This window comes from Priestia sp. VA7 (assembly GCF_055710015.1).
Map to the genome: position 1 here is coordinate 1 of NZ_JBVQPN010000016.1, position 49672 is coordinate 49672.

Consider the following 49672-nt stretch of genomic DNA (forward strand, 5'->3'; position numbering starts at 1 on the left):
GATAGCGAAGAGGTCACACCCGTTCCCATACCGAACACGGAAGTTAAGCTCTTTAGCGCCAATGGTAGTTGGGACTTTGTCCCTGTGAGAGTAGGACGTTGCCAGGCACCTGAAAAAGGACTAGCTAAAATAGCTAGTCCTTTTTTTATTATTCACAGAGTATAAGCTATCTACATAAAATGGGGTAAATGAAGTGCATAAAGAAGTTATATCTTGTCGATACTTATTTAGTGGAGGTGGAGAGTAATGGAAAAACAAATTAAAACATGTTCCGTTTGTCATGAACAGCATACAAAGGGTATTGAGGTGTTTTCCAGCTTTATATGCCAACACTGCGAGGTAGAGATTGTAGAGGTGGATTCATCTCATTTTCGTTATCAATTGTTAGTAAATCAATTAAAGAGAATATCAGGAGTGTTTTCTTACTAAAAGCCCTTTTTTATAAGGGCTTCTTTATATGGCTCAAAAAAATCATCTAAGTTTGTTATAATGAAAGAAAAATGAATTTTGATAGGAAAAATACTTACATATTCTTTTATCAAGTTAGCAATGTTATATTTACAAAAGTAAGGAATGGATGTATGGATACATATTTACCTTTATATAACCGTTTAGTAAGGCACAGCGAAAAGAGGTCACTCTCTTATCACGTGCCCGGCCATAAAAATGGTCAAATTCTACCTTCACATATTCAGTCTTCTTACGCAGACTTTTTGCAATACGATCTAACGGAAATTAGCGGATTAGATGATTTACATGAAGCAGAATCTGTTATTAAAGAAGCACAAGAGTTAACGGCAAAGTTGTATGGAGTAGATGAAAGTTTTTTTTTAGTTAATGGTTCTACTGTAGGCAATCTCGCCGCGATTTTATCTCTTTGTCATGAAGGAGATAAAATTGCTGTTCAAAGAGATTCTCATAAATCTATTTTTAATGCTATTGCTTTATCAAAGGCATCACCTATTTTTTTAGCTCCTGAAATAGATTCCAAAACACATCTTAGTACAGGTGTATCCATTAAAACAATTAAAGCAGCTTTAGAGGGTTCTCAGGATATAAAAGCATTTGTATTAACAAATCCTACTTATTACGGGGTGGCGCGAGATCTAAAGGAGATCATTGACTTTATTCATGGCTACAATATTCCTATAATTATTGATGAAGCTCATGGAGCCCACTTTATTTTAGGTAATCCTTTTCCGTCGTCAGCTGTTACGTATGGAGCGGATCTTGTTGTTCAGTCAGCACATAAAACGCTGCCAGCTATGACTATGGGTTCTTATTTACATATGCAGGGGACGTTGATAAATAAGCAAAGCGTTCGGCATCACCTACAAGTACTGCAGTCAAGCAGTCCCTCATACCCTATTATGGCTTCTCTCGATTTAGCACGGTATTATCTGCAGCAGTTTACTCAGTATGATATTGATAGAATGACTGAAAATATTCATTCGTTTGTTGAAAAGATTAATGAGATTGATACACTTTCAACTATTGATGTGGAAACAGATCAAACTGCTACCGACCTTTTGAAAATGACGTTGACTTGTTCGGCTGCAACAGGATATCATTTGCAAAAGGAACTGGAAAAGCAAGATATTTATACAGAACTAGCTGACGTTAACTATGTATTGTTTGTGCTACCTTTAAGCAGCAGTTGGGATTTTAATGATACAATTAAGCGGGTTAGACAAGCAGTAGAGAATATACAGCGTAAGTCATATGAAAAACTAATAATCAAACCATTTCGTTTTTCAAAAGCAACGGTTCTCCTGCCTATGGAAGAAAGAAAACTAAGAACAAAGCATATGTGTTCTTTTGAAGAAGCGATTGGGTGTGTAAGCGCACAATCTGTTATTCCATATCCTCCTGGAATTCCTATTTTAATGGAGGGAGAAACGATTACAAGCAATCATATTGACTATATTTTGCATATTCAAAGGTTAAATGGTCATATTCAGGGCGGCTCTTGTATGGAAGAAGGAAAGATAGAAGTATTTAAATAGAGAAAGGAATTTATATACATGTCAGGAACGTTTATTACATTCGAAGGGCCAGAAGGTGCTGGTAAGACGACGATCATCCACATGGTTCAACAAAAATTAATACAAGAGGGCTATAATATTGTATTAACAAGAGAGCCTGGAGGCATACGAATTGCTGAACAAATTCGTGAAATCATCTTAAATCCATCTAACACGGAAATGGATGCCAGAACCGAAGCGCTTCTTTATGCTGCGGCTAGAAGACAACATCTTGTAGAAAAAGTGATTCCTGAGCTAAATAAAGGGAATATAGTATTATGTGATCGTTTTATTGATAGCTCACTTGCTTATCAAGGAAATGCGCGGGGTATAGGCGTAGAAGATATTTTTGCTATCAATCAATTTGCTATTGAGCAAACGATGCCACAGGCCACTTTATATTTTGATATTGAGCCTGAGGTAGGGTTAGAAAGAATTAATAAAGGTCGAAAAGATGAGATTAATCGATTAGATTTAGAATCCTTAGACTTTCATTACAAAGTACGAGATGGATATTTATCTCTTTTGAGTGAATTTCCAGAGCGTATTCGACGAATTGATGCAAATCAATCCGTTGAAAAAGTCTATGAAGAAGCTTATAAACAAATAAAATTGATTTTAAAATAAATACAGATGATCGTTATTCTTGCTATACTATTCTTAACAAAAAAGTAAAATGAGGTGTTATTCATGAAATTAGTAATGGCCGTTATTCAAGATTCAGATAGCTCAAAGCTTTTAAATGCACTTGTAGAAAGAGGGTTTCGTTCAACCAAATTATCAAGTACGGGCGGATTTTTAAAATCAGGGAATACAACAATTATGATTGGTACAGATGATCATAAAGTAGATGAAGTACTTGATATTATTAAGGGCCAATGTGAAAACCGCAGGCAGATGATTTCTCCTGTGGCACCGATGGGCGGTAATGCAGATTCATACATTCCGTATCCTGTTGAAGTTGAAGTGGGCGGAGCTACAGTATTCGTACTACCAATAGATCAATTTCATCAATTTTAAGAGAGAAGATTTTAAATAGAAAGTGATGATTGAATGGGAAATACATGGGAACAGCTTGAAGCTCTTCAGCCGAACGTATTAAAGATTTTGCAAAACAGCTTACTTAAAGAGCGAGTTGCTCATGCTTATTTATTTGAAGGAAGCAAAGGAACAGGTAAAAAACAAATTAGTTTTTTGTTTGCTAAAGCGCTGTTTTGCCAAAATCCAGTTAATCATAGGCCATGCCATGAGTGCAGTAACTGCCGGCGAATTGATTCAGGTAATCATCCAGATATTCACTTGATTGAGCCAGCCGGTTTATCGATTAAAAAAGAGCAAATTCAATTTTTGCAATCAGAATTCACAAAAACCGGTGTTGAATCTAATAAAAAGTTATATATTGTGAATCATGTTGATAAAATGACAGTAAGCGCAGCAAATAGTTTACTGAAATTTTTAGAAGAGCCTGGCAACGGAACTTATGCAATTTTATTAACAGAAAATATACAGCGCTTATTAGATACAATTATCTCACGTTGCCAAGTAATATCATTTCGATCTCTTACACCAGAACAGTTAGCTGAAAAACTAGTAGAAAATGGCCTTTCCGGAGTAGATGCGTCCATCTTGTCTAATTTAACAAACAGCATTGATGAAGCAATTGAATTAAGTAAAGATGAATGGTTTGGACTTGCAATAAAGTTAGTGATACAATTATATGAAGTGTTAACAACGAGACCTCAACAAGCTCTTCTTTTTATTCATGAAAAGTGGGTAGCACATTTTAAAGAAAAAGAACAAGCACATATTGGTTTAACTTTATTGATGCTTCTTTATCGTGATTTGTTGACGCTGCAAGTTGGACAAGAGTCTAAAATCGTCTATCGTCATAAAATAGAAGAATTAAAACAGCAAGCTCTTCAGACAACGCAGGAAAAAGCGATTTATCGCTTAGAGGTTATCTTGAAGGCCAAAAATAAATTAAATTCAAATATGAATCTACAGTTATTAATGGAACAGCTGGTGTTGGATTTGCAGGAGGGATAAAAGCTTGTATGATGTAGTAGGCGTTCGCTTTAAAAAAGCGGGAAAAATATATTATTTTGACCCTGGAGAACTTACAATTCCAGATGGTGAGTTTGTTATTGTAGAAACAGTTCGTGGTGTTGAATTTGGCAGAGTGGTTATTAATAAAAAGCAAGTAAGTGAACACGATGTCGTACTTCCTTTGAAAAAAGTAATCCGCATTGCCGAACAAAAAGACAGGCTGATTGTGGATGAAAATAAACAAGCTGCTAGAGAAGCGTATGATGTATGCGTGCAAAAAATTCAATCACACGATTTAGATATGAAGTTAGTAGATGTAGAATATACGTTTGATCGTAATAAAGTCATTTTTTATTTTACAGCAGACGGCCGTATTGATTTTAGGGAGTTAGTTAAAGATTTAGCTGCTATTTTCCGTACGCGAATTGAGCTTCGTCAAATCGGTGTACGAGACGAGGCAAAGCTGTTGGGCGGGATAGGTCCTTGTGGACGTATGCTATGTTGCTCAACGTTTTTAGGTGATTTTGAGCCGGTTTCTATTAAGATGGCCAAAGACCAAAACCTATCGCTTAATCCAACGAAAATTTCTGGTTTATGCGGACGTTTGATGTGTTGTTTAAAATATGAAAATGATGAGTATGAAACGGCAAAAGAACAGCTTCCTGATATAGGCTCAACAATTAAAACTTCAGATGGTTCAGGACGTGTAGTGGGTTTGAATATTTTGGAAAGAATTATTCAAGTGGAACTGTCAGATCACGAACAAATTTTAGAGTATACTCTGGATGAGATCAATAATGAAGGTGCTGTTTCGTTTCAAGCCACAGATTAACGAGGTGGGCAAAGGTGGATAAAAAAGAGATTTTTGATTCGGTGACAAACATGGAGGAACAAATTGGTCATTTATATAAGCAGTTAGGTGAGTTGAAAGAGCATCTTGCTGAGCTAATTGAAGAAAATCATCACCTGCAAATAGAAAATGATCATTTGCGCCGTCGCCTTGACCAGACAAACTTCGAAACGAAGCTGAAAAATAGACATTCAAAAGCAAGCGCTCAAACAAAAGAACAAAAACAAATTGATATCGGAGAAGGATATGACAATTTGGCTCGCCTTTACCAAGAGGGTTTTCATATTTGTAACATTCATTATGGAAGTGTGCGTAAAGATGGAGACTGTTTGTTTTGCTTGTCATTTTTAAATAAAAAGTAACAACACCTCTCCCTTTTGGAGAGGTTCTTTTTATGAGTAAAAGATATAAATAATAGATGTACAAGGAGAAGAACGACTATGGTTGAGTTATATGGAGATGAACGTTTAGATTATCTATTAGCGGATGAGGAGATGCGCATTATTCAAAGTCCGTCTGTCTTTTCCTTTTCATTGGATGCTGTGCTTTTATCTCACTTTGCTTATGTCCCAATTCGTAAAGGTAACTTGGTTGATTTATGTTCAGGAAACGGTGTAATCCCCCTGTTTTTATCTAAACGAACGAAGGGAAAAATCATTGGTGTAGAAATTCAAGAGCGGCTACACAGTATGGCGCAAAGAAGTATTGCGTATAATCAGCTCGATGGGCAGATTAAAATGATACATGGTGATTTAAAAAATGCGCCTCAAGAACTGGGTTATGGACAATATGATGTTGTAACATGTAATCCTCCTTATTTCACCACATCCAATAAAGAAGAGATAAATGAAAACGAACATTTTGCAATCGCTCGCCACGAAATTCATTGTTCGTTGGAAGATGTGATTAGAGCCAGTAGCCAACTAGTGAAGCAAGGCGGAAAAGTGGCATTAGTTCACCGTCCAGGAAGACTATTAGATATCGTTACGTTAATGAGGCAGTACCGTTTAGAGCCAAAGAGACTTCAGTTTGTCTATCCTAAAGATGGGAAAGAAGCAAATACACTTTTAATTGAAGGTACGAAGGATGGAAGTCCAGATTTAAAGATTCTTCCTCCCCTGGTGGTCTACCAAGATAATGATGAATACACGGACGAATTAAAAAGGATTTTATATGGAACAAAATAATCATTATTTTTATGTAGTTGAATGCAAGGACTGTACGTATTACGCTGGTTACACGAATAATTTGCAAAAACGTATTTCTGTCCATAATGAAGGAAAAGGGGCAAAATATACGAGAGCAAGAAGGCCTGTTTCATTAATTTGGCATGAGGTGTTTACTTCTAAAACAGAAGCTATGCAAAAAGAGTATTGGTTCAAACAGTTAAGCAGAGTGCAAAAACAGGCTTACATTCGAAGGGAGCAAGAAAAGCAGAATGAAATCACAAAAAAGTTATGATGTATCGAATGAACGAGGCGTTTTATATTTAGTTCCCACTCCTATTGGAAACTTAGAGGATATGACATTTCGTGCGATTCGAATTTTAAAAGAAGTTGATTATATTGCCGCAGAAGATACGAGACAAACGAAAAAACTATGTAACCACTTTGAGATCGATACGCCTATTACAAGTTATCATGAACATAATAAACATACAAAAAGTGAACAGCTGTTAAGCGACTTAGACAGTGAAAAAAATATTGCTTTAGTAAGCGACGCGGGCATGCCTTGTATTTCAGATCCTGGTTATGAGTTAGTGGTAGCTGCCGTTAAAGAAGGATATACGGTTGTTCCGCTGCCGGGGCCTAACGCAGCATTAACAGCTTTAATTGCTTCGGGACTACCTACGGGGCAGTTTTACTTTTATGGATTTTTAAACAGAAATAAAAAGCAGCGTAAAGAACAGCTTCAAGAGCTTCAATATATTAAGGAAAGCATGATATTTTATGAAGCTCCTCATCGATTAAAAGAAACGCTAAAGAGTATAGAAGAAATTTTAGGGAACCGATCTATTGTGTTATGTAGAGAGTTAACAAAACGCTATGAAGAATTTTTAAGAGGAAGTGTATTAGAAGCAATTGAATGGACAAATGCCACAGATATTAGAGGCGAATTCTGCTTAATTCTTGAAGGGACAAATGAAGAAGCGCCAGATGAAAGTAATCTATGGTGGGAACAGCTCACCATTATCGAGCATGTTGATCACTATGTAGAAGAAGGACTTTCAAACAAAGAAGCTATTAAGCAAGTGGCAAAAGACCGAGATGTGTCAAAGCGAGACATTTACAGTGAATATCACGTACATTAAAAAAAGCTGTCTATCATAGACAGCTTTTCGTTTTATTTAGAAGCTTGTAAAGAATCTTGAAGTTCTTTCATGATTTGTTCTGCACCTTCACGGCTTAGAATTAATTTGCCGCTAGCAAGCTGAATGTTATCATCAGATACTTCACCTGTTACTTGGCAAGTCATGTTTGGTTTGTATTTTTTTAAGATGATGCGCTCTTCATCTACATAGATTTCTAGAGCATCTTTCTCTGCAATTCCTAATGTACGACGTAATTCAATTGGAATTACTACGCGTCCTAATTCATCAACTTTACGAACAATACCTGTAGATTTCATGTTAATCGTTCTCCTCTCAGTAATCATTTTTCTATGTTATTACTTTCGTCATTATTCGACAATTTCAACGTACTTTCATAATACCAGCGTTTCCAAAACTAGTCAATCATTTTATATGTAAAAAAATGTAGCTGGTAAAAATTTTTTTCTCCACTTGTTTACAAGCTAATTGTGACCGTCAGTCAAGGAATGACAAGGGGTTTCATTGGAAAAAAGATTAATCGCCTAAATAGCTTGATATTAACTATTTTGAAGATAGGGTAAATATAATTCGACATAAAACGACAAAATTAGACCTATTTGTCGTTTTCATCAAAATGACTTTTTGAATGAGAGTATATTTTATATAAAAATAGGGCGAAGCTGATACAATTAACAGGATTATTTTTTGGAAAAATAACGATTATTTAAAAATGAAGTGAATCCGTCATATTCCCATGTATATAGGAAGAGAATGTTTTGAAATTATCATGTAAAATAGTATGATAGATAGTAGAATAAGAAGACAGGGTTTATATGATTACATACATATAAACCAAAATGTTGAAATGGAATGTTGGAGGTTATGAACATGGCAGATGGAAATAATACATTTTATATTACTACGCCGATTTATTATCCGAGTGGTAAATTACATATAGGACATGCATACACGACGGTAGCGGGAGATGCAATGGCTCGTTATAAACGTTTGAGAGGGTTTGACGTACGTTATTTAACAGGTACAGATGAACATGGTCAAAAAATCCAGCGAAAAGCAGAAGAGAAAAACGTGACACCTCAGCAATACGTAGATGATATTGTATCTGGAATCAAAGAGCTGTGGGATAAGATGGATATTTCGTATGATGATTTTATCCGTACAACAGAACCAAGACATAAAGAAATCGTGGAAAAGATTTTCGCGCGCCTTTTAGAACAAGGTGATATTTATCTTGATGAGTATGAAGGTTGGTATTCAGTTCCCGATGAGACGTATTATACAGAGCATCAACTAGTAGATCCAATCGTTGAAAATGGAAAAGTTGTAGGCGGAAAAAGCCCGGATAGCGGACACCCTGTAGAGCTCGTTCGAGAAGAGTCCTATTTCTTTAAAATGGGGAAATACGTAGATCGTTTACTAGCTTTTTATGAAGAAAACCCTTCATTTATTCAACCAGAGTCCCGTAAGAACGAAATGATCAATAATTTTATTAAGCCTGGCCTTGAAGACTTAGCTGTTTCTCGTACGACGTTTGATTGGGGGGTAAAAGTTCCAGGTAACCCAAAACACGTTATTTACGTATGGATTGATGCGCTTTCTAACTATATCACCTCTCTTGGGTACGGTACAGAGAACGATGAAAACTATCGAAAGTATTGGCCGGCTAACGTACATTTAGTAGGAAAAGAAATCGTACGTTTTCATACCATTTATTGGCCAATCATGTTGATGGCCCTTGATTTGCCACTTCCTAAGAAAGTATTTGCTCACGGCTGGTTATTAATGAAAGATGGAAAAATGTCGAAGTCAAAAGGGAATGTAGTAGACCCAGTGACATTGATTGACCGCTATGGATTAGATGCCCTTCGTTACTACTTACTTCGTGAAGTTCCATTCGGTTCAGACGGTGTATTCACACCAGAAGCGTTTGTTGAACGTATTAACTTTGACTTAGCAAATGACCTTGGCAACCTAGTTAATCGTACAGTGGCGATGATTAATAAGTATTTTGATGGTGTTATTCCGACTTATGAAGGCAATGTAACAGAGTTTGATGCACTTATCGTCCAAGCTCAAAAAGATACAGTGAACAAATATGAAGAAGCGATGGAAGATATGGAGTTTTCAGTGGCTCTTGCTTCTATCTGGCAATATGTAAGCCGTACGAATAAATACATTGATGAAACGCAGCCTTGGGCGTTAGCAAAAGATGAGAATAAGCGTGCAGAACTTGCTTCTGTTATGACACATCTAGCTGAATCAATTCGTCACATTGCGGTATTGCTGCAGCCATTCTTAACACGTACACCTGAGAAAATTTTTGCTCAGATTGGTGTAAAAGAAGATGTATTAAAAACGTGGGAAAGCACGACGCGTTTTAATATGCTTAAAGAAGGCACAAAAGTAGAAAAAGGTGAGCCGATGTTCCCTCGTCTAGATCGAGAAGAAGAGGTAGCGTTTATTAAAGAGCAGATGCAAGGAAGTGCTCCAAAGGAAGAAAAACCTGTTGTGAAGGAAGAGCCTTCTGAAGAGATTACAATTGATGATTTCATGAAAGTAGAGCTTCGTGTAGCGCAAGTTACGCAAGTAGAACCAGTTAAAAAAGCAGATAAACTATTGAAGCTTCAGCTTGATCTTGGCTATGAAAAACGCCAGGTTGTATCAGGTATTGCCAAGTTTTATAAGCCTGAAGAATTAGTAGGTCGAAAAGTAATTTGTGTAACCAATTTAAAACCTGTGAAACTGCGCGGTGAACTATCACAAGGAATGATTTTAGCGGGTGAAGATGAGAATGGTCTTTCACTAGCAAGCGTAGATCAAAACTTAGCAAATGGCACGAAGATAAAATAACTATAGGTAAAAGGGGTGTTTCACGTGTAACATGCGAGGACCCCCTTTTATTCATGGAAAGGATCGATTAGATGTTATTTGATACACATGTTCATTTAAACGCAGAACAGTATGAAGATGATTTGCAAGAAGTAATTAATCGTGCGTTAGAAAAAGGTGTTCAAAACATGGTAGTTGTTGGATTCGATGAACCTACCATTAAAAAGGCTATTCAAATAGCTGAAACGTATGACTTTATCTATGCTAGTGTTGGGTGGCATCCAGTAGATGCAGTTGATATGACGGATGAGCACTTAGCTTGGATTGAAAAGTTAGCTCAGCATCCGAAAGTTGTTGCTTTAGGGGAAATGGGATTAGACTACCATTGGGATAAATCACCTAAAGAGGTTCAAAAGGACGTATTTCGCCGTCAAATTCGCTTAGCTCGCAAAGTGAATTTACCTATCATTATTCATAATCGTGATGCAACAGAAGACGTGGTAACCATTTTAAAAGAAGAGCACGTAGAAGAAGTAGGCGGGATTATGCATTGCTTCACGGGCAGGATTGAAGTAGCGAAGCAGTGTATGGATATGAATATGTATATTTCTTTTGGCGGACCTGTTACTTTCAAAAATGCGAAAAAACCAAAAGAAGTTGCTACAGAGCTTCCTTTAGATAAACTATTAATTGAAACAGACTGTCCTTATCTGACTCCTCATCCATTCCGCGGCAAGCGCAATGAACCTGGTTATGTTTCATACGTAGCAGAGCAAATTGCAGAGTTAAAAGGTATAACGTATGAAGAATTAGCTGATATTACAACAGCTAACGCTAAAAAGCTATTTGGCATTAATGATTAAAACTTTTTCTCATATAACAATCATTTTCGTGTTAAAGTAAAGATAGGCGCAGAGGAGAATGTTATCCTCTGCCTTTTTCAGTTAAAATAACAGGTAGATGTTTTTTAATTTAGTTGATAATAAGATAAAACGTTGATTTCATAGAAGAAAAATGATGTGCGCAACTAGCATTTCATTTTTACTGAAAAGCAAATGAACAAAACTGAATGTTTTGGAGGAAGCAATGAAGATTAAAGAAATTATTGTAGTAGAAGGCCGAGATGACACTGTAGCAATTAAACGTGCAGTGGATGCGGATACCATTGAGACAAATGGATCAGCTGTAAATGAAGAAACCATTGAGAAAGTAAAATTAGCTCAAAAAACACGAGGCGTGATTATTTTTACAGATCCAGATTATCCAGGACAGCGAATTCGAAATATTGTTTCAGAACGTGTTCCCGGATGTAAACATGCATTCTTAGATAAAGAAGAGGCTCGCCCTAAAAATGGCAAAGGTATTGGAGTTGAACATGCTTCTATTGCATCTATTCAAAAAGCACTAAAAGATGTGAAGCAAGAGTGGATGGGGGCAGCTATGGAGATTTCTCAAGAGGATTTAATCGTAGCTCGTTTGATAGGAGATAGTAAAGCCAAGTCTCGACGTGAAAGAATAGGCAAGTTATTAAAAATTGGTTATGCCAACGGAAAGCAGCTCCATAAACGATTACAGATGTTCCAAATTTCAAAAGAGGACTTTATCAGAGCTGTTGAGCAGATAAATAAGGAGGAAAAGGGATCGTGTTAAAAGATATTGCAACGCCTAATCGAACCAAGGAAATTTTAAAGAAATACGGTTTTACATTTAAAAAGAGTTTGGGACAAAATTTTTTAATTGATACGAACATTTTACATCGTATTGTTGATCATGCGGAAATAACAGAAGAAACGGGAGCTATTGAGATTGGACCTGGTATCGGGGCCTTAACTGAACAGCTAGCAAAGCGCGCAAAAAAAGTGCTGGCATTTGAAATCGATCAGCGTTTGCTTCCGATTTTAGCTGATACTCTTTCTCCTTACTCAAATGCAAAAGTTATTCATCAAGATGTGTTAAAAGCGGATTTAAAAGGGACGCTCGAACAAGAATTTGAAAACATAGAAGATTTAATGGTCGTTGCGAATTTACCGTATTACGTGACGACACCCATTTTGATGAAATTATTAGAAGAGCAAATTCCGGTACGTGGAATCGTCGTTATGCTTCAAAAAGAAGTTGCTGAACGTATAGCAGCTAAACCGGGAACAAAAGAGTACGGTTCACTTTCTATTGCTATTCAATACTATACAGAGGCTGAGACGGTTATGATTGTGCCTAAAACAGTGTTTAATCCGCAGCCTAATGTGGACTCAGCTGTTATTCGATTGTTAAGAAGACCGAAGCCAGCGGTAGAAGTCGAAGATGAAGCATTCTTCTTCCAAGTTGTACGGGCAAGTTTCGGACAGCGTCGAAAAACAATTTTAAACAATCTAGTGAACAACTTGCCAAATGGAAAGCAGAAAAAAGCGGACATTGAGCAAGCACTTTCAACTGCTGAAATTGATCCGAAACGAAGAGGCGAAACGTTATCTATTCAAGAATTTGGAAAGCTAAGTGATCAACTTTTAAAATCATTTCGCTAAATTATCACATTTTTATCATGAAGTCATAGGCTATGAAGAGAATTTATTTTTGAAGTAGCAAAGACGGAGTGAAGCATATGAACATCAAAATTGGTGATATAGTTACACGACCTTCTTATCAAAGAGATTTGCTTTTTCGTGTTATAGCTATTAATGACAGCGAAACGGGGAAATATGCGACTTTAATAGGAGAAGACGTTCGGTTGATTGCGGACGCTCCTTGTACAGATCTAGAGGTTGTGGATGCTAAAGAACAGGATCAAAGAAAAAAACAAGAAGAAGAACTTTTAGAAAGATCCTTGGAGCTTATTCAACAGGATTATCGGCTCGTTCGAGAGAAAACTGAATATAGCATGACAAATGGATACAGCCATTCACATCGCTTATTTCAAATTCCAGGAAAGGTCCTGCACGTAGACGGAGACCCTAATTATTTACGTAAATGTTTGTTGGTTTACGAAAAAATTGGTGTTCCTGTTTATGGTGTTCATTGCGTTGAGTCAGAAATGCCTGAGAAGGTTGGAAAGCTAATTGAGGATGTAAGACCCGATATTCTAGTGCTGACAGGTCATGATGCCTATTCCAAAGGAAAAGGAAATAAAGATGATCTCCTTGCTTATAGACATTCCAAGCACTATATTCAAACAGTCCAAGAAGCAAGAAAAAGAGTTGGTAATTTAGATCAGCTGGTGATTTTTGCAGGTGCCTGTCAATCGCATTTTGAATTATTGATTCAAGCTGGAGCAAACTTTGCTAGTTCACCCTCACGTGTAAATATTCATGCTCTTGACCCTGTGTATGTAGTAGCAAAACTAAGTTTTACTCCTTTCACGGATCGTATTAATGTATGGGACGTCTTACGTAATACATTAACGGGTGCTAAAGGTTTAGGAGGAGTAGAAACAAAAGGGCTGCTTCGCACGGGCATGCCTTATGAAAGCGATGAGTAGAAATAAAAACAACTGGTTACAGCATGTACACGCATGATGTGCAACCAGTTGTTTTTTCGTATGAAGCCAAAGTATACGCTTAATTACACAAAATCATTTTCAATATTTGCTAAAGATATACATATTTCGTTGAAAAACGAGCATACTAACAGCGAAATGTAGATTCATGTTGAAAATTATTTATTGACACAATTAGAGATAGATTGTTATAATTTTATGTTTTTGACTATTTTTCTAACATGTGTTATACTATACATAGTGAGGTGGACCAATATGGCGAAAACTTTGTCTGATATTAAGCAAGCGCTGGATTTGCACCTAGGCCAACGATTAACTTTAAAAGCAAACGGTGGTCGTAGAAAAACAGTAGAACGTTCAGGTGTATTAACAGAAACGTACCCATCTGTTTTTATCGTTGAATTAGATCAAGAGGAAAACTCTTTGGAGCGGGTTTCGTATAGTTACGCAGATGTGTTAACGGAAACAGTGCAACTAAAATTTTTCTAAGAATGACATAGGCAATATAGCAAGTGGTGATGAGCAGTGGACATTGGTTTACTGCTTTTTTATTGGTCTTTTTTTCAAATTATATATGCATTATTTTTTATACATACTATACATATCGTCCTCGCGTTTCTTATGTAAAAGAGCGAGGAGATTCAGGTTGAAATTTCATTTTATACGTAAAGGAGCCATGTGCAATGTCAAGGCGTAGAGGGATTATGTCATCGAAGCTGAAAGAAGAACTGGCTAAAGAACTTGGTTTTTACGATACTGTACAAGCAGAAGGCTGGGGCGCTATTCGGGCAAAAGACGCAGGCAATATGGTGAAGCGAGCTATAGAGCTTGCACAGCAGCAGCTAAAGCAATAGCATAGTGAAAATTAATGCTTATACGACTATTTAAAGTGAAATGAGGAAAACCGAAGTGTATAACCGCTTCGGTTTTTTTGTCCCAAAATGAAAGATAAAACAGAGGATTAAACAAAGATGTTTAAATGAACAGCTATATCTTGTTCATTTTATGATAAAATAGCGTTAAACTCGATAAGATGAAGTAGGTGAAGTAAGTTGAAATTAATGGTGAAAGCACCGGCTAAAATAAATTTGTCACTTGATGTGTTACATAAACGTCCAGATGGTTACCATGAAGTTAAGATGATTATGACAACAATTGATTTAGCGGACAGAATTGAACTTTCTGACCGTGAAGATGGACGAATTGTTATCTATTCTCATAATCGCTTTGTTCCAGATGACCAGCGAAATCTCGCTTATCAGGCAGCGCAGATTTTGAAGCGACGTTATAACATTTCAAAAGGTGTAAATATATTAATTGATAAACATATTCCAGTAGCTGCTGGATTAGCTGGAGGCAGCAGTGACGCGGCTGCTACATTACGCGGTTTAAATACGTTATGGGAATTAGGGTTGTCATTAGACACACTTGCACAAATAGGGGCTGAGATTGGCTCTGACGTATCTTTTTGCGTGTACGGAGGGACAGCTCTTGCTACAGGGCGCGGAGAGATTGTAGAGCATATTGAGGCACCTCCAAGCTGCTGGGTGATTTTGGCTAAGCCTGAAATAGGTGTTTCTACAGCAGATGTATATCGAAACTTAAAAATTGAAGAGATGGATCATCCTAAAGTAGATGAGATGGTTCACGCCATACAATCAGGAAATTATGATCAAATGTGTAGCCTTGTAGGAAATGTATTGGAAGCAGTAACGCTGAAAATGCATCCGGAAGTAGCTCTCATTAAAGAACAAATAAAGCGTTTTGGCGCCGATGCTGTGCTCATGAGCGGCAGTGGGCCAACTGTATTTGGACTTGTACAGCATGATTCACGTATGCATCGCATTTATAATGGATTACGTGGCTTTTGTGATAAAGTTTATGCAGTTAGGCTACTAGGTGAACGAATAACGCTTGAATAAATCCGTATGTTAATGTTATATTTACATTACAATATTCGGATTTTCAGGAGGATGTTATGAAGTTTCGACGTAGTGGACGATTAATTGATATGACCAACTATTTCATTCAAAACCCTCAGCGCCTTATCCCTCTTACGTATTTTGCAGATAAATATGATTCCGCAAAATCATCTATTAGCGAAGATATGGCGATTATTAAACAAACTTTTGAACAGCAGGGTATCGGAACTTTGGTTACGCTACCAGGGGCTGCCGGCGGAGTTAAATTCATTCCAAAGATGACGAATAAAGAAGCTGGTCAGCTTGTTCAAGAATTATGTGGGTTGATTGAAAAACCTGAGCGTTTACTGCCAGGTGGATATTTATATTTAACTGATATTTTAGGGAACCCCCGCGTTGTGAATAAAATCGGTCGCTTGTATGCATCGCTTTTTGCTAACCGCAAAATCGATGTGGTGATGACTGTAGCAACAAAAGGTATTCCTATTGCGTATGCGGTTGCTCAGTATTTAGACGTGCCGGTTGTTATTGTGCGCAGAGACAGTAAAGTAACTGAAGGATCGACCGTTAGTATTAACTACGTGTCGGGTTCATCTAAGCGCATTCAAACGATGCTGTTAGCTAAAAGAAGTTTAGCGGTGGGGTCAAATGTACTCATCATTGATGATTTCATGAAAGCTGGCGGTACTGTAAATGGAATGGTTAGCTTGCTTGAAGAGTTCGATGCAACTGTTGCTGGTATTGGAGTTTTAGTAGAATCAGAAGATATTGAAGAACGTTTAGTGGATGAGTATGTGTCCCTTGTACAATTAACAGATGTAAATATCAAAGATAAACAAATTCGTGTACAAGAAGGCAATTACTTAAAATATATTTGATCAAGTAAGGGAGAGGAACATATGTTACAGGTTCAAACAAAAAATGCACCGCAAGCTATTGGTCCATATTCACAGGGAATTGTTGTGAATAACTTGTTTTACAGTTCAGGTCAAATTCCACTTCGTCCAGATGGTACGTTGGTCGAAGGAGATGTTCAAGTACAAGCTACTCAAGTATTTGAAAATCTAAAAGCAGTTCTTGAAGAAGCTGGAGCTTCTCTAAATACAGTTGTAAAGGCAACCGTGTTCATTAAAGATATGAACGACTTCGCAGCGTTAAATGAAGTCTATGGCGACTACTTCGGGGACCATAAGCCGGCACGTTCATGTGTAGAAGTTGCGAGACTACCTAAAGATGTACTTGTTGAAATTGAAGTTATTGCGCTTGTTAAAGGGTAATTAAATTAACAAATTTCTAACAAAAAGCAAGTAACTTCCAATTGTTCACTTTTTTTGCGAAAATTTTCTAAAAATTTTTTCTGAATAGCAGGAAAATACAAAATTCTGTGGAATTAAGTATGTAAAGCTTCGCATAGAAAAAGGTGGTGAACAAGATGGAAGTAACTGACGTAAGATTACGCCGCGTGAACACTGAAGGACGTATGAGAGCGATTGCTTCAATCACATTAGATGGTGAATTTGTTGTTCATGATATTCGTGTGATTGATGGTAATAATGGCTTATTTGTAGCCATGCCAAGTAAACGTACACCGGATGGTGAGTTCCGTGATATTGCACATCCAATCAATTCAAATACTCGCGGAAAGATTCAAGATGCTGTTTTAGCAGAATATCATCGTTTAGGTGAGGTAGAAGTTGAATTCGAAGAAGCGGGTGCTTCGTAAACATATGATACATTAAGAGTCTACTGAAAAGTAGGCTCTTTTCTTTTTGATTACCACTTATATAATTTCACACCTTTGTAAAACTTTAGCATTACCAAAAAATAAAATTCATGACTTATAAATGATTCCTTGAAATGCTGTCATTTTTGATATAATATTCTTAATGGATAAAAAGGTAAAATTGGAGGCCTGTTATGTCAAAAAGATATGCAGTCATATTGGCAGCTGGTCAGGGTACACGTATGAAGTCATCTTTATATAAAGTGTTACACCCTGTGTGTGGCAAACCGATGGTGCAACACGTAATTGATCAGTTATCACGTTTGGATTTAACAAGTTTAATTACAGTTGTAGGTCACGGTGCCGAAAAAGTGAAATCACATGTTGGAGATAAAAGCTTATTTGCTTTACAAGAAGAGCAGTTAGGAACAGCTCATGCAGTAATGCAAGCAGAATCTTTACTTGCACATGAAAAAGGTACGACAATTGTTGTATGTGGAGATACTCCGCTTATTACAGCTGAAACAATTGAATCTTTATTAAAGCATCATGAAGCAACAAATGCAATGGCAACTATTTTAACAGCTCATGCAGAAGATCCAACAGGATATGGACGCATCATTCGAAATGAACAAGGGTCTGTTGAAAAGATTGTGGAGCATAAAGATGCCACAGAACAAGAGCGTCTTGTACAGGAAATTAATACTGGTACGTATTGTTTTGATAATGAGAAATTATTTGAGACACTTTCAAAAGTTTCAAATGATAATGTACAGGGAGAGTATTATTTACCTGATGTTATCGAAATTCTAAAAAATGAAGGTCAAATTATTTCTGCATATCAAACATCCGATTTTGCTGAAACATTGGGCGTTAATGATCGATTTGCTCTGTCTCAAGCAGAAGAAACAATGAAAAAGCGCATCAACAAGCAGCATATGTTAAATGGAGTGACGATTGTGGATCCTTCTAACACGTACATTTCAGCAGATGCTGTCATTGGCAGAGATACGGTTATTTATCCTGGTACGGTTATTCAAGGAACAGTTGTAATTGGAGAGAATTGTGAAGTAGGACCTAACAGTGAAATTAAAGACTGCAAAATAGGTAATAATACTTCTATTCGCCATTCTGTTGCTCACGATAGTGAAATTGGTCACGAAGTCACAATTGGCCCATTTGCACATATTCGTCCTCAATCATTAATTGGAGATGAAGTGCGCGTAGGAAACTTTGTAGAAATTAAAAAAGCATCTTTTGGCAAAGGTAGCAAAGCTTCTCATTTAAGTTATATTGGAGACGCAGAGGTCGGAAAAGGTGTAAACTTAGGGTGCGGATCTATTACAGTTAACTACGATGGGAAAAATAAATTTTTAACAAAGATTGAAGATGGGGCATTCGTAGGATGTAACTCAAACTTAATTGCACCTGTAACAATTGGTGAAGGCGCCTATGTTGCAGCTGGTTCAACCGTAACGGATGATGTGCCAGGAAAAGCATTATCAATTGCTCGTGCGAAACAAGTAAATAAAGAAAACTATGCTGAAAAGCTTGATATTAATAAAAAATCCTGACGGAGGTTTCACAATAAAATGTCAAATGTATATGCTGATGAAAATTTAAAGTTATTTACGCTAAATTCAAACAAGGCTTTAGCTGAAGAGATCGCAAAAGTAATTGGTGTGGAATTAGGTAAATGTTCGGTTGATCGTTTCAGTGACGGTGAAATTCAAATTAACATTGAAGAAAGTATCCGTGGTTGTGATGTATTTATCATTCAATCAACAAGTGCTCCAGTTAACGAACACTTAATGGAATTATTAATTATGATTGATGCATTAAAACGTGCATCAGCTAAAACAATTAACATCGTTATGCCTTACTATGGCTATGCTCGTCAGGATCGTAAAGCTCGTGCACGTGAACCAATCACTGCCAAATTAGCAGCAAATATCATTGAAAAAGCGGGAGCTACTCGTATTATCACATTAGATTTACATGCTCCTCAAATTCAAGGTTTCTTCGATATTCCAATTGACCATTTAGTAGGTGTTCCAATTTTAGGTGAATACTTCAAGAGTAAAAACCTTGATGACGTTGTTGTTGTATCTCCGGACCATGGTGGCGTAACGCGTGCTCGCCGTTTAGCGGAACGTCTAAAAGCGCCGATCGCTATCATTGACAAACGTCGCCCACGTCCAAACGTAGCAGAAGTTATGAACATTGTTGGACAAGTGGAAGGAAAAACAGCAATCTTGATTGATGACATGATTGATACAGCTGGTACAATTACAATTGGTGCAAGTGCATTAATTGAAGCAGGTGCAAAAGAAGTATATGCTTGTTGTACACACCCAGTACTTTCAGGCCCTGCGATTGAGCGTATTCAAAACTCTACAATCAAAGAGTTAGCTGTAACAAACTCTATTGCTTTAACAGAAGATAAGAAAATTGATAAAGTAACAGAACTTTCAGTAGCTCCGTTAATCGGTGAAGCGATTATTCGTGTTCACGAAGAGCAATCAGTTAGTACATTATTTGATTGATAAAAAGAACCTCTTTCCATTTGGAAAGAGGTTTTTTTGAAAAAAATTTAAATGTGCCAACCCTTGATTTTAAAGCGCTTTGGATGGAATGCACAAAGATATATTACTGTTCAAACTGGGTTTCATGTTTAGCAACCTTCTAAAAAGGGTACATTTTAAGTAGAAAACATACTGGAAGGTGAATAAAATGAGTATTTCAATTCAAGCAAATAAAAGAACGGATTTCAAAAATTCTACAAATAGAAAGATTCGCGACGAAGGAAACTTCCCAGCGGTTGTTTACGGAAATAAAACAGAATCCACACCTATTTACTTAAACAGTGCTGATTTTATTAAGACTATTCGTGAAGCAGGACGCAATGGAGTGTTAACGTTACAAGTGGATAAGCAAAAATATTCCGTAATGTTACATGATATTCAAACTGATCCATTAAAAAACGAAATTATCCACGCCGATTTCCAAGTGATCGACATGAAGAAAGAAATTGATACTGAAGTTTCTTTATCTCTAGTAGGAGAAGCAAAAGGAACAAAAGAAGGCGGCGTATTACAGCAGTCTTTATATGAAATTTCATTAAAAGGCTTGCCGCAGGATATCCCATCGTCTATTGATGTAGATGTATCAGAGTTAGGAATTAATGATACAATCACAGTAGCGGATATTAAGGTAGATAAAAAGCTAGAAATTACGCATAATGCAGAAGATACAGTTGCTTCTGTGCTACCTCCTCAACAGGAAGAAGAGCCGGACAGCGGCGAAGTTCAGGATGCTGAAGGCGATGTTGAAGCAACAAAAGAAAAAAATAACGAAGAATAATATAAAAAGACGTAACCAAAAGGTTACGTCTTTTTGTGTGAATTGATTATAATAAAAGTGATACTATATAGTAATGTAAAACATTAAAGACATTTACCTATTATGTACAACTTACATAGAGTGGAAAGGAGTATCTATTTTGAAATTAATCGTTGGTTTAGGGAATCCTGGAAAAGAATATGACCGTACCCGTCATAACATAGGATTTATGGCAATTGATAAAATTGCTGAACAGTTTATGATTTCACTAGATAAAACAAAGTTTAGCGGAATATATGGAACAGGTATAATAAAAGGAGAAAAAGTCATATTATTAAAGCCTCTAACATATATGAATTTATCAGGAGAAAGTATTCGCCCGTTAATGGACTATTTTGATATAGACGTCGAAGACTTGCTTGTTATTTACGATGACTTAGATTTACCGTGCGGAAAAGTAAGATTGCGTACAAAAGGAAGTCCGGGCGGCCATAACGGAATAAAATCAATTATTCAGCATTTAAAAACCCAAGAGTTTAACCGAATTCGTATTGGAATCGATCGTCCGAAAAACGGTATGAAAGTAGTTGATTACGTACTAGGGCGCTTTACAGAAGATGAAATGGTTCATATGGAAGAAGCGATGAAAACGTCTATACACGCGAGTGAAGATTTTTTAGGTAAACCGTTCTTAGAAGTAATGAATCGCTATAATTAAGTAGAATAAAATTTCTCTCAATCGTCCATACTAACACTAAAAGATTTGGGAGGATTTGTATGTCTATTCATTATTTCTGTAGACATTGTGGCGCAAAAGTCGGTATGATAGAAAAGACAGCTCACAATACAGAAGCACTCGGTTTTAATCACCTAACCGCAGATGAACGAAAAGACTTTATTCACTACCATAATAGTGGAGATATCGTGGTTAAAATTATTTGTGAAGACTGTCAAGAAGCGCTAGAACGAAATCCAGACTATCATCAGTACGAAACATTTATACAATAAAAAGCTTTGGTCTCAAACCAAAGCGTTTTTCTGTTTAGTTTAGACATATCATGGGAGGAGGGAATTCCTTTGCGAGGGATTAGACAGCAATTTGAAGAAAATAAAGAAATTGGAGCTGTTGTCAGCAGCTTAGAAGAAGGTTTGAAAGAACAGTTAGTAACGGGAATTTCCGGTTCAGCTCGATCTGTATTAATGGCACTCTTAAATGAGGATAAAAAATACCCTTTATTAGTAGTGACTCATAATTTATATCAAGCTCAAAAAGTGTATGAAGACCTTTTGCATCTTTTACCGGAAAAAGACGTTTTCTTATACCCTGTTAACGATTTAGTTGCTACAGAAGTGGGGATTGCAAGTCCAGAATTAAAGGCTCAGCGAATTGAAGTACTCAATTATTGGAGTCAACATACAGGTGGAGTAGTTGTAACACCGCTTGCAGGAATTCGAAAGCTGCTGCCTCCTAAAGCAAGATGGGAGCAAACACAGCTGCCGTTTCAAATGGGAATTGACATCGACGTTGATCATTATTTAAAAAGGTTAGTTGAGTTGGGCTATGAGCGGGCATCTATGGTTTCAGCTCCGGGTGAGTTTAGTGTGCGCGGAGGAATCATTGACGTTTATCCGTTAACAGAAGAGCTACCTGTCCGAATTGAGCTATTTGATACGGAGATTGATTCCATTCGTACTTTTACAATCGAGGATCAACGCTCTCAAGAGCAGTTAAAAGAAATTTCAATCGGTCCTGCTACGGAAATCATTGTGAACCAAAATGAAGTGGCCCAAGGAATTGAAGAACTAGAAGCACAGCTGGCTTCGACGCTGCAACAAGTAAAAAACGCAGCGCTAAAAGCTACCTTAACAGAAAATATTAAAGGTGAAATCGAACAGCTGCGTCAAGGTCAGCTTCTTGAAAATATGTTCAAGTATTTATCATTCTTCTACGAATCGCCTGCTAGTTTACTAGATTATTTACCAGAAGGCGGCCTTGTCATCTTTGATGAAACCACTCGAATTCAAGAAACGTCTGATCAGCTTGAAACAGAGGAAGCTGAATGGATAACCGAATTATTAGGACAGGGGCAAATTGTTCGAGACGTTCAATTATCTCATAAGCTCCCATCTCTTATTCAGCGAGCAAAACATCAGTTTTTATACTTATCGTTATTTTTGAAGCACGTATCGTATACGAGTCCGCAAAATATTATTAATATTTCATGTAAGCAGATGCAGCAGTTTTACGGCCAAATGAACTTATTAAAAAGTGAAATTGAACGTTGGAAAAATGCTAATTATACGGTAGTCCTCTTAGGAGCAGATAAAGAGCGCGTGAAAAAACTTGAAGGTGTGCTAGCAGATTATGATATTGATTCATCTATTTTAGATGGAAATGGTCAGCTTGTGCCAGGTCTTGTTCAAATTATTGAAGGCGATTTACAAATGGGCTTTGAACTGCCGATGCAAAAATTAGCTGTTTTAACCGAGGAAGAATTGTTTAAAAAACGGGTAAAGAAATCAAAGCGTCGTCAAAAGCTTTCCAATGCAGAACGTATTAAAAGCTATTCAGAGTTAAACGTAGGTGACTATGTCGTTCACGTGAACCACGGTATTGGCCGTTATTTAGGAATGGAAACGTTAGAGATTAACGGTAATCATAAAGATTATATCCATATCAAATATGAAGGCTCTGACAAGCTGTACGTTCCTGTTGAACAAATTGATCAAGTACAAAAATATGTAGGCTCTGAAGGGAAAGAGCCAAAAGTATATAAACTTGGCGGAAATGACTGGAAGAAAGTGAAACGAAAAGTTGAGTCTTCTGTTCAAGATATCGCTGATGACTTAATTAAACTGTATGCAGAGCGTGAAGCAAGTAAAGGTTATGCATTTTCCCCGGATGGCGATTTACAAAGAGAATTTGAAACAGCTTTCCCTTATCAAGAAACCGAAGATCAGCTTCGTTCTGTACAAGAAATTAAAAAGGATATGGAACATGAAAGACCAATGGATCGTTTGCTTTGTGGAGACGTTGGATATGGAAAAACAGAAGTAGCCATTCGTGCTGCATTTAAAGCTGTGACAGATGGAAAACAAGTGGCTATTTTAGTGCCAACCACTATTTTAGCTCAGCAGCACTATGAAACCATCCGTGAGCGTTTTCAAGACTATCCAATCAACATTGGGCTATTGAGCCGTTTTCGCAGTCGTAAACAGCAGCAAGAAACAATTAAAGGGCTAAAAAACGGGACCGTAGATGTGGTGATTGGTACACATCGTTTACTATCTAAAGACGTGATTTATAAAGATTTAGGATTGTTAGTTATCGATGAAGAGCAGCGTTTTGGTGTAACGCACAAGGAAAAAATCAAGCAAATGAAAGCAAACGTTGATGTCCTTACACTTACAGCAACACCTATTCCACGAACATTACATATGTCTATGTTGGGCGTAAGGGATTTGTCTGTTATTGAAACGCCGCCTGAAAATCGTTTCCCGGTTCAAACATATGTAGTGGAGTATAATCCGGTTTTAGTTCGTGAAGCGATTGAGCGTGAGTTAGCGCGTGATGGCCAAGTTTACTTTTTATATAATCGCGTAGAAGATATTGAACGAAAAGCAGAAGAAATTTCGATGCTCGTGCCTGATGCTAGGGTAACGTATGCCCACGGAAAAATGAATGAAACCGAACTCGAAGCGGTTATCTTAAGCTTTTTAGAAGGCGAATATGACGTGATTGTGAGTACAACCATTATCGAAACGGGAGTAGATATTCCCAATGTAAATACGCTTATTGTCAATAATGCTGATAAGATGGGATTATCACAACTGTATCAATTAAGAGGGCGTGTAGGTCGTTCAAATCGTGTGGCATATGCGTACTTTACGTATCACAAAGACAAAGTACTGACAGAAGTAGCTGAAAAGCGTCTGCAAGCTATTAAAGAATTTACCGAATTAGGTTCTGGTTTTAAAATTGCTATGCGTGATCTTTCAATACGTGGTGCCGGAAACTTACTGGGTGCTCAGCAGCATGGATTTATCGATTCTGTCGGTTTCGATCTCTACTCGCAAATGCTTAAAGAAGCGATAGAGGAAAGACGCGGGTCTGACGGAGAAAGTGTGAAATTTAATGTGGAAATGAATCTGGACTTAGACGCATATATTCCTGATCAGTACATTACAGACGGCCGCTTGAAAATTGAGATGTATAAGCGCTTTAGAGGAATTGAAGCACTAGAAGATATTCAAGAATTGCAGGATGAAATGATTGATCGTTTTGGAGAGTATCCGGCTGAGGTTGAGTATTTGTTTAAAGTAGCTGAAACAAAAGTATATGCAACGCAGAACTTAGTAGAATCTATTCTTCAGTCAAAACAAGAAATTTCTATTCTGTTGTCTGAAGAAGCGAGCTCAACGGTAGACGGCCAAAAATTATTCATGCTAGGTGATCAATTCGGCAGAATGGTCAGCTTAGGTATGGAAGGCAAGAAAGTAAAATTAGTGGTTAATGTAAAAGGACTTGCTCAAAAAGAATGGCTCAATATTGTGTATCAGTTAGTAAAAGGAGTAGCCACTGTTAAAAAAGAACAAGTTACGAATTAAAACAGGCAAGACAAAAGTATTTTAGTTAAAGGAAAATCCGAACGATAAATTGAGGTTCTTAATAAAGAATCCAACTCGTTCGGATTTTTTTATTGATATGGTGAACGCAGGTTTCATGTATGTGCTGCTTCTAGATGGTGATTGAAGGACAAGACAAAGACTCCCGCGGGAAAAGCGGAAAGCGAAGTCTTGCACGGAAATCAGCAGCGGTGTCTCAAGCGGTTTACCTCATGTTTCCTAGTTGTTCATCTTTAGGCGAGATAGGTTTAGTTATGTCTCAGCCCCTTTTGTATAGTCAAATAAAAAATATCCAAATCCCCATGTTTTGGCGGTTTTTTGGACATTTTTTTAATAAAAGCACACTTTTTAACAAAAAAAGAGATGGTTGGTGAATAGAAGTTGTAGAGTGAAGAATACTAACCTCAACAAAGGTGAACCTTTTATCATATAGCCATCAGTGATATTCACCAACTATTTTAATCATCATATGAAAGAGAGGCTTCAATGAATGAAAGCAACAGGTATTGTTCGTCGTATTGATGATTTGGGTCGCGTTGTGATTCCAAAAGAAATTAGAAGAACGCTTCGCATCCGAGAGGGAGATCCGCTAGAGATTTTCGTCGATCGCGATGGAGAAGTTATTTTAAAGAAATATTCGCCAATTAGTGAATTAGGAGACTTTGCAAAAGAGTATGGCGAAGCGCTATACGATAGCTTAGGTCATCCTGTACTTATTTGTGACCGCGATGTATTTATTGCGGTAGCAGGAAGTTCTAAAAAAGAATACTTAAATAAAAACATTAGTTCGTTAGTGGAATCTGTTATGGAAAGCCGCAGTTCTTCTTTAGTAACTGATGGAAAAAACCTTGAATTTGTCGATGGATACGAAGAAAATATTTCTTCTTACACAATCGGTCCGATTATTGCAAATGGAGATCCGATTGGAGCTGTTGTCATTTTCTCAAAAGATAAGTCCCTTGGTGAAGTAGAGCATAAAGCGGCCGAAACAGCAGCTAGCTTCTTATCTCGTCAAATGGAGCAGTAAGCGTAATTATCTTTATTTTACATTATCTACTGAAAAGGTAGCAGTTTCTGCTGCCTTTTTTCATGCTGTCTTACCTTAGAAATAAAGAGAACATGATATAATGGTACGGTATTTTATTTATTGGAAAGTGCAGGATGTTTTATAAGAACAAAGCTCTATTCTATTGCGGCTAGCGGCTAATAAAAAGAGTTGTTCACATCATTACAAGCTGCAGGTGAAAGGTGTAGGAATGCAGAAACAATCAAAGCTCTATTCTATTTTTAACGGCGCCATTATTTTAACGCTCGCGGGTTTATTTACGAAAATCTTAAGTGCCACTTATCGTATTCCATATCACCATATTGCGGGAGATATAGGGTTTTATATCTATCAGCAAGTTTATCCGCTATATGGAATTGCGCTACAGCTAGGTACATATGGTTTCCCTGTAATTATTTCAAAGTTAGTAGCTGATTATGGGGCAACAAATCGGAGAAAGGAAATACGGGGAATACTTCAAGTTTCATTTGCTTTTTTGTTTGTAGTAGGCTGCACGATATTTGCGCTCGAATATATCTTTGCAGAAACAATCGCTGAGTGGATGGGAGATCGGGAGTTAACGATTCTCATTCAAATTATTTCATTTTCCTTTTTACTTATTCCGTTTATTGCTGTTATTCGTGGTTATTATCAAGGATTATATAATATGTTTCCTACAGCGCTGTCTCAAATCGCAGAACAAGTTGTGCGAGTAGGGACTATTTTGTATCTATCTATTTTCTTTGTGCAACATGGGTATGGTCCTTATACTACGGGGGCGGGAGCAATTTTTGGCTCCATAACAGGCGGTCTAACATCTCTTATTGTTTTGTTTTTATTTGTTTTTAGAACAAAGACAAATTCTAAGGGAATGTTTCAACGCATAAAGAAAGCAGACGTCAAAAAAATAGTAAAAGTCCTGGTTATTCAAGGTTTATTAATTTGTATTAGCGGTATGGGTCTGCTGTTTATCCAGCTTATTGACTCCTTTACTTTATATTCTAGTCTAACGGCGCACGGCATGGCTGAAGAAGCAGCACAAATTTTAAAAGGTATTTACGACCGCGGTCTTCCGTTGATTCAATTAGGTACAGTAGTAGGTACAGCTTTTTCGCTTTCGCTTGTACCTGTTATTTCTTCAGCCATTGCGAAAAAGAACTTGTTATTTGTGGTTGAAAAAGTTCAGCTGTCTCTCCGTCTATCGCTTGTAGTCGGAGTTGGAGCAGCTTTTGGCTTGATTGCGCTGATGAAACCCATTAATATGCTTTTATACAGTGACTCCCACGGAACGGACGTTTTACAAATTTTGAGCTTGTTAGTTATATTTACAACAGTAGCAGCAACTGCTGGAGCTGTGCTGCAGGGGATGGGAGCTGTTTTCGCGCCTGTAATAGCCGTCATCGCTGGCATGGCAGTCAAACTGATATTGAATCTTTGGCTAATACCAGATTTTCAAACCATAGGAGCAGCCATTGCTTCCTCAGCTGGATTCGCTATCGTTGCAGCAATCAATCTATTTTGTCTGTATAAAAAGTTAGCTGTACCTCTTGTTCCGAAAAAGGTGAGTGGAGGTATTTTTATAACGGGCATAGCAATGGTCGTTCTTTTGCAAAGCTATTTATTTTGTTTACATCACTTTGTATGGTCTAATGGTTTAGATACAAGCAAACAAGTGGTTGAAACAGGAGCTGGTGTTTTAATAGGCGGTTTGTTTTATTTGTTTATCATTATGAAACAACACATTTTTACCGAAGAGGAATTACGTTTACTTCCAATGGGAAGTGTTTTAGCTAAATACGTATTAAAAAATAAATAAGAAGGTGAAGCAATGACAGGTAAAGTAACAGTTATTGGTTTAGGAGCAGGCGATTTAGAACAGCTACCTGTAGGCATTTATCGCTTGCTACAGCAGGAAAAGCATATTTATATGCGCACAAAAGAACATCCTGTAATCAAAGAATTAGAAAGTGAAGGCTTGACGTATGTATCCTATGATGACGTATACGAATCTTATGATGCATTTGAAGAGGTATATGAACATATATCAAATGATTTAATCGATAAAGCTTCAATAGAAGAAGTGGTGTATGCCGTTCCTGGGCACCCTTTAGTGGCAGAACGTACGGTTCAATTACTTTTACAAAAAGGAAAAGAACGAGGCATTCCTGTTGAAATTAAAGGAGGACAAAGCTTCTTAGACCCAATTTTTGGTGCGCTAAAGATCGATCCTATCGAAGGGTTTCAGCTGCTAGACGGAACAGATTTAAAGCGAAGCGAAATAGAGTTAACCGGTCATGTTCTAATTGCTCAAGTGTACGATCAGTTCGTTGCTTCAGAGGTAAAGCTAACGCTGATGGAACACGTTCCTGATGATTACCTCGTTTATATTGTAACAGCAGCAGGAAGCAGTGAAGAAAAAATCCAGCCGGTCAAGCTGTATGAATTGGATAGAGAAATGTCGCTCAATAACTTAACGACTATTTATGTGCCTCCCGTAGCAGACGAAACAATTTTATATCATCAATTTGACTCGTTCAGAAGGATTATTGCCACGCTCAGAGGGCCAAACGGATGTCCTTGGGATCAAAAACAAACGCATGAATCGCTCAAGCGCTATTTGCTAGAAGAGTCATATGAGTTATTAGATGCAATTGACCGTCAAGATGACGATAATATGATTGAAGAGCTCGGTGATGTATTGCTGCAAGTATTGCTTCATGCCCAAATCGGTGAAGATGAAGGAATGTTTTCAATTGATGATGTCATTCGCAGTGTTTCAGAGAAAATGGTAAGACGCCATCCGCATGTATTTGGGGAAGTGAGCGTGAATGATGCAGATGAGGTCTTAAAAAATTGGGATGAAATCAAAAAAGAAGAAAAAGGAGAGGAACCTTCTTCTCTGTTAGCTTCTGTACCTGGGGCTATGCCTTCTTTAATGAAAGCGCATGGATACCAAAAACAAGCTGCAAAAGTTGGTTTCGATTGGTCAGAAGTTGAACCTATGTGGGAAAAAGTACAGGAAGAACTTGCTGAATTCCAAGAGGAAGTACAGCATGCTGATAAAGAAAAAATGAGCGATGAATTTGGAGATATTTTATTTGCTTTAGTGAATATTGCAAGGTTTTATAAAATTGACTCTGAAGCTGCATTAGCTAAAACGAATACAAAATTTTTAAATCGATTTCAATATATTGAAGAAAAAGTGAGAGCTTCTGAAAAACCATTTGAATCTTTTTCGTTAGAAGAGTTAGATGAATTTTGGGAAGACGCCAAAAAAACAGGTTTGTAAAACAGAAAGGTGAGGGAATTATGAGGTTAGATAAATTTTTAAAAGTATCACGTTTAATTAAGCGCCGTACATTAGCAAAAGAAGTATCAGACAAGGGCCGTATTACCATTAATGGTATCGTTGCAAAAGCAAGCACAAATGTGAAAGTAGGAGATGAGTTAGCGATCACATTTGGCACGAAGAAAATTACCGTTAAAATAGAGGCTCTTCAAGAAGCAGCTAAAAAAGAAGAAGCAGCTAATTTATACTCAATTGTCAAAGAAGAGCGTATTTCATCTGAAGTATAACTGATGAAGGCTTGTTCTAAATCACCTTTCTCATTCATATGTTTTAAACAACAGATAACAAGAGCGAATGCTCTTAATGAATGAGGTGGGGATGAAGATATGAGCCAATTTTACGAAACAAGCAATTCAAACAAAGACCATACTCCAAATCATGATTTAGTGATGAAGGGTCGGCGTCTCTTAGATATCACGGGTGTGAAGCAGGTAGAGAGCTTTGACAATGAGGAATTTTTACTTGAAACAGTGATGGGTTTCTTGTCAGTTAGAGGGCAAAACCTGCAAATGAAAAATTTAGACGTTGATCAAGGAATTGTATCGATAAAAGGAAAAATCTTTGATATAGTTTACTTAGATGAGAACCAATCGGAGAAGGCTAAAGGATTCTTTAGTAAGTTGTTTCGATGAGTTTAAACATTCAGCTCTATACAATGCTTGCGATGGTATCGATGGGAAGCGGTTTAGGTGCTTCTCTCGATACTTATCGTTACTTTGTTAATCGCTCTAAATCACGCCCATGGTTTGTATTTGTGAATGACGTGTTGTTTTGGATGGTGCAAGCTCTTCTCATTTTTTATGTGTTGTTTTTAGTGAATGAAGGAGAACTGCGTTTGTATGCGTTTCTTGCTTTGTTTTGCGGCTTTGCCGCGTATCAAAGCTTATTTCAATCACTGTATTTAAAAGTATTAACATTTACTGTCTCGAGCGTATTAAGTTTATATCGAGGTGTTTTAACGCTTAGTAATATTTTTTTGGTCAAGCCTATCCGCTTCTTTATTCATATTTTAGTTGTAGTCGCTTTAGGGATCTATCGAGCTGTTCATAAGCTGCTCGTATTCTGTCTAAAGCTTATTTACGTACCGACCAGGTGGCTTCTTTTCATATTTTGGAGAATGATGCCTAAACCTGTAAAACGATTTTTACATATGGGTTTTCGGTATATAGAAGGAATTTACAATCGTGCAAAGAATATGATAATGAGAATTGTTGCATGGGTGAACACTTTAAAAAACAAGGGGGACGACTAATTCAATGAGTGCGGTACGAAAAAAAAAGGTCGCGAAGTTAAATACTGATTATAGCCATAAACAAGAGCAAATTAAACAAAATACAGATCGAAAGCGTATCGGTTTAATTAGGCGTTTGACTGTTTTCGGAGTGTTGGCCTTAATCATTGGTGGATTGATGGTATCAGCTTTAATTACGCAAACCTCAGCTATTGAGAACAAAAAAGCTGAGAAGGTGAAATTAGAACAGCAGCTGACAAAATTACAAAGCAAGCAAAAACAGTTAAAAGGTGAAATCGTCAAGTTAAATGACGATGATTATATTAAAAAGATTGCCCGCAGAGATTATTTTTTATCAGAAGACGGGGAAATTATCTTTAATGTAAAAAAAGACTAAACGTATGGTTCGTTGACAGTGTATTTTTGCTTTTTGTATAATATAATAAATTGATTTCTTTTATCATTTAAGGAGGAGCATTTTTTTTATGTCAATCGAAGTAGGCAGCAAGTTACAGGGAAAGGTAACAGGTATTACGAACTTTGGAGCTTTTGTTGAGTTACCAGGAGGTTCAACAGGCTTGGTTCATATCAGTGAAGTAGCTGATAATTACGTAAAGGACATTAACGACCATTTAAAAGTGGGCGACGAAGTTGAAGTCAAAGTAATTAACGTTGAGAAAGATGGTAAAATTGGTCTTTCAATTAAGAAAGCGGTAGACAAACCAGAACGTCCAGAAAGACCAGAGCGTCCTGCAAGAGCGCCACGCTCAGACCGTCCACGTGATTCACGCCCACAACGTAATAACAATCGTGGTGGCGGTAATGATTTCCGTACAAAAGAAACATTCGAACAAAAAATGAATCGTTTCTTAAAAGACAGTGAAGAACGTTTATCTTCCCTAAAACGCCATACCGAATCAAAACGCGGTGGACGCGGTGCAAAACGCGGTTAACTTGCTGCTTATATCAAATAGATAGCGAGTTTTGGAAAGTGCCTTTTATCTAAAAGGTGCTTTTTTTATATGTAAAAAAGAGTAGAAAAAAAGCATGTACTGTTGTACATGCTTTTTGATGACCCGTACGGGATTCGAACCCGTGTTACCGCCGTGAAAGGGCGGTGTCTTAACCGCTTGACCAACGGGCCTTTATTCGAGTAGCGGCGGAGGGGATCGAACCCCCGACCTCACGGGTATGAACCGTACGCTCTAGCCAGCTGAGCTACACCGCCATTATACGTTCTCTAAAAGACATTTATAATAATATAAAAAAGAAGGGTTATTGTCAATAACTTTTTTGTTATTTTTATAGACTATTATTTGCTTTTAAAAAAGAATGATGATTATAGGCTTTCTCTGAGGCAAACAGTATCTCTGATATTTTTTAAATTGCCATGTAAGATTGTACATCTTTTTGTATAGTTTTCAATATAATACTAGAAAATAGTCGAACGATTATAGGTATTTTGCTAGTCCGTTTGACAAAATTTCACCTTTCGTCGCGATATAATAATGAATAAGTATAATTAGCGGGTGGTGGGAGAATGCAAAAGACGGAAAGAGATTTTGCAAGTCCAACAACAGAGGCGGTATTTAACCGAACTAGATTAGAAATGTCCCGTGTGTTTACAAAGGCGGGTATGAAAACGGAAAAGGTGTTATTTCAATGGGGATTGTTGCTGCTAGTCGTAGGTTTTTTATTAGGACGAGCGTTAATTTTAATGAAAATCATGCCATTTGCTTTGCCATTCTTTGCAGCTGTAATGGCTATAAAGAAAGAAAAAGCACCATTGGCAAGTTTAGCCGTATTGGCAGGGGCATTTAGTGTTTCCATTCAAAATGGAGGTACCGTATTTGCTACACTATTTGTTTTCTTACTAATTCATCGATTTAGCGGCATACTGACAATGGATCCGTTAAAAAAGCTGCCGTTCACTGTATTTAGCGCGATGTTACTTACAAAACTAACTATTTTTTATGTGTTTACCAAGGAATTCACCATGTATGATTTTACATTTGTGGCAGTAGAAGCAGGGTTGAGCTTTATCTTAACCATGATTTTCTTACAAAGCGTGCCTTTAATTTCATACCGAAAGCGAAAACAATCATTAAAAACAGAAGAAGTGATTTCTCTAATTATTTTGTTGGCATCTGTTATGACGGGGACAATAGGGTGGATGATTTACGGGCTTTCGGCTGAACATATATTATCTCGTTACTTAGTATTAGTTTTTGCGTTTGTATCTGGCCCCACGATAGGAGCTACGGTAGGGGTCGTAACGGGTTTAATTTTAAGCTTCGCGAATGTTTCTAGTTTGTACGAAATGAGTTTACTCGCCTTTTCCGGCTTACTTGGAGGACTTTTAAAAGACGGTAAAAAGCTAGGGGCAGCTCTTGGGCTGGTTGTTGGTTCATTGCTAATCGGCCTATATGCTCAGGCTGATCAAGGATTGACGACTAATTTGTATGAATCACTGACGGCTGTTGTCCTATTTTTATTAACCCCATCTTTTGTTTTGAAAAACTTGAGTAAACTAGTACCAGGGACATCTGAAAACATGCTTGAACAACAGCAGTACGTGCGTAAGATCCGAGATGTAACAGCGAATCGCGTAGAACAGTTCTCAAATGTTTTTCAAGCACTTTCCAAAAGCTTTACGCAAAATGGGTTTTATGATGAAAAGCCAAGCGCCGATAAAGAAGTTGATTATTTCTTAAGCAGCGTTACCGAAAGGACATGCCAATTTTGTTTTAAAAAAGAACAATGTTGGGCACAGCAGTTTGATACAACCTATGAATATATGAAGGAAATTATGCTTGAAGTTGATAATGGCACTCTTGAACAAAATCCAAGACTAATTCGAGAAATGGACAAACATTGTGTGAAATCGAAAAAAGTCATCGATGTGATTGAGCATGAACTTACGTATTTTAAAGCGAATCAGCACTTAAAAGCCCAAATTCAAGAAAGTAGAAGGATTGTAGCAGAACAGCTTCACGGTGTTTCTGAAGTCATGGGGAATTTTGCAAAAGAAATTAAGCGAGAGCGCGAAAATTTAAATGTACAAGAAGAACAGATTTTAGAAGCTCTTCGTAACTTTGGGATGGAAATCAATCAAATTGAAATTTATAGCTTAGAACCTGGAAATGTAGATATTGAAATGTGGGTACCATATTGTCACGGAAGAGGAGAATGCGAGAAGATTATTGCGCCAATGCTTACAGATATTTTAGGTGAAAGTATTGTAGTAAAGAACGAAGAATGTGCTAAATATCCTCAAGGCTATTGCCACGTTTCGTTTGGCTGTACAAAAGCGTACGTTGTTGATACAGGCGTAGCACATGCTGCTAAAGGCGGAGGGTTTGTATCCGGTGACAGCTACTCCATGATTGAGCTAAACGCTGGTAAGTATGCACTAGCTATTAGCGATGGTATGGGGAATGGAGAGCGTGCCCACTATGAAAGCAGCGAAACGCTTCAGCTGTTAAAACAAATTTTACAAACAGGAATAGAAGAGACAATTGCAATTAAATCGATTAACTCTATTTTATCGCTGCGTACAAACGATGAGATCTTTTCTACGTTAGATTTAGCGATGATCGACTTACAAGATGCCAATGTAAACTTCTTGAAAATCGGTTCTACGCCAAGCTTCATCAAACGTGGAGATAAGGTGATTAAAATACAGGCAAGCAATTTGCCAATGGGCATTATTGAAGAATTTGAAGTCGATGTTGTGAATGAACAAATGAAGGCCGAAGACTTATTAATTATGATGAGTGATGGCGTATTTGAAGGACCAAAACACGTTGAGAACTACGAAATGTGGATGAAGCGAAAAATTGGCGAGCTTCAAACAAACGATCCACAAGAAATTGCAGACTTAATTATGGAAGAAGTTATTCGAACAAAATCAGGTTTAATTGAAGATGATATGACGGTAGTTGTGGCAAAGCTTCAGCACAATACCCCGAAATGGTCATCGATTCCTTCTTACGCTTATCGTAAAAAAGCACAATAGTTAGATAGAAGTATATTTTATCTCCTCCTCGTCTATCATGTTAATACTGATAATGAGGAGGGGATTTTTTTTATGAAAAAAGGTACATTGAAACAGATGTTGGTCATTACGGACGGTGGTTCGAATACAGGTGAAGATCCGGTAGCAATGGCAGCACTAGCTAAAGAACAAGGGATTAGTGTAAACGTTATTGGTGTGATGGAAGAGGACACAATTGATGAGCAAAGTACGAATGAAATAGAAGGCATTGCCATGTCAGGCGGTGGCGTGAGTCAAATTGTTTACGTAAAACAGCTATCTCAAACTGTTCAAATGGTTACAAGGCAGGCAATGACGCAAACACTTCAAGGTGTTGTAAATAAAGAACTTCAGCAAATTCTAGGTTCCTCTAATTCAAGATTAGAAGAGTTATCTCCTGAGAAGCGAGGAGAAATCATGGAAGTTGTTGATGAACTTGGGGAAACGGTTGACTTAGAGATTCTTATTTTAGTTGACATGAGCGGAAGTATGAAAAATAAGCTTCCTACTGTAAAGGAGTCGCTGTTAGATTTATCGTTAAGCTTGAATGCTCGCATGGGGCATAATCAATTTTCAATCTTTTTATTTCCTGGGAAAAAGAAAGACGTAGAGAAGCTAATGGACTGGAATCCAAGGTTAGAGTCGCTTTCAACGATTTTTCCGAAACTAACAGCAGGAGGTATTACGCCTACTGGACCGGCTATCAAAGAGGCTACTCATTATTTCACCAAAAAGCGCTCATTGAGAGGGTTGTTAAAAAATAATGAACAATACATTGAAGAATCAGGTATGTAACCTATCTCCGGGAACAGAAATTCAAGGAAAATGGCATCACGTCCATTATAAAATTCTTGAGAAATTAGGCGTGGGGGCAACTGGAGTTGTCTATTTAGTTCAATTAGTAAACGGGACGCTAGCAGCGTTAAAAATAAGCTTTTCCAACATGTCCGTTACAGCAGAAGTGAATGTGTTAAAAAAGCTCTCTCAAGTCAAAGACAAAGTGCTAGGACCACGCTTACTTGATGTAGATGATTGGAGCTACGGTTCTCATGCTCTTTCTTTTTATGTAATGGAGTATGTGAAAGGGCAGCCTCTCCTTTCCTTTATCTCAACAAGAGGGACAGAATGGCTGCAAGTATTTGCAAGTCAGCTCTTAACAGACTTAGAAAACCTTCATGAAGAAGGATGGGTATTTGGTGATTTAAAACCAGAAAACCTGGTCGTAACATCTAACCCCGTAAAAGTTCGATGGATTGACGTAGGAGGAACAACTCTGCAAGGGCGGTCAATAAAAGAATTCACCGACTTTTATGATCGAGCGCACTGGGGGCTTGGCTCCCGAAAAGCAGAACCAACCTATGATTTGTTTGCTGTATCTATGGTTTTGATTCACGCAGCTTATGGCAAGCGAATTAATAAAACGGACAAACCGGCTGAACAATTAAAACAATTTATATTAACAACAAAGCAGTTGGAACCTTTCGGGGACGTTTTATATCAAGCGGTTACGGGAAAGTATAAGTCAGCTAAAGAAATGAAAACAGAGGTGTTATCGGTCGAAAAAAGAAGAGGGGCAAAAAGTAAAGGAACAAAGCCTCAAAACGTTCGTCAACCGTCTGCCCCTCGTGTTAAAGTAAAGAAGAAGCGTTCTCACGTGTTAGAGACGCTACTACTTTGTACGTCTGTAATGTTGATTTATATTTTGTATCTATTTATTCAAGTGCTATAAAGTTTGGAGAAATTGTGAAACTTTCCTTATAGTCATTCGTATAAAGTAAATTAATGATACATTATTGCGTGTACATTATAAGGATGAGTCATTCTTATGGAAAAGCAAGTGAACAATTTTATGACAAAACATCAGTTATTATCCGCAGGCTCTACAGTGGTTGTAGGTATTTCTGGTGGTCCTGATTCTTTAGCACTGCTGCATTTCTTATGGAGTCTGAAAGAGCAAAAATCTCTCACGATTATTGCTGCTCATGTTGATCATATGTTCCGGGGCGAAGAGTCACAGCAAGATATGGAATATGTGCAGAACTACTGCAAACAATTGAATATTAAATGTGAGGCGAAGCAGATTGATGTTACTGCCTATCAGAAGGAAAGAAAGTTATCTTCTCAAGTAGCAGCCAGGGAATGCCGCTATACATTTTTTACTCATGTTATGAAGAAGCACAAAGCATATTTTCTTGCATTAGGACATCACGGAGATGATCAGATTGAAACGATGTTAATGCGAATGGTCCGAGGCAGTACGATGAATGGATACGCAGGGATGCAGCCCAAGCGGCCATATGCGGATGGATTTATTATTAGGCCGTTCCTAGCCGTAACGAAAGAAGAAATCAATCGCTACTGTAAGCTACATGGGCTTACCCCTCGGATTGATCCGAGTAATGAGAAAGACTCGTACACGAGAAATCGGTTTCGTCATTACGTTTTGCCATTTTTAAAGCAAGAAAACGCAGTTGTACATGAAAAATTTCAACAATTTAGCGAGAACTTGCATGAAGATCAAGCATACTTAGAGGAATTAACGACCGATGTGATGAATAAAGTAATGAGAAAGAAATTGCAAAATGAAATTCTCATCGATAGAGATTGTTTTCTAAGGATACGCAAGCCTTTACAAAGGCGTGGTATTCAACTAATATTAAACTATCTCTATAAAGAAATTCCTCCAACCCTTTCCTCAGCGCATGTTGACATGTTAGTAGGATTTTGCGAAAGTGAAAAACCGTCTGGGACGCTTGACTTTCCAAATGGTTTACGTATTATCCGATCTTACAACGACTGTCTTTTCACCTTTAATGAGGGGAACATTGAGCCATATGAATTTATTGTTCCGATTCCAGGGGTCGTCGAGCTTCCAAATGGTCACCAGCTTATTTGTGAAATACATAATAAAGTCGAAGATATAAGAGGAAACGATGTTTTTCTTTTAGATGAAGCTCACGATTTACAATCATTAAAGGTAAGGACACGAAAAAATGGCGATAAAATGCGAGTAAAGGGCATGAAGGGACATAAAAAAGTAAAGGATATTTTTATCGATGAAAAAATCCCTTTACACTTCAGAGATCATTGGCCGGTAGTGGAAGATAGCCAAGGAACTATTTTGTGGCTACCTGGTTTGAAAAAATCTGCTTATGAACTGCATACACATAAGTCCAGATATGTTATTTTATACTATAAGTAGCGAAAACTTCTAGGAGGCAAGTAAGGAATGAAGCAGGATATTCAAGAAATTTTGATTTCAGAAGAAGAAATACAACAGAAAGTAAAAGAATTGGGTAAGCTATTATCTGAGGAATACGCTGACCGTTTTCCTTTGGTAATCGGTGTATTAAAAGGCGCTATGCCTTTTATGTCTGATCTAATTAAGCGTGTTGATACATATTTAGAAATGGATTTTATGGATGTATCAAGTTATGGCAATGCGATGGTTTCTTCTGGTGAAGTAAAAATCCTAAAAGATTTAGATACATCAGTTGAAGGTCGAGATATTCTTATCTTAGAGGATATTATCGACAGCGGCTTAACGCTTAGCTATCTTGTAGAGTTATTCAAGTACCGTAAAGCTAAGTCAATTAAGATTGTCACACTCTTAGACAAACCAACAGGTCGTAAAGCATCTATTAAAGCAGATTACGTTGGATTTGAAGTACCTGATGCATTCGTAGTAGGGTATGGATTAGATTATCAAGAAAAATATCGTAACCTGCCGTATATTGGGGTTCTTAAACCGCAAGTATACAGCAATTAATAAGCACATATCCAAGTGCAATTTATTGGATAGGATAAATGTTCTATGTTAGTATTGAATACAGTATTTGTTTATCGTGGGAGGAGGTAAGAAATGAATCGGATCTTCCGTAATACCATCTTTTATTTACTTATATTTTTAGTCATTATTGGCGTGGTAAGCTTCTTTAGTGGCTCTAATCAAAAAGCAGAACCAATGAGATACGATACATTTGTTCAACACTTAGACAAAGGTGATGTGAAATCACTCTCTATGAAGCCTGAAAGAGGCGTGTATGTTGTGCAAGGGAAGTTAGATTCTTATAAAAAGGATCAAACGTTCCAAACTTACATCGTAGATGGTGACAAAGCACTTGATCGGATTGACGCTGCTTCAGAAAATAATCAAGTAGAAGTTGATTTTAAACCTGCTGATGAAACAAGCGGCTGGGTAACGTTCTTTACGTCAATCATTCCGTTTGTTATTATTTTCATCCTATTCTTCTTCTTACTGAACCAAGCTCAAGGTGGCGGAAGCCGCGTTATGAACTTCGGTAAAAGTAAGGCTAAGCTTTACAGCGAAGAAAAGAAGAAGGTTAAATTTAAAGACGTAGCTGGTGCAGACGAAGAAAAACAAGAACTTGTGGAAGTTGTTGAGTTCTTAAAAGATCCTCGTAAATTCGCAGAGCTAGGTGCAAGAATTCCGAAGGGTGTCTTACTTGTGGGACCTCCTGGTACTGGTAAAACATTATTAGCAAGAGCTGTTGCTGGTGAAGCAGGCGTTCCTTTCTTCTCTATCAGTGGTTCAGACTTTGTTGAAATGTTTGTTGGGGTGGGTGCTTCTCGTGTTCGTGATTTATTCGAAAATGCGAAGAAGAATGCTCCATGTATTATCTTTATTGATGAAATCGATGCTGTAGGTCGTCAACGTGGCGCAGGTCTTGGTGGCGGACACGATGAGCGTGAACAAACATTGAACCAATTGCTTGTTGAGATGGATGGTTTTGGTGCTAACGAAGGTATCATTATCATTGCAGCAACAAACCGCCCGGATATCTTAGATCCAGCGTTATTACGTCCAGGCCGCTTCGACCGTCAAATTACGGTAGATCGTCCAGATGTAAATGGCCGTGAAGCAGTGCTTAAAGTACATGCTCGCAATAAGCCTTTAGATGAATCAGTAAACTTAAAAGCAATTGCTATGCGTACGCCAGGTTTCTCAGGTGCAGATCTCGAAAACTTGTTAAACGAAGCTGCCTTAGTAGCTGCTAGACAGGACAAAAAGAAAATTGAAATGGTTGACATTGACGAAGCAACAGACCGCGTAATTGCAGGTCCAGCTAAGAAAAGTCGAGTTATTTCTAAAAAAGAACGCAATATTGTTGCTTATCATGAAGCAGGACATACAATTATCGGTGTCGTATTAGACGAAGCTGATATGGTACATAAAGTAACCATTGTTCCACGTGGGCAAGCTGGTGGATATGCTGTTATGTTACCAAAAGAAGATCGCTACTTTATGACGAAGCCAGAGCTGCTGGATAAAATTGTTGGATTGCTTGGTGGTCGCGTAGCTGAGGAAATTATTTTCGGCGAAGTGAGTACAGGTGCTCATAATGACTTCCAGCGTGCAACAAGCATCGCTCGTAAAATGGTAACAGAATACGGTATGAGTGAAAAGTTAGGACCAATGCAATTCGGTCAATCACAACAAGGCCAAGTATTCTTAGGTCGTGATTTACACAGTGAACAAAACTACAGTGATGCGATTGCTCATGAAATTGATAATGAAATCCAACGTTTCATTAAAGAAAGCTATGAGCGTGCGAAGCAGATCTTAACAGAAAACCGTGACAAGTTAGAGCTTGTAGCTCAAACATTGTTAGAAGTAGAAACGTTAGACGCTGAGCAAATCAACCACTTAGTAGATCATGGAACTCTTCCAGACCGTTCTAGTCACGTAACAGATGAAGATGTTAAAGTAAACATCCAAACAAAGACAGACGATGAAGAGCCAAAAGCATAAGACAATAAAGATCAGTGGAGATATTCTCCACTGATTTTTTAATGGGCAAAAGTTAGGTTTGGTAAAAGATTTTCGTATATATGGTGGATAAGTAGGATATCCACTAGAGAATCGTGTCATTATATTCCTATTTTATCTAGAATATACACGTCTATTTACCAGTTATGGTATGATGGTTTCAGTGTGAATACTGAATTTATATAAAGTGGTGATTGAAATGATTTTTGTATTAGATGTTGGAAATACGAACACGGTATTAGGTGTATACGATGGAGATGAATTGAAGTATCACTGGCGTGTAGAAACAAGCCGTAATAAAACAGAAGACGAGTATGGCATGACAATTAAAGCCTTGCTTGAGCACGTTAGTTTATCTTTTAAAGATATTCATGGTATTATTATTTCCTCTGTTGTTCCTCCTATTATGTTTGCATTGGAGAGAATGTGTCAAAAGTATTTTCATTTAAAGCCGCTTGTTGTTGGTCCTGGAATTAAGACGGGTTTAAATATTAAATATGAAAATCCGCGTGAAGTGGGAGCAGACCGTATTGTAAATGCTGTTGCTGGAATTCAGCTATACGGAAGCCCTTTAATTATCGTTGATTTTGGTACCGCAACCACATATTGCTATATTGATGAAAATAAGCAATATATGGGTGGCGCGATTGCCCCTGGTATTAATATTTCGACAGAAGCTCTTTATTCAAGAGCATCTAAGCTTCCGCGAATTGAAATTGCGCGACCAAATAGCATTGTGGGAAAAAATACAGTATCTGCGATGCAAGCAGGTATTTTATATGGATACGTTGGACAAGTAGAAGGAATTGTAGCAAGAATGAAAGAGCAAGCAACAGTAAATCCTAAAGTTATTGCTACTGGAGGACTCGCAACATTGATTGCTAAAGAGTCGGATATTATTGATATTGTGGATCCATTTTTGACTTTAAAAGGATTGCAAATAATTTATACAAAAAATATGGAGTAAGAGGTGTATATTATGGGTGACTATTTAGTAAAAGCATTAGCTTACAATAGTCAAGTTCGCGCTTATGCAGTAAAAACAACGGATACAGTTGGAGAAGCGCAGCGCCGTCACTATACATGGCCTACAGCCTCTGCAGCATTGGGGCGTTCAATGACTGCGGGAGTCATGATGGGGGCTATGCTAAAGGGTGAGCAAAAGCTAACAATTAAAATTGAAGGCCGCGGCCCAATTGGCGTTATTTTAGTAGACAGCAATGCTAAAGGGGAAGTGCGTGGATATGTAACGAATCCACAAACGCACTTCGATTTAAATCAGCATGGGAAATTAGATGTAGCACGTGCTGTAGGTACAGATGGCACGCTAAGTGTCGTAAAAGATATCGGAATGCGTGATCAATTTAACGGACAAGTACCTATTGTATCGGGAGAATTAGGAGAGGATTTCACGTATTATTTTGTGACATCTGAACAAGTCCCATCTTCAGTAGGTGTAGGTGTACTTGTTAACCCTGATAACACGATCTTAGCTGCGGGCGGATTTATCATTCAGCTTCTGCCGGGAACAGATGATAAAACGATTACAGCTATTGAACAACGATTACAGACGATTGAACCAATTTCAAAACTGATTCAAAAAGGTCTTTCTCCTGAGGAAATCTTAGAAGAAGTTCTTGGAAAAGAAAATGTGAAGTTTCTGGAGACAATGCCTGTAGAGTTCAAATGTCAGTGCTCAGAAGAAAGAATTGCCAATGCTATTATCAGTTTAGGACAAGAAGAGATTCAATCGATGATTGAGGAAGACGGCCAAGCTGAAGCCCAGTGTCATTTCTGTAATGAGACCTATCGTTTTGATAAAAAGCAGCTTGAAGAAATGAAAGAACAAGCAATTTAAATGAAATAAAAGATTCTTAAAAGGCGTCATTTTATAAATGAGCGCCTTTTTTTATAGATATTAAGTTCTATTTCTGTATATATTGATCTAAAAATATAACAAAATTAGGTAAATGGAAAGACAAAATGATTGACAATTTAGAAAACATCTGATAAATTGTATACAAAATCAATAAAATTAGTTGGTATTAGGAGTGGTCATATGGCACGTATTGCAAATTCAATTACAGAGTTAATTGGTCAAACACCAATCGTAAAACTAAACCGTCTAGTTGAAGAAGATATGGCGGATGTATATTTAAAATTAGAATTTATGAACCCGGGAAGCAGCGTAAAAGATCGTATCGCATTAGCGATGATTGAAGACGCGGAAGCAAAAGGTGTGTTAAAACCTGGCGACACAATCATTGAACCAACAAGTGGTAACACAGGAATTGGCTTAGCAATGGTAGCTGCAGCAAAAGGATACCGTGCTATTTTAACAATGCCTGAAACGATGAGTATTGAGCGTCGTAATCTGCTTCGTGCATACGGTGCAGAGTTAGTGTTAACACCAGGTCCAGAAGGAATGAAAGGGGCGGTTAATAAAGCAACTGAGCTTGCAAAAGAGCACGGCTACTTTATTCCTCAGCAGTTCCAAAACGAGGCGAACCCAGAAGTGCACCGTCAAACAACGGCTAAAGAAATTATCGAGCAGTTTGGCGATCAGCTAGATGGATTTGTGGCAGGTATCGGTACTGGCGGTACTATTACAGGTGCTGGTGAAGTGTTAAAAGAAAAGTACCCAAATATCAAAATTTATGCGGTAGAGCCAGCTGATTCTCCGATTTTAAGCGGTGGTCAACCAGGGCCTCATAAAATTCAAGGAATTGGTGCAAACTTTGTTCCGGATACGCTTAACACGGAAGTATATGACGAAGTTGTCGCTGTTCAAAACGATCAAGCTTTTGAATATGCCCGTAAAGTAGCAAAAACAGAAGGTGTACTAGTAGGTATCTCTTCTGGGGCTGCGATTTATGCTGCGTTAAAAGCTGCAAAACAGCTTGGAAAAGGTAAAAAAGTGTTAGCGATTATTCCAAGTAATGGTGAGCGTTACCTAAGTACTCCATTGTTCCAATTCGAGGAACAAACACAAGCATAAAAACGATAAAAAAACAGCTTCTACATGAAGCTGTTTTTTTTCATCTAAGAATCATGTAAAATGAAAGCAGGTGATTTATTTTTAGGAGAGTGAACAAATGCAGCAAAGAATGACTTGGGGCGAATCTATTTCTATCTCTAAAAACCAATGGTTCAAAAAATATCAAGAGTTGTCAAAAGAGGAATCGAATCATATCCTGCTTGAAAGCGGTCGAGGCGGAAAGTTTCAAATGATGGGATTAAAACCTGTAGCCATTTTGCGAGGCGAACAAAACGAGCTTCATATCAAAACGGATGACCAAACTACTGTTCAAAAAGGTAATCCGCTTCATCTTATGCGAGACTGGATGAAGAAGTTTGAAACAGAGGTGAATCCAGATCTTCCTCCTTTTCAAGGTGGAGCAATTGGCTTTATTAGCTATGATTATATCCGCTATGTAGAAACCATACCTGATCTTGCTGAAGATTCATTGAAAACGCCGGACGTTTATTTCCTTATTTTCGATGACGTATTTGTATACGATCAAGAAAAGGAAAAGCTCTGGATTATCGTTAATGACGAAGCAGATTGTAAAGTGCAGGCACATAAGCGTATTGATCAATACAAAAAGGACTGGATGGAGGCAAGTGATGAAGGACTCTCATATGAGCGGATTCATCGTGTTGCCGAAAAGAGTGAGGTTTCGATGTCTGAAGCTGCTTTTTCAGATGCCACAACTCGCGTACATGAGTATATCGGGCAAGGCGATGTGTTTCAAGTGAACTTATCTGTTCGACAGTCTCAACAGCTTCAAACTCATCCTATGCATATCTACGAACAGGTACGAAAAATTAACCCGTCTCCTTACATGTCTTATATGCAGACAGAAGAATTTCACATTGTGAGCTGTTCACCAGAACTATTAGTGAAAAAAGCCGGTGATGAAATCAGTACGAGACCGATTGCGGGAACACGCTCTCGCGGTAAGGGTGATCAAGAAGACCAACAGTTAGCGGATGAGCTTATTCATAACGAAAAAGAGCGTGCAGAGCATGTGATGCTTGTTGACTTGGAGCGTAATGATCTTGGTAGAGTAAGCGAATATGGTACTGTGCATGTTGACGAGTTTATGGTTATTGAAAAATATTCACATGTGATGCATATTGTGTCTAATGTAAAAGGCAAGCTCGCGCGCAACAAAGATTTTGTAGATATCGTAGATGCGGTTTTTCCTGGAGGAACGATTACTGGAGCACCTAAAGTTCGTACAATGGAAATCATTGAAGAACTTGAACCAGTTCGACGAGGAATTTATACAGGATCGATTGGTTGGATTGGGTTTAATGGAGATATGGAATTAAATATTGCGATTCGCACTATGATTATTCAAGACGGCCAAGCTTATGTGCAGGCTGGTGCGGGTGTTGTGATTGATTCAAATCCGAAACACGAATACAAAGAATCACTGAAAAAAGCAATTGCACTATGGAAAGCAAAAGAGCAGAGCGAAAATGAGCTGAGTGAGGGTGAGTAAAGATGATATTAATGATTGATAATTATGATTCTTTTACGTTTAATTTAGTACAGTATTTAGGTGAGCTAGGGCATGAGCTTCTTGTAAAAAGAAATGATGAAATTACACTTTCTGAAATTGAAGTGCTAAATCCAGATTTCTTGATGATCTCCCCGGGACCATGCAGTCCTAACGAAGCGGGAATCAGTCTAGAAGCCATCGAGTATTTTGCAGGTAAGATTCCAATATTCGGCGTATGCTTAGGGCATCAGTCGATTGGGCAAGCTTTTGGAGGGAATGTGATTCGTGCGGATAAATTAATGCACGGTAAAACATCTGAAATGCATCATGATGGCCGTACTATCTTTAAAGGTCTTGATAATCCGTTCACGGCAACGCGATATCATTCTTTGATTGTAGAAAAAAGTTCACTGCCGGATTGCTTTGAAATTTCAGCGTGGACAGCAGAAGATGAAATTATGGCGATTCGCCATAAATCATTACCTATTGAAGGAGTACAGTTCCATCCTGAATCTATCATGACTTCTTACGGTAAAGAAATGCTGAAGAATTTTATTGAAACTTACGAAAAAAAGCGAGTGTAATGATATGTATATATACGTAAATGGCGAAGTAAAGCCTGCGTCTGAAGCCACTATTTCTCCGTTTGATCACGGATATATGTATGGCCTAGGGCTGTTTGAAACGTTACGAGTTTATGAAGGTCATCCATTTTTAGTGGAAGACCATCTGGATCGACTGCATAGCAGCTTACGTGAATTAAATATTGTATGGGACTACTCTACACAGGACGTGTTGGGAATCATTAATAGTCTGTTAATGAAAAACAATGAGAGAAATGCGTATGTTCGATTAAATGTCTCAGCAGGAAATGGCGGAATTGGCTTGCAAGTGGAAGAATACGACAAGCCATCTACAATCGTATATATGAAATCAATGCCTCATCCATCGAGCCCCCTTGTAAAAGAGGGGCTTATTCTTGAGACGAAACGAAATACGCCTGAAGGAACCATGAGGTTAAAGTCTCATCATTATTTAAATAATGTACTAGCTAAGCGAGAAGTTGGTTCAGACTTAAATAAAGAGGGTATCTTTTTAACAAAAGAAGGGTTCTTAGCCGAAGGTATTGTGTCCAATTTATTTTTTGTAAAAGGTGATTGCGTATATACGCCGTCTCTTGAAACAGGTATCTTAAATGGAATTACGAGACAGTTTATTTTTACGCTTTTTAAAAAGAAAAACATAGAAGTTGTAGAAGGCTTATTTACGGTGGAACAGCTCTTGAAGGGGGATGAAGCTTTCGTTACAAATTCTATTCAAGAAATCGTACCTCTTCGAAGTATAAAGGATAAGCAGTTTTCAGTAGGAGACCATACGCTGACAGCTCAGTTGCAAAAAGAGTATCGCTCTTACACGATGTCGCTAATGAGTCGACACGAGCTACATGTATAAAAGCGAAAGGAGAGACTAAAGATGGATAAAATTTATGTGAATGATATGCGTTTCTATGGCTATCATGGCGTATTTCCAGAAGAAAATAAATTAGGGCAGCGTTTTCACGTGGATTTAGCTGTGGAACTGGATTTAAAGCAAGCTGGTACTACGGACAGTTTAGAATACTCGGTGAGCTATGCAGATTTATACCAAACATGCCAGGAAGTTGTAGAGAAGCGCACGTTCAAGTTAGTTGAAACGGTGGCTGAAACGATTGCATCTGAATTGCTTTCTAATTACGAACTCGTGCAGGCTTGTACAGTAAAGGTATATAAGCCGGATCCGCCAATTCCCGGTTATTATCAATCGGTAGCTATTGAAATTAAAAGGAGCCGTTGAATGACAACAGAAGTATATATTGCATTAGGATCAAATATTGAAAATCGAATGGAACATTTGAAGTCAGGAGTTACTGGCTTGATGAAACACTCTGAGATTAAGGTAGTGGCTGTTTCATCTGTTTATGAAACGGCCCCGGTCGGGTATACGAATCAAGCAAGCTTTTTAAACATGGTAGTAAAAATACAAACAACGTATTCGTCAGAGCACCTTTTAGATTGTTTGCAAGCCATTGAACAAACGGCAGGCCGAAAAAGAGAGATTGTATGGGGACCTAGAACCCTTGATTTAGATATCTTACTTTATAGTAATAAAATCATTCATACGGATAGACTGAGCGTCCCTCATCCCCGAATGTTTGAACGAGCGTTTGTGATGGTTCCTCTAAACGAACTAGCTCCATCTCTTATTCTCCCTGTAGCAGAAGAAAAAGTTGAAACCATCACAACACGTTTATCAGATTTAAAAGATGTAAAATTATTTCGAGAGCAAACAACGGGTATACTAGATATGTTCGAAAATAATCGTAATGGTTTACATAAGTGAAAATGAATCTTATTAGTTGATTCATTTTTATATTGGCGTAAAGTAGAGTTCATAGTGAAAACTTTGAGGTTTGGGTTCGCAGGTTGTTGGTTTATTCGGTAGCTTGTTAGAGAAATCGAAGAAAAAGAGAAGCGAAGCAAGAATAAAGCGATTTGACATAGAGAAACGACTGAACCTATAATAATTTTAAAGAAACGTAGTAGTTGCCAGTAAACATGCTGGCCTTTTTTCTGTTTCGGAAAACTTAATTATACGATGGAGATGAGTAAACGATGAGTCATGAAGAATTAAATGATCAATTTCTCGTTCGTCGCGAAAAAATGAGCAACCTACGAGATCAAGGTATTGATCCGTTTGGTCAACGTTTTGAACGTACACATACATCACAGCAATTAATTAGTGAGTATGACGAGTTAACAAAAGAACAGTTAGAAGAAAATGAAGTACCTGTGTCACTAGCTGGTCGTATTATGACAAAGCGTGGAAAAGGAAAAGCAGGTTTCGCTCACGTTCAAGATTTAACAGGACAAATTCAGCTTTATGTACGTAAAGATGCAATTGGCGAAGAACAGTACGAAATCTTCAGCAGCGTAGATATCGGTGACTTGGTAGGGGTTGAAGGTGTTTTATTCAAAACAAAAGTTGGCGAACTTTCTATTAAAGTAAAAGATTTTACGTTACTAACAAAAGCGCTTCGTCCACTTCCAGATAAATATCATGGTTTAAAAGATATTGAACAGCGCTACCGTCAACGTTACTTAGATTTAATTACAAATCCAGAAAGTAAACAAACATTCATCTCAAGAAGCCGTATTATTCAATCGATGCGCCGTTACTTAGATAATCATGGATATTTAGAAGTTGAAACACCGATGATGCATTCAATCGCAGGTGGAGCAGCAGCTCGTCCGTTTGTGACACACCACAACGCGCTTGATATGGAACTTTATATGCGTATTGCGATTGAACTTCATTTAAAACGTTTAATCGTAGGTGGATTAGAAAAAGTATATGAAATTGGCCGTGTATTCCGTAATGAAGGGGTATCTACACGTCACAATCCTGAATTTACAATGATCGAATTGTACGAAGCGTATGCGGACTACAAAGATATCATGGCTTTAACAGAGAACTTAATTGCACACATTGCGCAAGAAGTACTTGGCACAACAAAGATTCAGTATGGCGATCAAGAGGTGGATTTAACTCCAGAGTGGACAAGACTTCATATGGTCGATGCTATTAAACAATATACGGGCGTAGACTTCTGGGGAGAAACATCTGTTGAAGAAGCTCGTGCTTTAGCAAAAGAACACGGGGTAGAAATCACTGAACATATGCAATATGGACATATTGTAAACGAATTCTTTGAACAAAAAGTAGAAGAGCAGTTAATTCAACCAACGTTCATTTACGGACATCCTGTAGAAATCTCTCCATTGGCTAAGAAAAATGCGGAAGATCCGCGTTTTACTGACCGTTTTGAGCTGTTTATCGTTGCGCGTGAACACGCGAACGCATTTACAGAGCTAAATGATCCAATTGACCAACGTGAGCGCTTTGAAGCTCAGTTGAAAGAGAAAGAACAAGGAAACGATGAAGCACATGAGATGGATGATGACTTCATTGAGGCATTAGAATATGGTATGCCACCTACAGGTGGTCTAGGAATCGGTATTGACCGCCTTGTTATGTTACTAACAAATGCACCGTCAATCCGTGATGTACTATTATTCCCACATATGCGTCAACGCTAAAAAAGAGATGGCTACGGCCATCTTTTTTTTAGTTAATAATATTAGAAAATTTAAACTTTTAATTCACCTCTTGTTTTTATGAAATTGATTTGGTATATTTATATCTGTTGCTAACGCAGACAAGCGAAAACAACAAAAAGAAATAAAAAAGTTATTGACATTACGTTAATAACTTGATAAGATAGTAAAGTCGCTTAAGAGCGGCGGTTGAACTTTGAAAACTGAACAAAGCGACAAACGTCAACGTTAATTTTTATTTTTTAAATTGAGCAAGTCAAACATTTCTTCGGAGAGTTTGATCCTGGCTCAGGATGAACGCTGGCGGCGTGCCTAATACATGCAAGTCGAGCGAACTGATTAGAAGCTTGCTTCTATGACGTTAGCGGCGG

At 37.7% G+C, this 49672-nt stretch carries 51 protein-coding genes, 2 tRNA genes and 2 rRNA genes; 52 read left to right on the forward strand and 3 right to left on the reverse strand.

Annotation, left to right across the window (positions count from 1 at the left end; all coding sequences use genetic code 11):
• The 11 genes from rrf to rsmI form a co-directional block, all read left to right on the forward strand.
• Positions 1–107, forward strand: a 5S ribosomal RNA gene (gene rrf, locus AC0C45_RS28435); the annotation flags it as partial.
• 139 nt (positions 108–246) lie between these two features.
• Positions 247–429, forward strand: coding sequence for a sigma factor G inhibitor Gin (locus tag AC0C45_RS28440; protein WP_080621343.1), 183 nt, complete (start codon positions 247–249; stop codon positions 427–429).
• Positions 430–581: 152 nt separating this feature from the next.
• Positions 582–2006 carry an aminotransferase class I/II-fold pyridoxal phosphate-dependent enzyme gene (locus AC0C45_RS28445; protein ID WP_047932844.1) on the forward strand — a complete coding sequence of 475 codons (1425 nt, stop codon included), beginning with the start codon at positions 582–584 and terminating at the stop codon, positions 2004–2006.
• An 18-nt stretch (positions 2007–2024) separates the two neighbouring features.
• On the forward strand, positions 2025–2651 hold the full coding sequence (tmk, locus tag AC0C45_RS28450; protein ID WP_047932845.1) for a dTMP kinase: 627 nt from the start codon (positions 2025–2027) through the stop codon (positions 2649–2651).
• Positions 2652–2714: 63 nt separating this feature from the next.
• Entirely contained in the window at positions 2715–3044 is a 330-nt protein-coding gene (locus tag AC0C45_RS28455; protein ID WP_047932848.1) for a cyclic-di-AMP receptor, read from the forward strand.
• Positions 3045–3077: 33 nt separating this feature from the next.
• Complete coding sequence (holB, locus tag AC0C45_RS28460) at positions 3078–4070, forward strand: DNA polymerase III subunit delta' (RefSeq protein WP_016762697.1); 993 nt, start codon at positions 3078–3080, stop codon at positions 4068–4070.
• Positions 4071–4074: 4 nt separating this feature from the next.
• Positions 4075–4902 carry a PSP1 domain-containing protein gene (locus tag AC0C45_RS28465; RefSeq protein ID WP_013054847.1) on the forward strand — a complete coding sequence of 276 codons (828 nt, stop codon included), beginning with the start codon at positions 4075–4077 and terminating at the stop codon, positions 4900–4902.
• Positions 4903–4916: 14 nt separating this feature from the next.
• Positions 4917–5282, forward strand: a complete 366-nt coding sequence (yabA, locus tag AC0C45_RS28470; RefSeq protein WP_013054848.1) for a DNA replication initiation control protein YabA — start codon at positions 4917–4919, stop codon at positions 5280–5282.
• 78 nt (positions 5283–5360) lie between these two features.
• On the forward strand, positions 5361–6107 hold the full coding sequence (locus AC0C45_RS28475) for a tRNA1(Val) (adenine(37)-N6)-methyltransferase (RefSeq protein WP_013081333.1): 747 nt from the start codon (positions 5361–5363) through the stop codon (positions 6105–6107).
• Complete coding sequence (locus AC0C45_RS28480; RefSeq protein ID WP_013054850.1) at positions 6094–6381, forward strand: GIY-YIG nuclease family protein; 288 nt, start codon at positions 6094–6096, stop codon at positions 6379–6381. Before AC0C45_RS28475 ends, AC0C45_RS28480 begins: the two co-directional genes overlap by 14 nt.
• Positions 6359–7231, forward strand: coding sequence for a 16S rRNA (cytidine(1402)-2'-O)-methyltransferase (gene rsmI, locus AC0C45_RS28485; protein ID WP_016762698.1), 873 nt, complete (start codon positions 6359–6361; stop codon positions 7229–7231). Before AC0C45_RS28480 ends, rsmI begins: the two co-directional genes overlap by 23 nt.
• A 32-nt stretch (positions 7232–7263) precedes the next feature.
• On the opposite strand, the gene AC0C45_RS28490 is transcribed toward rsmI, so the two are convergent.
• Complete coding sequence (locus tag AC0C45_RS28490) at positions 7264–7554, reverse strand: AbrB/MazE/SpoVT family DNA-binding domain-containing protein (protein ID WP_170836841.1); 291 nt, start codon at positions 7552–7554, stop codon at positions 7264–7266.
• A gap of 565 nt (positions 7555–8119) precedes the next feature.
• Here AC0C45_RS28490 and metG point away from each other — a divergent pair.
• The 25 genes from metG to AC0C45_RS28615 all read left to right on the forward strand — a co-directional run bounded on the left by metG (position 8120) and on the right by AC0C45_RS28615 (position 31762).
• Positions 8120–10102: a methionine--tRNA ligase gene (metG, locus tag AC0C45_RS28495; protein WP_014462067.1), complete on the forward strand. Its 1983-nt coding sequence runs from the start codon at positions 8120–8122 to the stop codon at positions 10100–10102.
• 71 nt (positions 10103–10173) lie between these two features.
• Entirely contained in the window at positions 10174–10944 is a 771-nt protein-coding gene (locus AC0C45_RS28500; RefSeq protein WP_472929207.1) for a TatD family hydrolase, read from the forward strand.
• Positions 10945–11167: 223 nt separating this feature from the next.
• Positions 11168–11731 carry a ribonuclease M5 gene (gene rnmV, locus AC0C45_RS28505; RefSeq protein ID WP_013081337.1) on the forward strand — a complete coding sequence of 188 codons (564 nt, stop codon included), beginning with the start codon at positions 11168–11170 and terminating at the stop codon, positions 11729–11731.
• Positions 11725–12603 (forward strand): 16S rRNA (adenine(1518)-N(6)/adenine(1519)-N(6))-dimethyltransferase RsmA, encoded by an 879-nt coding sequence (gene rsmA, locus AC0C45_RS28510; protein WP_472929208.1) that lies wholly within the window; start codon positions 11725–11727, stop codon positions 12601–12603. Before rnmV ends, rsmA begins: the two co-directional genes overlap by 7 nt.
• A 77-nt stretch (positions 12604–12680) precedes the next feature.
• Entirely contained in the window at positions 12681–13553 is an 873-nt protein-coding gene (gene yabG, locus AC0C45_RS28515) for a sporulation peptidase YabG (RefSeq protein WP_013081339.1), read from the forward strand.
• A 273-nt stretch (positions 13554–13826) separates the two neighbouring features.
• On the forward strand, positions 13827–14060 hold the full coding sequence (gene veg / locus AC0C45_RS28520) for a biofilm formation stimulator Veg (protein ID WP_013054859.1): 234 nt from the start codon (positions 13827–13829) through the stop codon (positions 14058–14060).
• 194 nt (positions 14061–14254) lie between these two features.
• On the forward strand, positions 14255–14425 hold the full coding sequence (locus AC0C45_RS28525) for a small, acid-soluble spore protein, alpha/beta type (protein WP_472929209.1): 171 nt from the start codon (positions 14255–14257) through the stop codon (positions 14423–14425).
• A 198-nt stretch (positions 14426–14623) separates the two neighbouring features.
• On the forward strand, positions 14624–15493 hold the full coding sequence (gene ispE, locus AC0C45_RS28530) for a 4-(cytidine 5'-diphospho)-2-C-methyl-D-erythritol kinase (RefSeq protein ID WP_016762701.1): 870 nt from the start codon (positions 14624–14626) through the stop codon (positions 15491–15493).
• A gap of 56 nt (positions 15494–15549) precedes the next feature.
• Positions 15550–16371, forward strand: coding sequence for a pur operon repressor (gene purR, locus AC0C45_RS28535; protein WP_047932853.1), 822 nt, complete (start codon positions 15550–15552; stop codon positions 16369–16371).
• Between the two features lie 21 nt (positions 16372–16392).
• On the forward strand, positions 16393–16770 hold the full coding sequence (locus AC0C45_RS28540; protein WP_013054863.1) for a RidA family protein: 378 nt from the start codon (positions 16393–16395) through the stop codon (positions 16768–16770).
• Positions 16771–16925: 155 nt separating this feature from the next.
• Entirely contained in the window at positions 16926–17216 is a 291-nt protein-coding gene (spoVG, locus tag AC0C45_RS28545) for a septation regulator SpoVG (RefSeq protein WP_013054864.1), read from the forward strand.
• Positions 17217–17410: 194 nt separating this feature from the next.
• Positions 17411–18790 (forward strand): bifunctional UDP-N-acetylglucosamine diphosphorylase/glucosamine-1-phosphate N-acetyltransferase GlmU, encoded by a 1380-nt coding sequence (gene glmU, locus AC0C45_RS28550; RefSeq protein ID WP_013081340.1) that lies wholly within the window; start codon positions 17411–17413, stop codon positions 18788–18790.
• Between the two features lie 18 nt (positions 18791–18808).
• Complete coding sequence (locus tag AC0C45_RS28555) at positions 18809–19762, forward strand: ribose-phosphate diphosphokinase (RefSeq protein ID WP_013054866.1); 954 nt, start codon at positions 18809–18811, stop codon at positions 19760–19762.
• A gap of 187 nt (positions 19763–19949) precedes the next feature.
• A complete protein-coding gene (locus AC0C45_RS28560; protein WP_440401164.1) occupies positions 19950–20579 on the forward strand; it encodes a 50S ribosomal protein L25/general stress protein Ctc in 630 nt (209 codons plus the stop codon).
• Positions 20580–20718: 139 nt separating this feature from the next.
• Positions 20719–21276: an aminoacyl-tRNA hydrolase gene (gene pth / locus AC0C45_RS28565; protein WP_034654924.1), complete on the forward strand. Its 558-nt coding sequence runs from the start codon at positions 20719–20721 to the stop codon at positions 21274–21276.
• 59 nt (positions 21277–21335) lie between these two features.
• Positions 21336–21566 carry an anti-sigma-F factor Fin family protein gene (locus tag AC0C45_RS28570; RefSeq protein ID WP_013054869.1) on the forward strand — a complete coding sequence of 77 codons (231 nt, stop codon included), beginning with the start codon at positions 21336–21338 and terminating at the stop codon, positions 21564–21566.
• 69 nt (positions 21567–21635) lie between these two features.
• The gene (mfd, locus tag AC0C45_RS28575) at positions 21636–25166 is read left to right on the forward strand and encodes a transcription-repair coupling factor (protein WP_237893255.1); all 3531 of its coding nucleotides are present in this window, start codon (positions 21636–21638) and stop codon (positions 25164–25166) included.
• A 508-nt stretch (positions 25167–25674) separates the two neighbouring features.
• Positions 25675–26211 (forward strand): stage V sporulation protein T, encoded by a 537-nt coding sequence (spoVT, locus tag AC0C45_RS28580; RefSeq protein ID WP_013054872.1) that lies wholly within the window; start codon positions 25675–25677, stop codon positions 26209–26211.
• A gap of 229 nt (positions 26212–26440) precedes the next feature.
• Positions 26441–28045, forward strand: a complete 1605-nt coding sequence (locus tag AC0C45_RS28585) for a putative polysaccharide biosynthesis protein (protein WP_047932863.1) — start codon at positions 26441–26443, stop codon at positions 28043–28045.
• Between the two features lie 12 nt (positions 28046–28057).
• Positions 28058–29518, forward strand: coding sequence for a bifunctional methyltransferase/pyrophosphohydrolase YabN (gene yabN, locus AC0C45_RS28590; protein WP_013081346.1), 1461 nt, complete (start codon positions 28058–28060; stop codon positions 29516–29518).
• A gap of 20 nt (positions 29519–29538) precedes the next feature.
• Entirely contained in the window at positions 29539–29805 is a 267-nt protein-coding gene (locus AC0C45_RS28595) for an RNA-binding S4 domain-containing protein (RefSeq protein ID WP_013054875.1), read from the forward strand.
• A gap of 99 nt (positions 29806–29904) precedes the next feature.
• A complete protein-coding gene (gene yabP / locus AC0C45_RS28600) occupies positions 29905–30210 on the forward strand; it encodes a sporulation protein YabP (RefSeq protein WP_013054876.1) in 306 nt (101 codons plus the stop codon).
• Complete coding sequence (gene yabQ / locus AC0C45_RS28605) at positions 30207–30830, forward strand: spore cortex biosynthesis protein YabQ (RefSeq protein WP_016762708.1); 624 nt, start codon at positions 30207–30209, stop codon at positions 30828–30830. Before yabP ends, yabQ begins: the two co-directional genes overlap by 4 nt.
• A gap of 4 nt (positions 30831–30834) precedes the next feature.
• Positions 30835–31206, forward strand: a complete 372-nt coding sequence (locus tag AC0C45_RS28610) for an FtsB family cell division protein (RefSeq protein ID WP_013054878.1) — start codon at positions 30835–30837, stop codon at positions 31204–31206.
• 88 nt (positions 31207–31294) lie between these two features.
• On the forward strand, positions 31295–31762 hold the full coding sequence (locus tag AC0C45_RS28615; RefSeq protein WP_013054879.1) for a S1 domain-containing RNA-binding protein: 468 nt from the start codon (positions 31295–31297) through the stop codon (positions 31760–31762).
• A 119-nt stretch (positions 31763–31881) separates the two neighbouring features.
• Here AC0C45_RS28615 and AC0C45_RS28620 read toward each other — a convergent pair.
• Positions 31882–31953: transfer RNA gene (locus tag AC0C45_RS28620), tRNA-Glu, on the reverse strand.
• A gap of 10 nt (positions 31954–31963) precedes the next feature.
• Positions 31964–32037 (reverse strand) — tRNA-Met (locus AC0C45_RS28625).
• 312 nt (positions 32038–32349) lie between these two features.
• Here AC0C45_RS28625 and spoIIE point away from each other — a divergent pair.
• The 16 genes from spoIIE to AC0C45_RS28705 form a co-directional block, all read left to right on the forward strand.
• On the forward strand, positions 32350–34827 hold the full coding sequence (gene spoIIE / locus AC0C45_RS28630; protein WP_013054880.1) for a stage II sporulation protein E: 2478 nt from the start codon (positions 32350–32352) through the stop codon (positions 34825–34827).
• A 63-nt stretch (positions 34828–34890) separates the two neighbouring features.
• The gene (locus AC0C45_RS28635; protein WP_256656515.1) at positions 34891–35640 is read left to right on the forward strand and encodes a VWA domain-containing protein; all 750 of its coding nucleotides are present in this window, start codon (positions 34891–34893) and stop codon (positions 35638–35640) included.
• On the forward strand, positions 35609–36574 hold the full coding sequence (locus AC0C45_RS28640) for a protein kinase domain-containing protein (RefSeq protein WP_034654932.1): 966 nt from the start codon (positions 35609–35611) through the stop codon (positions 36572–36574). The genes AC0C45_RS28635 and AC0C45_RS28640 overlap by 32 nt, the downstream gene beginning before the upstream one ends.
• A 96-nt stretch (positions 36575–36670) precedes the next feature.
• Positions 36671–38047 carry a tRNA lysidine(34) synthetase TilS gene (tilS, locus tag AC0C45_RS28645; RefSeq protein ID WP_472929210.1) on the forward strand — a complete coding sequence of 459 codons (1377 nt, stop codon included), beginning with the start codon at positions 36671–36673 and terminating at the stop codon, positions 38045–38047.
• A gap of 27 nt (positions 38048–38074) precedes the next feature.
• Complete coding sequence (gene hpt / locus AC0C45_RS28650; protein ID WP_013054884.1) at positions 38075–38614, forward strand: hypoxanthine phosphoribosyltransferase; 540 nt, start codon at positions 38075–38077, stop codon at positions 38612–38614.
• Between the two features lie 93 nt (positions 38615–38707).
• A complete protein-coding gene (gene ftsH / locus AC0C45_RS28655; protein ID WP_013054885.1) occupies positions 38708–40618 on the forward strand; it encodes an ATP-dependent zinc metalloprotease FtsH in 1911 nt (636 codons plus the stop codon).
• A 217-nt stretch (positions 40619–40835) separates the two neighbouring features.
• Entirely contained in the window at positions 40836–41603 is a 768-nt protein-coding gene (locus tag AC0C45_RS28660) for a type III pantothenate kinase (protein ID WP_013054886.1), read from the forward strand.
• A gap of 12 nt (positions 41604–41615) precedes the next feature.
• On the forward strand, positions 41616–42494 hold the full coding sequence (hslO, locus tag AC0C45_RS28665) for an Hsp33 family molecular chaperone HslO (protein ID WP_013054887.1): 879 nt from the start codon (positions 41616–41618) through the stop codon (positions 42492–42494).
• Between the two features lie 201 nt (positions 42495–42695).
• Positions 42696–43634, forward strand: a complete 939-nt coding sequence (gene cysK / locus AC0C45_RS28670; protein WP_013054888.1) for a cysteine synthase A — start codon at positions 42696–42698, stop codon at positions 43632–43634.
• A gap of 97 nt (positions 43635–43731) precedes the next feature.
• Positions 43732–45147, forward strand: a complete 1416-nt coding sequence (pabB, locus tag AC0C45_RS28675; RefSeq protein WP_237893264.1) for an aminodeoxychorismate synthase component I — start codon at positions 43732–43734, stop codon at positions 45145–45147.
• Positions 45148–45149: 2 nt separating this feature from the next.
• Positions 45150–45731, forward strand: coding sequence for an aminodeoxychorismate/anthranilate synthase component II (pabA, locus tag AC0C45_RS28680; RefSeq protein ID WP_013054890.1), 582 nt, complete (start codon positions 45150–45152; stop codon positions 45729–45731).
• Positions 45732–45735: 4 nt separating this feature from the next.
• A complete protein-coding gene (gene pabC / locus AC0C45_RS28685) occupies positions 45736–46599 on the forward strand; it encodes an aminodeoxychorismate lyase (RefSeq protein WP_472929211.1) in 864 nt (287 codons plus the stop codon).
• 21 nt (positions 46600–46620) lie between these two features.
• Positions 46621–46980, forward strand: a complete 360-nt coding sequence (folB, locus tag AC0C45_RS28690) for a dihydroneopterin aldolase (RefSeq protein WP_047932868.1) — start codon at positions 46621–46623, stop codon at positions 46978–46980.
• Entirely contained in the window at positions 46981–47526 is a 546-nt protein-coding gene (gene folK / locus AC0C45_RS28695; protein ID WP_237893269.1) for a 2-amino-4-hydroxy-6-hydroxymethyldihydropteridine diphosphokinase, read from the forward strand. It abuts the gene before it with no gap.
• 272 nt (positions 47527–47798) lie between these two features.
• On the forward strand, positions 47799–49283 hold the full coding sequence (lysS, locus tag AC0C45_RS28700) for a lysine--tRNA ligase (RefSeq protein ID WP_013054894.1): 1485 nt from the start codon (positions 47799–47801) through the stop codon (positions 49281–49283).
• 283 nt (positions 49284–49566) lie between these two features.
• A 16S ribosomal RNA gene (locus AC0C45_RS28705) occupies positions 49567–49672 on the forward strand; the annotation flags it as partial.

What these genes read in the sequence shown, in the direction of transcription:
- AC0C45_RS28440 (WP_080621343.1), top strand. Translation starts at nt 247, where the DNA reads ATGGAAAAACAAATTAAAACATGTTCCGTTTGTCATGAACAGCATACA.
- AC0C45_RS28445 (WP_047932844.1), top strand. Translation starts at nt 582, where the DNA reads ATGGATACATATTTACCTTTATATAACCGTTTAGTAAGGCACAGCGAA.
- tmk (WP_047932845.1), top strand. Translation starts at nt 2,025, where the DNA reads ATGTCAGGAACGTTTATTACATTCGAAGGGCCAGAAGGTGCTGGTAAG.
- AC0C45_RS28455 (WP_047932848.1), top strand. Translation starts at nt 2,715, where the DNA reads ATGAAATTAGTAATGGCCGTTATTCAAGATTCAGATAGCTCAAAGCTT.
- holB (WP_016762697.1), top strand. Translation starts at nt 3,078, where the DNA reads ATGGGAAATACATGGGAACAGCTTGAAGCTCTTCAGCCGAACGTATTA.
- AC0C45_RS28475 (WP_013081333.1), top strand. Translation starts at nt 5,361, where the DNA reads ATGGTTGAGTTATATGGAGATGAACGTTTAGATTATCTATTAGCGGAT.
- AC0C45_RS28480 (WP_013054850.1), top strand. Translation starts at nt 6,094, where the DNA reads ATGGAACAAAATAATCATTATTTTTATGTAGTTGAATGCAAGGACTGT.
- rsmI (WP_016762698.1), top strand. Translation starts at nt 6,359, where the DNA reads ATGAAATCACAAAAAAGTTATGATGTATCGAATGAACGAGGCGTTTTA.
- metG (WP_014462067.1), top strand. Translation starts at nt 8,120, where the DNA reads ATGGCAGATGGAAATAATACATTTTATATTACTACGCCGATTTATTAT.
- AC0C45_RS28500 (WP_472929207.1), top strand. Translation starts at nt 10,174, where the DNA reads ATGTTATTTGATACACATGTTCATTTAAACGCAGAACAGTATGAAGAT.
- rnmV (WP_013081337.1), top strand. Translation starts at nt 11,168, where the DNA reads ATGAAGATTAAAGAAATTATTGTAGTAGAAGGCCGAGATGACACTGTA.
- yabG (WP_013081339.1), top strand. Translation starts at nt 12,681, where the DNA reads ATGAACATCAAAATTGGTGATATAGTTACACGACCTTCTTATCAAAGA.
- veg (WP_013054859.1), top strand. Translation starts at nt 13,827, where the DNA reads ATGGCGAAAACTTTGTCTGATATTAAGCAAGCGCTGGATTTGCACCTA.
- AC0C45_RS28525 (WP_472929209.1), top strand. Translation starts at nt 14,255, where the DNA reads ATGTCAAGGCGTAGAGGGATTATGTCATCGAAGCTGAAAGAAGAACTG.
- purR (WP_047932853.1), top strand. Translation starts at nt 15,550, where the DNA reads ATGAAGTTTCGACGTAGTGGACGATTAATTGATATGACCAACTATTTC.
- AC0C45_RS28540 (WP_013054863.1), top strand. Translation starts at nt 16,393, where the DNA reads ATGTTACAGGTTCAAACAAAAAATGCACCGCAAGCTATTGGTCCATAT.
- spoVG (WP_013054864.1), top strand. Translation starts at nt 16,926, where the DNA reads ATGGAAGTAACTGACGTAAGATTACGCCGCGTGAACACTGAAGGACGT.
- glmU (WP_013081340.1), top strand. Translation starts at nt 17,411, where the DNA reads ATGTCAAAAAGATATGCAGTCATATTGGCAGCTGGTCAGGGTACACGT.
- AC0C45_RS28555 (WP_013054866.1), top strand. Translation starts at nt 18,809, where the DNA reads ATGTCAAATGTATATGCTGATGAAAATTTAAAGTTATTTACGCTAAAT.
- AC0C45_RS28560 (WP_440401164.1), top strand. Translation starts at nt 19,950, where the DNA reads ATGAGTATTTCAATTCAAGCAAATAAAAGAACGGATTTCAAAAATTCT.
- AC0C45_RS28570 (WP_013054869.1), top strand. Translation starts at nt 21,336, where the DNA reads ATGTCTATTCATTATTTCTGTAGACATTGTGGCGCAAAAGTCGGTATG.
- spoVT (WP_013054872.1), top strand. Translation starts at nt 25,675, where the DNA reads ATGAAAGCAACAGGTATTGTTCGTCGTATTGATGATTTGGGTCGCGTT.
- AC0C45_RS28585 (WP_047932863.1), top strand. Translation starts at nt 26,441, where the DNA reads ATGCAGAAACAATCAAAGCTCTATTCTATTTTTAACGGCGCCATTATT.
- yabN (WP_013081346.1), top strand. Translation starts at nt 28,058, where the DNA reads ATGACAGGTAAAGTAACAGTTATTGGTTTAGGAGCAGGCGATTTAGAA.
- AC0C45_RS28595 (WP_013054875.1), top strand. Translation starts at nt 29,539, where the DNA reads ATGAGGTTAGATAAATTTTTAAAAGTATCACGTTTAATTAAGCGCCGT.
- yabP (WP_013054876.1), top strand. Translation starts at nt 29,905, where the DNA reads ATGAGCCAATTTTACGAAACAAGCAATTCAAACAAAGACCATACTCCA.
- yabQ (WP_016762708.1), top strand. Translation starts at nt 30,207, where the DNA reads ATGAGTTTAAACATTCAGCTCTATACAATGCTTGCGATGGTATCGATG.
- AC0C45_RS28610 (WP_013054878.1), top strand. Translation starts at nt 30,835, where the DNA reads ATGAGTGCGGTACGAAAAAAAAAGGTCGCGAAGTTAAATACTGATTAT.
- AC0C45_RS28615 (WP_013054879.1), top strand. Translation starts at nt 31,295, where the DNA reads ATGTCAATCGAAGTAGGCAGCAAGTTACAGGGAAAGGTAACAGGTATT.
- spoIIE (WP_013054880.1), top strand. Translation starts at nt 32,350, where the DNA reads ATGCAAAAGACGGAAAGAGATTTTGCAAGTCCAACAACAGAGGCGGTA.
- AC0C45_RS28640 (WP_034654932.1), top strand. Translation starts at nt 35,609, where the DNA reads ATGAACAATACATTGAAGAATCAGGTATGTAACCTATCTCCGGGAACA.
- tilS (WP_472929210.1), top strand. Translation starts at nt 36,671, where the DNA reads ATGGAAAAGCAAGTGAACAATTTTATGACAAAACATCAGTTATTATCC.
- hpt (WP_013054884.1), top strand. Translation starts at nt 38,075, where the DNA reads ATGAAGCAGGATATTCAAGAAATTTTGATTTCAGAAGAAGAAATACAA.
- ftsH (WP_013054885.1), top strand. Translation starts at nt 38,708, where the DNA reads ATGAATCGGATCTTCCGTAATACCATCTTTTATTTACTTATATTTTTA.
- AC0C45_RS28660 (WP_013054886.1), top strand. Translation starts at nt 40,836, where the DNA reads ATGATTTTTGTATTAGATGTTGGAAATACGAACACGGTATTAGGTGTA.
- hslO (WP_013054887.1), top strand. Translation starts at nt 41,616, where the DNA reads ATGGGTGACTATTTAGTAAAAGCATTAGCTTACAATAGTCAAGTTCGC.
- cysK (WP_013054888.1), top strand. Translation starts at nt 42,696, where the DNA reads ATGGCACGTATTGCAAATTCAATTACAGAGTTAATTGGTCAAACACCA.
- pabB (WP_237893264.1), top strand. Translation starts at nt 43,732, where the DNA reads ATGCAGCAAAGAATGACTTGGGGCGAATCTATTTCTATCTCTAAAAAC.
- pabA (WP_013054890.1), top strand. Translation starts at nt 45,150, where the DNA reads ATGATATTAATGATTGATAATTATGATTCTTTTACGTTTAATTTAGTA.
- pabC (WP_472929211.1), top strand. Translation starts at nt 45,736, where the DNA reads ATGTATATATACGTAAATGGCGAAGTAAAGCCTGCGTCTGAAGCCACT.
- folB (WP_047932868.1), top strand. Translation starts at nt 46,621, where the DNA reads ATGGATAAAATTTATGTGAATGATATGCGTTTCTATGGCTATCATGGC.
- folK (WP_237893269.1), top strand. Translation starts at nt 46,981, where the DNA reads ATGACAACAGAAGTATATATTGCATTAGGATCAAATATTGAAAATCGA.
- lysS (WP_013054894.1), top strand. Translation starts at nt 47,799, where the DNA reads ATGAGTCATGAAGAATTAAATGATCAATTTCTCGTTCGTCGCGAAAAA.